This is a genomic window from Tepidicaulis sp. (genome assembly GCF_965222285.1).
Lineage (GTDB): Bacteria > Pseudomonadota > Alphaproteobacteria > Parvibaculales > Parvibaculaceae > Tepidicaulis.
Window position 1 is genome coordinate 230685 of the sequence record NZ_OZ244942.1, and the last position, 56790, is coordinate 287474.

Consider the following 56790-nt stretch of genomic DNA (forward strand, 5'->3'; position numbering starts at 1 on the left):
GCACGTCCTCGCCCTCCAGAAGCCCGCTGACCCGCGTCTCGCCCACGGCAAGCGCCCCCAGCATCAGCGCGCGGTGGGAAATCGACTTGTCGCCGGGCACGGCAATGGTGCCTTGCAGGGCGCGGGAGGGATGGGCGGTGAGGGTCATGACCAGGCGGCCTCGGAACGGGGCTTGAGAAGTAGGTTGCGGCGCGGTGCGGCGCCCTTAAGCGGTTGCAACCGGACGAAAAAATGTAAACTTGGCGCGCAACACGCGAATAGGTTTTGACAGGAGGCTTGCTTCATGGCAATGGGAAAATCTGTTCGTAAGTGCGGGGAGCAGTGAACTGTGGCGAAGCCAGAACTTGGAACGAAACGCGACTGCCCGGAGTGTGGCGCGAAGTTCTACGACCTTACAAAAAATCCGGCGCATTGTCCCAAATGCGGCCACGAATTCGTGCCTGAGGATGTGACGGCCAAGCGCACGAAAGCGCCCAAGCCGCCCGTCGAAACGCCGAAGCCGAAAAAGCGTCCCGAGCCCAAGGATACGGACGAGGACAGCGATGAGGACGATATCGATTTCGACGACGATATCGATATCGACGTCGATGTGGACGATGATGACGACGACGATTTCCTCGATGATGACGAGGACAGCGATGACGGCGTCTCCAGCATCGTGCGCGGCGGGGTCGAAAAGGACGACGACAACTAAGAAACGGCTTTTGCCGCAGCTTGGAAAAAAGCTGCGGCAAAGCGCGGGCGGTGCTGCAACTTTTGCTTGATCTCGGGCACGATGCAGCCTATATCCGCCCCCCTAGACGCCAGCGGCTGAATCGACTAGAAGAGCCGCAGCAAAACCGGCGCCCGGCCTTTTTCGAAGGCCCGCGGCATCCCAAATCCGGTTCACCGAGATGGTACGGGGCCATAGCTCAGTTGGGAGAGCGCTTGCATGGCATGCAAGAGGTCGGCGGTTCGATTCCGCCTGGCTCCACCACTCTCTAGCCACCCAAAGAGTCATAACACGGCGATTCTACTACGAAATGCCGGTGAGCCAGCAAGCCCTAATTGAAGGGACGGCTACGATTTTGGCTTGATGATTTCCGAAAAGTAAAAACCCCGCAGCGGGAACTGCGGGGCTTTTGAAAAACGCTTGGAATGCGCTCCTTCAATCATGAGCACGATTCTAGGCGACGGTTTCCTGTTGTCAACTGCTTGGTGCAGTGCGCAGGACTTTGAGCCGATGCCGAAAGCAAATGGAAATTACTGGATGTAAAATTCACGCTGGCAACGAGGCTGTTGTTGCAAAAGGTTTCGTGAAACGTGCCGGCAACTTTGAGGCAGTGAACATGCTTGCAGAAGAATTTGCCGGAGAACCTGGTTACGCATCGATCAAGGCTTTCGCTCTTGTGGGAATGGCGTTCTCGCTCCTGGAGCCGGACCTGCCTGGTAAAGCCAAGGAAGTTCTGATCGTGTTGATCCAGCACACGCAGCGGGATACGTGGAAAACCGGAAACGTCAAAACCACTATCAGCAATGCACGTCTTGCCGGTCTTTGCGGCCTGACTGAGCGATCCGCCAGAAGGCTACTGGGCCAGTTGGAGGAGCATGGATGGCTGGTGCGCCGCTACACAAATGCCAATCAGCGGTATGGCGCTGGCGGTATTGACTTGCGCCCTCTCGCGCGACGATTGCCGGAGCTCGAAAATGCTCTTGTGGAATTTGATGACAAGAAACGCAAAGAGCGGGAACGGTTAAGCGAAGAGCGCATTGATCTTCCGGCTCCTTCAGGAAGCCCGGACGATCCCGACCAGGAGAAGTCCTTCCGTGCCCGACGGGTGGATACGGACGTCCACCTAAACCTTTACAATAAAACCTCTGGTCTTACAGACCTTGTACAAGGGCAAGCAGAAGGGAGACGGCCGAGCCCTCCCCCTGTCCAATTTCACTCCTCTCGATCTGACAGCGACAAGGACCTCGTCTGTCTGATGACTGAAGCCTCCCCCACCTTGCAGCGGCAATTGTCGAGCGACCATCTTGAGGAGCTGCTTTGCGGTGATCCGTCGCCTTCGGCCATTCAGGAGGTGTCGAGGTCGATTGTCTGGCTGCTACGCCAATACGTTCGGATAAGGCCCGAGGTATGGCAAAAAGCAGTTGCCAAACACGGCTGGGCGGCGCTGGCTGCAGTCCTTGTCGCAGTCGATAAGCGCGGCATCAAAAATCCAGCGGCCTATCTCTACTCAATGCTGCAATCTTCAATCCTGCGGAAAACGATCCATCATAATCTGCGAGCGCTTAGCCAGCAGGATGGCGGCCACGCCTGATTTTTCAAGCCACCTAAGTGTCTGTGATCCAAAGCGATTGTCGGAGTTTGCCAAAGTTTGCTGGAGATTGCCTGTGTTTGCCGGAGTTTGTCGGACTTTGTCCGATATGGCCCTTTCGTCGCAGGGTAGGATTTGGCAGGTGCCCACCCGACGTAGCTGTATTGGCGAGCCGTTTATTCACACGCTCCGCCGTGCTCAACGGATGGTAGTGCGCGCGTGCGCTAGGAAGTTTCCTCCGGAGATTACGTAGGGCGACATTTTGAAACTGAGAAGGGCGCTACCAGTAGCAAATTGAATGAATTGTCTGCGGTTCAGACGGGTTTGCGGAGTTTTTCTTAGCTGATCATTTGTGGGGTGATGGCTGGTGCAGGAAATCACGTTCAACACAAAAATATTGCTCTGATGAGCCAATTATATTCGTTTGTCAGGACTTGCCGAACCCACCAATCTTGCGTGAGAAGACAAATGTCATATTCGAGCGCAGCGCTTCAAATGTCTATGAAGCGCCGCTTCCTACGCATGAGAGGCAATGAAGATCTCAAAACTACCTCAGGACGTAGATCCTACTACACCTCCAAAAAGCACTGAAGGGCAGCAAGAGGCCATAGATGTGAGCTCATCACCCTGCCTGCGGCAGGAAATGGGTGGGACGTACTTCGGATATATGCCGCACGACGAGCTTGTTGATTTTCTGAACTTATTGCTGGAGGCGGAACGGGCGGGTGCCCGGGTTTGCGCGCGCCTGGCCGTTGACGCGCCGACTACAGAGTTACGCAGAAAGCTCCGAGAGGTGCAGCAAGATGAAGTCTACAGTTGCGGCTTATTGATCAAGGCACTGCAAACAATCGACGCCGAGATTTCGCTAAAGGTGGGCGACTTCTATGAGAAAGTGATGGCCCTTGAAACTCTCGCCGAGCGTTTGACTTTGCTCAACCGTGGGCAAGAGTGGGTGGAAAAAAAATTACGCCGAGGTTTGCCGCAGATTGAGGATTTCCGCATTCGTGATCAGCTGCAAGAAATGCTTGTTCGGCATGAAGTCAATATCCGTGAAATGGAAATTCAGCTTGCCAATTTTCCCTAACTAAGCGCGGTACAGAAAGTTTGCATCCAACGCATGGAACGGTGGGTAGTAGCTACGGGAAAACTGTGACATCGCCAGATGATGGTGAGGAAAGCGATGAAAACTCATAATGCCCGCCCTTATTCCGGCATGCCGAAAGATGTTCTTGAGAATATGAAGGTCGAACAGTTTTTGGCTGAAATCTCGGCCGGCAATGCCCAAGCTCTGCACAGTCTTTATAGCTTGTTGAGTCCCCTTCTCTATGGACTTAGCCTACGAATAACGAGGGACCCTGTCTTGGCCGAAGATGCTCTGCAGGAGGGGTTTCTCAGAATATGGAGGTCTTCGACCCTGTTTGATCCTCGGAAAGGCTCAGGTATGGGCTGGGTCATAACAATTATCCGCAATAGGGCCCGAACTGCAGCCAGGCGTTCAGCGAGGCAACACGTTGAGGTCGGAAGCCCTAGTTATCTTGAAGCCCTTCCATCGGAGGATTTGAGTGGGCTCGATAGAGTGGTGATGGGAGAGGCTGTATTGCGGGTGCATACATGTTTGGGAAAACTGCCAGATCAAACCAGAGATGCAATTCAATTGGCCTTCTTTGACGGTCTGACACATCAGGAACTCTCACAAAAATTGAGCGTACCGCTGGGAACAATAAAGAGCTGGATTAGGCGCGGCCTGGCGCAAATGAAAACCTGTGTGTCCGGATCAGAAAATATCTCCCTTCTCGACCTTTTGGCTGGTGAGCACGTGCTGGGCGCACTGCCTTTTCAGGTAGAAAATGCGTTTGAGCGCAGGCGTGAGCGGGATGCCGTATATTGTGTGGCTGCTGATTGGTGGCAGGATCAATTTGCGTATGTTGCGATGGCTATCAAACCAGTGACGCCGCCGCGGCGTATTTGGCAAAGCATTGATGAAGCCGTCTCTGTAACTCGAAATCGCGAAGCAATCAGTTGGGAGTGGTGGTTGCTCCCCGCGGCTATTGCGGGGGTTTTGTTGTTTCAAATGTTTTGACGCTGGCTGCATCCAAAATTGTTTGCCGTGGGTAGTTCCTTTTGACTGCATCATACTCGAAGGAGCTAAATATGACCCAATCATCAGCGAAATCCGTCGACAATTTGCGTCGCAGCTTTTTGAAAAATACGGGTGGCCTCGTATTAAGCGCTGCGGCCGTTTCTGTGATGGGAAACGTGCGCGTTGCATCGGCTTCAGGGAAGGCTGCGGAGGCGGATATCACAATCCTCAATGGGGCAATATCAGCGGAGCGAGAAGCTGTTGCGGCGTATGCTCTGGGTATCGCCAGTGGGCTATTGAGTAAATCCGTTTCTGCTCTTGCGACCGATTTCAAGGGTCATCATGAGCAACATGCAGAGGCGCTTATCAGTGCAGTAAAAACGTTGGGGGGCGCGGAGGTAACGGAACCAGAGTCCTATAATTTCCCGGCCGATCAGCTCAAATCCGAAGCCGATGTTCTCAAATTTGCAGCGGGGCTGGAAAAAGGGGCAGTGAGCGCGTACCTCGGCGCTGTGCCCATTCTCGGTGACCGCGAACTCGCGCAGGTGGCGGCTTCAATTTTGGGCGACGAAGCCATGCATTGGGCAACTTTGCGTGGAGCTCTCGGCATGCACCCTGTTCCCGTTGCTTTTATGTCATGAGTATATCGAGCCAACCCGCATCCGCAGTGATCTTAAAATGGGGGAGTGTGGCAGTGTTTGTGTTTGCCGCACTTCTATCCAATTCCACCCATGCTGTTGAGTTTGCTTCAGGGGAGCAAGTTTTCTCCAGGTGTCGGGCTTGCCATGCTCTTGCTAGAAACCGGGTGGGGCCAGCCTTGTGCGGCGTTGTAGGACGTAAAGCTGGATCAATGCCTAAATATCCATACTCCCGAGCGATGGCGGATTGGGGCAAGGTATGGACAGAAAATGAGCTTTCTTCCTTTTTGGAGGATCCCATGAAAGCTAGACCCGGAACCAAGATGGGGTATGCCGGTATTAAAAACGATCAGGAGAGATTGGCATTGATCAAATTTCTGGCTGCGGCTGCCGTAAACTCAGACCTGTGTGCAGCCGACAACTGATATTTAGGAACGCGATTAAAAATGAGCCCTTTTGAAAGTGATATTGGTTCTGCCAATGACTGCGAAATTCTACCTTTTGAAGCCCATCAGCGCGAGGTGGCGGAAGACGCCATACGTGACCTGCTGAAGTGGATTGGCGAAGATACTGGTCGCGAAGGGCTGCTTGGGACCCCTGGGAGAGTGGTTCGTGCCTTTGAGGAATATTTTTCTGGCTACAAAGTTGATCCACGCGAGTATTTGAAGACCGTTTTCACTGAAATAAATGGGTATGATGACATGGTCGCTCTCACCCATATCCCGTTTATTAGTCATTGCGAGCATCATATGGCACCGATCATCGGTGAAGCGCATGTTGCATATCTACCTCGCAATGCTGCCGTCGGCATAAGCAAGCTGGCACGGGTTGTCGAAGGCTATGCGCGCCGTCTGCAGATTCAGGAGCGTTTAACTACACAAATTGGCAAGGCAATTGAGGAAGTTCTAGCTCCAGAGGGTGTTATCGTGATGGTTGAAGCGACGCACCATTGTATTTCCGCTCGAGGGATCGGGAAAACGGGATCGAAACTCGTATCACGTTACATGACGGGGCGTTTCCGTACCGACCCATCCTATCGGCAGCTCTTTGAGCTGAAAATTGCCCGGCAATAGCAAAATGCCGGGCAAGTGTAGGTGCAAGGGATCGATCTTAGTTTGCTCTGGTACGCATCAAGCTAGTCCGCGGGTTTCACATTATGTACGGTCAGCAAACGAGTTTCCCCGGCTCGGTTCTGCCATTGCATGTGTGAGCCTGCGGACAACCCGATGAGCGCCACTCCAATTGGTGTGAGCACAGAAATCCGGCGTGCTGCGATGTCTGCATCTTCCGGAAAAGATAGAATGACATTCTGTGGATGCCTGATTGAGCCGCTCGTAAAAGTAATATCTGATCCGATATTGATGATGTTCTCCGGCATTTCTTCATGCGCAACAAAATTCCCGCGATCAAGCTCCTCAAGCAGACGTTCTGAAATGTCCGATAGGGTGCGAGAGGTGGAAAAAGCAAGGTCGCGTAAACGAGTTTCATGCAGGCGATCGAAAGTTACGGGAGGAAGGGCATTCTGCATTGGTGATTTGGTCTGAGACATAGCATTACCTATTTTGCGAAGGGCGGATCGTTTCGCCTGCGAAGGCATGGAGAAGGCGGATCAATACACACCATTGAAGATCTTACGCAGCACTAGGGCCCGGTGAACCGCCAGAGCCAGCGGGTGCGTTTATTTGCCGTGGGCGTAAAAAGTCGAGCACCTTTCCCCCCAGTTTGATCGATGAAGGGCTGCTAGGGTGCCTGAAATTATCTTTGCTAGCCTGCCCTTGGGGCGATCCTGGACGCGAAAGCGGTAACCGCCTTGGCTGCTTGACCGCGTGCAGCGTTACGTAAGTGAAATTGCCGTCCGCCTTCAATAAGGCAGCGCTTTGGCCACTTCCCATGCCCAACAGGGTAATTCCCAGAAGGGAAAAAATCTCGAGGGTCTGATCAGCAGCGCTGTGCGACGTGTTTCGGATCAGCCTGCGTTGGCAGTTCGATTGGCCTTCGATCGAGAACGTTACAAAGCTATCGGATGTAGCGACATGACCGTCTATGTCCTGTGGAAAGACCGTGCGCGTGCGGGTCATTTTATGACGTGCCAGACGGCGCAGAAGCAAGGCGCTTTCACCTTGTGTTACAGGATCGTTTTCCAGAAAATCTTCTAGTAGCGCATAGTCACTGGTCGTCAGAATCGCGAAACTATTGTCCTGTTTTCTGAATTTTGACCAATTTTTGAAAAGCGTTTGTTCTTTGTGAATAGGCATGGCAATTCCCGCTCCGCCACCTCAATGGCGAACTAGTTTTCGATGATTTTGCAGTGGGAATGTCCCCGAGAGCGGAAATGCACATATGTGCGCCGCCTCGGGGCTATGTGCCTACGAGGAGCGAGCCTGCCTGAAGCAGAAAGCGGTTATGTAGTGTAAAGCTCTTCATAATGATCTGATCATCTATCAGGAAAAAATATTGTCAAGCTCGCAGGTAAGTTTGCGTCGTATCGCGGCGCTTTGACGCGTATGCGTCCTAATGTGCAGAGACGGCAAGCAGTGATGTGATCCGGGGATTGACCATTTCCTTTTCTTCTGTAGAAGTGGTTTCCATTATGTACGATCTTCTCCCATACCGTACCGCAAGTGCCTGTTGCTTTCAGCCGGGCTATTAACCCGGACATGCGTGCCAGCGTGTCCGGGCCTTTCTCTCAATTTTTTTCCGTAAACTAATCACTTCCGCCCGTTCTGCGGCGGAGTAATGGTGATCGATATGAAAATCGCCGGCCTTTTTTTTGAGGTCGACGTTACGCGTGACCTTCGCTCGACATCGAAGCGCGCCGCATTTGTTCGCGTAACGGAGAGAATTTCCCAAATTCATTCCAGATTGAATCCTGATGAGTTGCTAGATGAATTGTGGGAGCGTGAGAAACTTGGAGTAACGGCACTAGGTTTCGGGATTGGGTGTCCGCATTCCATCTTAGATAAAATCTCTTATCCCTTTATGAATATCACCCAGCTTGCGCGTCCAGTCGACTATGGAGCGCAGGATGCAGTGCCGGTCGACTTATTGGTTTGCTTGCTTGGGCCTGCTCGTTGTGTGCCCCAGTTTCGAATTGCCCTTTCAACACTTTGCTTGCGTATGCGGGATGCGCGGGTGAGAGCGGCTTTCCGACATGCCCAATTGGCCATTGATGTGCATGGTGCTCTAGATGTAAATGCATCACATCGCAGGAGTATTGCTTAAATAGGTATGCATAATACCTTTTTGTTGACACGCACCCCTCCTCCCAATAAAAGGTATTTTAGATACCAGTTATGGAGGGTCGCATGTCGGCAACAAATGTCTTATTTCGCGGATTTCTGGCATTCTGCACACTTGTTGTTCTGGCCGTCACGGCGCGCGCAGAAACGCATACGTTCGAAATGACGATCGAAGATGCGGAAATTACGCTGGTAGGCTCTCAGACCTTCCATACGTTTGCTTTTGACGGCCAGGTGCCGGGGCCTCTTATCCACGTAGAGGAAGGGGATGAGCTTGAAGTGCACGTCACCAATTTTACAACGTTGCCGCATACCGTGCATTGGCACGGTATGTTCCAAAAGGATACTTGGCTGAGCGATGGTGTGCCGGACACAACCCAGAAAGCAATCGCACCAGGGGAAACCTATACATACAAGTTCAAGGCCTCTCCTGCCGGCACCATGTGGTACCACTGCCATGTCAACGTAAATGAACACGTTTCCATGAGAGGAATGTGGGGGCCATTCGTTGTCGATCCGAAAATTGAATCGCCGCTAGAGAAAAAAGTCACAAAAGACTTCATCTTGATGTTCTCAAGCTGGGCGAGCGCATGGGCTCACAAACCTGGTGAGGGTGGCATTCCTGGAGACACCTTCGACTATTTCACTATTAACGGAAAGTCGTTCCCTGAAACTCAGCCGATGCGGGTAAAGGAGGGAGATGTGGTTCGCATGCGCTTATTGGGCGTTGGCGATTCCGTTCACTCCATTCATTTGCATGGTCATACATTCGATGTGGTGCGCAAAGACGGTCATCTCCTGCCGCAGCCATATAAAGCAGACACGCTCTTGCTGGGGCCGGGAGAGCGTTACGACATCATCTTCGAAGCGAATAATCCCGGTCGCTGGATGGTTCACGACCACGTAGATCTCCATACGGTCAACGGCAAAAAGCCCCATGGCGGGATCATGTCTGTCGTTGAGTATGAAGAAGTGGGCACAGATGATGATTTCTATGTCTGGAAAGACAAAGAGTTCCAAGACGATTTCTACTATGAAACAGCGCTGACGAAACCGCATGGCATCCATCATGTCGAGCAGTTCCGCGGCGAGCCGGTGGAGTGAGTCATGCGGAAGTTTTCAATCTCTCTTTGTGTTCTGCTGGGCTCTACTATTTTCCTTCCGGCTGATGCTCAGCCCGACCCGTTGGCGAGTTGCGCCCAGTGCCATGCCCTCACTTTGAGTGAAATTCCCGAGGATAAGATCACTCATCGAATGGAACGCAAGGCGCCGGACCTTCACTATGCGGGCCGCAAGTTCAACCAAGACTGGTTGGTGCATTGGCTTCAAGAGCCGGTCCGGATACGCCCCGGCGGTGTGTTTTTTGGGCGCCATGTGGAAACCGGCCCGGACGGGCAAGACGTCATTGCCTCTGACAGTCTGCTTGAGCATCCATCGTTCAATGAAAAAGAAGCGGGCGATATCGCCGCTGCTCTCATGAGCAAGAGTGAGGTCGATGCGGGGCTAGTTCCAGAAGGCGCGTATGCAGGGAAGGGAAATGTCCGCTTCGGGAAGATGGCGTTTGTAAAACTGCGTGGCTGCATTGCCTGTCATGAGAATGAGCCAGGTAAAGGTGGTGTGTCTGGACCGGAACTCTATACCTCTTCACAGCGTCTGCGGCCTGACTTTATTGCCGCGATGATAGCCAGGCCGCAGGAGATCGAGCCTCGTAGTTGGATGCCTCATTTGGAGATGTCTGATCGCGATGTTCAGAACTTGACCAGCTATTTAATGTCACTCGATCCGGGAGAAGAGCAATGAACAGCACGGGTCTTTTTGCCGCAACGCTATTGATTGGTCTTGGATATTCCGCCGTGGCAATGGCCGAACCGGTTTCCATGGATCGCGCGGAAAAGCTCTACGACACGTATTGCGCCCAGTGTCATGGAATGAGCCGGAATGGCAAAGGAATAAATACGGTGGGGCTTTCGGTGCAGCCAAGAGATCACACTGACACGAAGGCGATGAGCGACCTGCCGGATGATCAAATTCGCCTCGTGATCGAGGAGGGTGGCCTCGCAGTTAACAAATCCATCCTTATGCCCGCATGGGGAGAGGCAATGAGTGCAGAGGAGATCACGGCGATGGTCAGCTATCTGCGTAAAGTCTGTAAGTGCGGCAACTGAGCTGAAAGGAAATATGATGTTTAGAAGGAAGTTCTTATCCGCTTTGGCGGCCGCACTTTTTGCGGCAGCAACCTTGACGAGCGTCACGGCATATGCCGAAACCGTTGAAGTGAAGCTCGTGGCCAAGGAGGTGGACCTACCTATTGACAACAAAGGAACCATGGCACGGATGTGGACATTCGATGGTCAGGTTCCTGGGCCGCTCGTGCGAGTGCGGCAGGGAGATACGGTCGAATTCACTCTTACAAACCCTGCTGACAATAAGAACTCCCACTCCATGGACTTTCATGCGGCACGCGCGGACGTTCTCGATGAATTCGGTTCGATCAAACCGGGTGAAACAAAGACATTTACATTTACAGCCGACTACCCCGGTGTGTTCTTCTATCATTGCGGTAGCGATCCCATGATCCAGCATATCGCGCGCGGTATGTTTGGAGCCATTATTGTTGATCCCGCCGACGAGAATGCACTACCCAAAGCAGACCGCGAGTATCTGCTTGTCCAATCGGAAATCTACGAAAATCCGGAAGATCTTGGCGCGATGATGGCCAACGATTGGAAGCATGTCGTCTTCAACGGCCAAGCATTTAAGTACGACCCAGTTCATGACCCCAGTGCCTCGAAATATCTTGAAGCAGCACCGGGGGAAAGAGTTCGTGTTTACTTCGTGAATGCGGGGCCGAATGAGTTTTCATCTTTCCATCCGATCGCGGGTATTTGGGATAAGGTCTATCCTTCCGGCAATCCGCTCAACGAAATGACTGGCTTGCAGAGCTTTACGGTCGGCCCAGGCGATGCGGCAATGTTTGATTTGATCTCGCCAAAAGAAGGAGCAAACGCGTTGGTCACGCATTCTATGCGTAGCGCTCTATCTGGGGCAATCGCGGTTATTATGTTCTCTGAAGATGTGGCTGACGACGCCGGCAAGGGCGGCAATATCATTCTTCGGTAATATCCCTCGCAAAGATTGCATCGAAGAATGACAGGGGAAACTGTCTCTTGCGGGGCAGTTTCCCCGACCCTTCCTCTCCATTCTCCTCATCAAGGCGCAGCCATGACCCGCAATGTTTCAGCACTCATCTCTCTATTCTCCGTTTTGTCTTTCGTGCTTGGCCCCCATGCCTATGCCCATGATGGATCCCATCCGGATTTAGGCGCATCTCCCGTGCGAGCAGCATCACATGCTCCGATCGGAGTTATGGGAGATCATAGGCATAAAGCGGGCGAGTGGATGGTTTCGTATCGTTATATGCAAGGCGGTATGGACGGATTGCGGCAGGGCACCAATGATCGTGATCCTGCTGCAGTGCTCCAATCTGGCGGAAACGCCTATAGAATTTTACCGTCATCGATGACAATGAAAATGCATATGCTGGGTGCAATGTATGCGCCGACCGACGATGTGACGCTTACCCTGATGGGAAGTTATCTTGACAAAGAAATGAGTCACACGACCTATGCCGGCATGATGGGAAGTGCGGTAGCTGGCGAGTTTACAACCCATTCCCGCGGCTGGGGAGATTTGCGTTTCGGCGCGCTAGTGAAGTTGTGGGAAAAAGACGCGCATTCATTTCACGGCAATCTGTCTCTCAGCATTCCCACGGGGTCGATCAAAGAGCGTGATACCGTTTTAATGCCCAATGGCCAGTATGCATCAAGAAGAATGCCTTACGGAATGCAATTGGGGTCCGGTACCTGGGATCCGACGGTTGGTGTGACTTATAATGGCCGATCAGGCCAACTGAGCTGGGGCAGCCAATATCTTGCGACATTCAGAAGCGGGCGTAACGACGAAGGGTATAGCTTGGGGGATCGGCATGCTTTTACAGGTTGGGCAGCTTACAGCTCCGAGCCCTGGTTCAGTCTTTCTGCCAGACTTGCGGCTCACACCCAGCAGGAGATTTCCGGGCGCGACCGACAAATATCAGGGCCTGTGCCCACGGCCGATCCTGGCAATTATGGCGGTGAACAGGCTGACTTATTCTTGGGAACTAATCTCGCTGGGCAGCGTGGCTTGTTGCGAAATCACAGATTGGGATTAGAAGTTGGACTGCCAGTATATCAGGATGCCAACGGTCTCCAGCTGGAGCGGGATTGGTCGGTTGTGATTGGTTATCAATACGCCTTTTAAACTTTAAGCCGCTTCCAGTTCAGTTTGATTTTACGGTCAGTAGATGGTGAAATGTGCTCTAAATCATATTTCCCTATCTGTGGCACATGCATTTAACGCTTCATAGTGACTATTCCCTGCGGCTTCTTATGCTTCTGGCGGTTGAGGCGGATAGGGCTCACACCGTAGAGGAAGTCGCTGGACGTTATGACATATCACGGAACCATCTGAACAAGGTTGTCCAGACGCTGGTGCAGGCAAAGTTCATCCGCAGTGTTCGCGGTAGAGGAGGGGGGATTTCCCTCGCGCTTCCACCTGAAGAAATAAACCTGGGAGACGTGATAAGGGCGAGCGAAGACAACTTCGATCTTGTGGAGTGTTTTGACAAAGAAACAAACACATGCATCCTCGCGCCCGTCTGTGGATTGAAAGGGCCATTGGAAGAAGCGCTCATAGCATTTCTGAAAGTGCTCGATAGTTATAGTTTGCACGACCTTGTTATGCGGCCAGGTGCGTATCGTAAAATCAGAAAGGTCTTGTCGTCGAGGTAGTAAGTGCTAGTCAGATAACGTTCAGCTATCCTCTATACCCATTTGTCGAACGGTTGTTGGGCAACTTGTTTCAAGCCGTCCAAAGCCCATTCAATCGTTTCGCTCGCGGCTTTGCGCGAATAGGCGGCATATACGGAATAGGAAAATGTTGGTGCGTCCTGTACGGGAAAGAGGCGCCCCTCCTCTATAAAACGTTGAACAGCCCGCGTACGGAAGTACCCCGAGCCACCTGCTTCAAGAATATAACGCAGCCCAAGTGGGCCGAGATCAACGAATGTGCTGCTTTCCTTAAGCTGTTGATTGCCGCTGAGATCTGACCCGGTATTGGGGGATTTTTCCACTGAGATTTGACCCATGTTTGAACGCTATCCTGCTCGTTTTGGGCAGGAGATTGAGGAGTGTTGGACATGGCGTTTTTGAGCGTTATCCGGCGCTGGCATTTCCGGGATGGTTTTTCGATCCGGGAGATAGCACGGCGCACGGGTCTGTCCCGGAATACCATTCGCAAATATCTTCGGTCCGATACGGTTGAGCCGAAGTTCAAAGTGCCCGAGCGGCCGAGCAAGATCGATCCTTTTGCCGAGAAGCTATCGGGCTGGCTGAAGGCTGAGAGCCGCAAACCGCGCAAGCAGCGGCGCACAGTCAAGCAGATCCATGCCGATCTGGTCAGCCTTGGCTTTAAAGGTTCCTATGGTCGGGTGGCGGTTTTTGCCCGGCGCTGGAAAGAGGATCTCCAGCGCCAGCAGAACACCACCGGCCGCGGCGTGTTCGTTCCCCTGGCCTTTGAGCCTGGAGAAGCTTTCCAGTTCGATTGGAGTGAGGACTGGGCGCTGATCGGGGGCGAGCGGGTCAAGCTGCAAGCGGCCCATACCAAGCTCTGCTACAGCCGGGCCTTTGTGGTAAGGGCCTATCTGCTCCAGACCCACGAGATGCTGTTCGACGCCCACAATCATGCCTTCCGCGTGCTGGGCGGCGTGCCCCGGCGCGGCATCTACGACAATATGCGCACGGCCGTGGACAAGGTTGGCCGTGGCAAGGCCCGGCAGGTCAATGCCCGGTTCTCGGCCATGGCCAGTCACTTTGTGTTCGAGCCCGAGTTCTGCAATCCGGCCGCCGGCTGGGAGAAGGGGTTGGTGGAAAAGAACGTGCAAGATGCCCGGCACCGGCTTTTCCAGCCCATTCCGCACGCGAACTCGCTTGAGGAGTTGAATATCTGGCTCGAGCATCGGTGCAAGAGCTTGTGGGAGGAGACCTCTCACGGCGTTGAACCGGGCACCATTGCTGATGCCTGGCGGGTCGAGACCCAGTTCCTGATGGCTGTGCCAAGGCCCTTTGACGGGTTTGTCGAACACACCAAGCGTGTTTCCCCAACGTGCCTGATCCACCTGGAACGCAATCGCTACAGCGTGCCGGCCTCTTTCGCCAACAGGCCGGTCAGCGTCAGAGTCTATCCGGCGCGCATCGTCGTTGTCGCCGAAGGACAGACGATCTGTGAGCACTTACGGATCATCGACCGCCATCATGGAACCGGGCATACTGTTTATGACTGGCGCCATTACCTAGCCGTGGTCCAGCGAAAGCCCGGTGCCCTGCGCAATGGTGCACCCTTTGCCGACATGCCCGATGGATTCCGGCAGTTGCAGCGCCATCTTCTGAGCAAACCCGGTGGCGATCGCGAGATGGTCGATATCCTGGCCCTGGTTCTCCACCATGATGAACAGGCCGTGCTCGCCGCGGTCGAGATGGCCCTTGAGACCGGGGTGCCCACCAAGACCCATATTCTGAACCTGCTGCACAGACTGGTCGATGGCAAATCGACCGCGATCGCGCCCGTCGAGGCACCACAAGCCCTTGTCCTGGGCAAGGAACCGCAGGCCAATGTGGAACGCTACGATACCCTGCGTGCGGACAAGGAGGTGCGCCATGCGTCATGATCCGGCAAGCGCAGCTCTGGTCATCATGCTCAAAAGCCTCAAGATGACAGGCATGGCCCAAGCGATCAGCGAGCTCACCGAACAGGGGTCTCCGGCCGTCCAGGCAGCCGTTCCGGTTCTCTCCCAGTTGCTCAAGGCCGAGATGGCCGAACGGGAGACAAGATCGATTGCCTATCAGCTCAAGGTGGCACGGTTTCCAACCTACAAGGACCTGGCCGGCTTCGATTTTGCCAGCAGTGAGATCAATGAGGCCCTGGTGCGCCAGCTTCATTCAGGGGCTTTCATCGACAAGACCGACAACGTGGTGTTGGTGGGCGGGCCGGGAACCGGCAAAACCCATATCGCCACAGCGCTGGGCATCCGGGCCATCGAGCATCACCGCAAGAGAGTGCGCTTCTTCTCGACCGTGGAACTGGTCAATGCGTTGGAACAGGAAAAGGCTCAGGGCAAGGCCGGACAGATTGCCAACCGGCTTGTCCATTCCGATCTGGTCATCCTCGACGAGCTTGGATACCTGCCCTTCAGCGCATCAGGAGGGGCATTGCTATTCCATCTGCTGAGCAAACTCTACGAGCGCACCAGTGTCATCATCACCACCAATCTCAGCTTTGCCGAATGGGCCAGCGTGTTTGGCGACGCCAAAATGACAACCGCGCTGCTCGATCGGCTCACCCATCACTGCCACATTCTCGAAACCGGAAACGACAGCTTCCGCTTCAGGAACAGCTCGGCCCAGGCCGCAAAAACCAAAAAAGGAGAAAGCACCGACTTGACCATCTAACCAAACCCAAATCATATCCACGAGGCGGGTCAATTCTCGGTGAAAATACCGGGTCAGATCTCAGCGGCAATCAACACCTTAAGCCCTGGAAAGGCCGTGTCGTGATGGTTTGCGAAGTCCGGCCCCCAATCTACATAGACGTAATTGCTGTCTGATAGAGCCCGGTCATTGAGATTGGTTGTAACTGCGATCAGTTCTTCATTCAGAAGTGGGGCAATTTCTACGTCTGGGCGATGGTATGGGGCGTATAGAACAGCAATATCAAGTGCGCTGCTTTGCAGTCGATCCATTAATCTATCCGGCGCCTCGACATGGCTACGCAAAGCTACTGTGGCGCGATCGCGGCGCAGCCAAACAAGCCAATTCAGGAGCAGGGAATTCCAGAGGCTGAACTCCCCGCCGAGCGACAGGACTGTGTCCCGTCCGGGGGGCACGGCAACTTGATGCCGTGCCCGTTCCCATATCTGAACGAGCTGTGTCGCATATTGGACGAACTCACGTCCCGCAGGAGTTAGCCGAGCGCCCGATTTATTGCGCACGAAGAGCGGTCGCGCCAATTGTGCTTCGAGTGCTTGAATCCGCGCACTTACTGCCGTTTGGGTTACGTGGAGCCTCTCTGCCGCTCGAACGAAGCTGCCGGCAGAAACAATTTCCAGGAAGGTTCGAGCGAGCTCAATATCCATTTTAATACAAGAAAATTGATTTCAAGGACGAATTATATTCGTTTGCCGTGTGTTTGGGAAGGTGCCAACCTGCTTTTGTCGATTTGAGGCTGGCGGGAAGACATGGCGCCGTGCCCTATAAAAACAATCCATAACTGGCATATGAGCCAATATCGCTTTTCGTTACGCGAATATGCCCGATGCCGGCAGCACCGATCATATGAATATTCCGGTCAAGCCATTGCGGGGTCTTAAGATTTAGCAAGCTGACTCTTCTGCAATAGAGGAACTGGCAGAACGATTGACCCCAGAGCAATCGTTCTGGGTTGGCGGTTTTTTGCAGGCTTCGCCTGCGCTCGTGGTGACGGTGTATCGGCGTCCACCAGTGGAGTGCTTTCAGCCTAATCGGAGACGCTGGAAGGTGGCGGAGCACCAGGTAAATACAATATGCATCTCGGCGATAGGTTCTGGGGTCAACGTCTGAGCCGGATGTATCTGGAGAATGTTGATGAAAACAGAATTCTGGAAGAGTTGGGGAAAGTCATTCCGGATTACGCTGCGGAACGCCAGCATGGCGAACACTTGGGCGACTTTGTTGTGCGCGCGGGGTACGTGCGGGCCGTTGAAAGCGGGCAGGACATTAAGCTCGATTGACGTGAGGCAGAAATGAGAGGGTATTTTTTAATATGTGCTGATGATCCAATCGAGTGTGGGGAAGATGCCCGCTATACTTACTGCGGGTGATGCAGTAGAGGAAACCACCCCCCTGCCAGAGCGGTGGGTCAGTGAGTTGATATATGTCGCGGGGGAGCATGACGGTACTATCGGTCGGGTGATTTGCGGTCTGTGCGTTGATGAGCGCGGGGTCAATAAAGCTGTTACTGGATCCTGACGCTGTTTACCCGGAGATTTCCGGAATTTGGCACTTGAGGTCGACCATGCGTTAACGATAGGGGCGCGATGAAATGAGCGCGCTTCAGGCGCTTCCTAGTCCGGCCTGAGAGAGCTAACGTTGGTCTAACTACTGGTTAATCGGCGAAATAGTCGACTGGATACGGCTTGGTTTCGCCTGCGTTGATGGCTTGTCAGAGTCAACATGGGGCCAATGAGCGTGAATATGAACATAGTATTCCCCCCATTCGTGAACTGGCTTCAATTGAACATCAACTGTCTCTCCGCATCTTTGGCCATCTATTGGTGTGCATACGATCTTATGAACTGTCATTTGCAGTAGATTCCGAATTGGGGAAGCGTATTTCCGGTTATCCCATTCCGCTCGCACTGCGTCGATCGAGCCTTGCAGCTTGGTCAAGATGTCGTAGTGGCCAGCCTCAATGTCGGGGATCTGCGGCATAGCTTTAATCTCATCACGCCTGTCTTGCAGCTGTCGCAGGCGCTCCCAGTCCATTTTTATGCCTTTCTCCAGCGCGTCAAACAGCCGACCGATTCTGGAATCTAACATTTCGGCTTCTCTCTGAAGCTTAATGCGAGAGGCAAGCGCCCTTGAAAGCGGATCTTTTAGCGCTGCCGACCAATCAGGAATCGATTGAATGAATGCTTCCAACGAGGCAAGGACCGTCGCTGTCAAATACTGTTCTCTCCATCCGCGAGAGTTCTTGCACTTATGTTCGAACCGGTGAGTGACGCAGACATAGCGCGTATGGTTGGCAACATTCTTCAAGCCGCCGCACCAACCGCATGTCACAAGGCCCGTGAGTGGTCGCGCAGCGCCAATTGGCTGCGAGATGTGTGACTTTGAGGTGGTGGGGCGTTTTTTGCGTGCCCGATACTTTCTGGGCGCGGCCCGCTGCGCGTGCACTTTCGCCCATAGTTCGTCGGAAACGATGCGCAAGTCTGGAACGGGGGTGGTGACCCACTCATCACGAGGATTGAGGACGTACTTTCGCTTTCCAGTGCGCGGGTCCACTACTTTGCGCATGCGATTGTAGATCATTATCCCGCGATAAAGATCGTTATGAAGGATGCCGCGATGTCGGCTAGCTTCGCCGGTGATGGAATGCACTCTCCAAAGCTTTCCGCTAGGAGAGGGGACCTCATCGTCATTAAGCGACTGAACGATCTGCCGAACGGGAATTCCATCCACGTATTCTTTGAATATGCGGCGAATTATCTTTGCCTGATCTGGATGGACTTCCCTAAGTCCATTCACATATTGGCCCTTCGCATCCAGCTCTCCTCTCACCACCCGATACCCATATGCGATGCCGGCCGGCGCTCGGCCCGAAGAGGCGATTGCCTTATGCGCTCTTCTAACCTTGTCTTTCATATCACGTAAGAAAAGCGCGTTCATGGTGCCCTTAAAGCCGATATGCAGATCGCTCACGGCCCCTTCGTGGCCGGTCCATATCCGGACACCGCAATGCTGCAGCACCTCATAAATGGAAGCGATGTCAGACAGTGAGCGTGAAATGCGGTCGAGCCCTTCGGCTATCAGCACATCAAACTGTCCCCGTTCCGCTGCCTCGAGCATGGACTGAAGGCCTGGACGAGAGGTTGTGGCGCCGGAAAGGGCGGCGTCACTGTAGATTGCTACCGGATGATGGGTGGAGAAATTCCGTTCCATCAAAGAAGTACAAAGCGACACCTGATCTTCAATTGAAGCAGGGTTTTGAAGGTCGCTCGAATAGCGAGCGTAGATTGCAACTCGGGGCGAGCAATCGGCCATGGTTTTTCGAGAGCCAGGTTAAGGGGTCTCGTCTCCCTACCCATCCAACGATGAGTCCGCAAGGCCTATCCGAAAATAAAATGTGGATTTTTATTTTTCGCTAACCAATTGATTCCGCGACGTTTTGTCCATGTTTGCCGGACATCGCCGGAGTTTGTCTGAGCTTGTCTGCCTTTGTCGGACTTCGTCCGAAATTACCCTGTCGTTTCGGGGGCAGGATATAGCAGGTGCATGCACCTGCTGATGCTGAACCGGAATCCTGCTTATTCGCACGGCTACGCCGCGCTCAACGATTGAAAAGAAATCGTCTGATATACGGATCTTGCTGCCGTTCGCCACGCCCGCAAACCAACTCACACCTTGGCAGCGGCTGCCGACGAGATATCAATGAGAGAAAGCGGCCCGCAACTCGATGCAATAGTCTAGTGTTCCAATCTTCTCGGGGATAGTTCTATCAAGAAAGGGGAAAAGGATGCCATCAGGGGCGCTAAAGAAATTTGAGAGCACGATGATGAAGGACGTAACGCGCATTATCGAGAGTCATGCCGCTCTGTCAGATGGCGCACCAGGCAAGAAGGGGTTGGGACATCTTACGCGTGGAGGCGTGCTGCTACTCTGCGCAGCGTGGGAACTGTATCTGGAAGAAGTGTTGAGCGAAGCTGTGAAATTCGCTTGCGAGAAAGCTTCAGCGCCCGACGAGCTTCCCAGGGACGTAAAAAAAGCAATCGCTAAATATGTGGTTGAGAGTCAGCACGAATTGAAGGCTCTGGCAATGGCTGGAGACGGCTGGAAGTCGGTCTATCAGGAGGCAGCGCAGATCAGAATCGATGCTGTCAACACGCCCAAGCCGGGCGTGATTAATCCGATCTTCAAAAAGTTCATCGGCATCGCCGAGATAAGTGCCTGTTGGCACCACGGGGAGCAGCCTGTGAAAGAATTTGTGACTGCCCGCGGGGACATTGCACATCGCGGAGGCGATACCGGTTATGTGACCATTGCTAAGTTAAAGGATGTCTACAAACCTTGTATTGAGAGAAGTGTGCTCGATACGGACAACTGTCTTTCACAGCATCTTCGAGACATGTTCCCGGCGAAAGAGCGACCGTGGAACAAAAGAACGCCATAGAGGGGCATGGGCGACTACTCTGGGCTCAGATTCGCCATAGCGAAAATCGTGTAGAAATCGTGCTCATCGCCGAGCCGCTCCGTGCTCATCAATCAGGCGTTCGCCCCGTGCAGCCTCCACCGAGCGAACAAACCAGAGCCAGCAATCCTCGCGAACATAAGGGGCCGAATCGAGGACATCCATAACCTCCTTGCATGAGTATGCTTTCAGCATACTCGCGACGTAACGCAGGTGATGCAAGTTGGGCGAATGGTCGAGAACTCGCGTGATGAGCTCTTCATGCACCGCGCGGTGCATGGGGTTTGCTGCCGCAGCTAAGCGAGACAACAACATACTTTGATCGATGGCACCCGATGCGAGGCAGCGTTGGACAGCTTCGACCGGAAACACATCGAAACTATCGGCGAACACATCTGGAATGAGTTTGGCGAGAGCGGGCGTCGCAAGCATGCGGTCCAGTAGTGGAGCGTTGTAAGCCGCACTTCCCCTAAACGCCTTCAGTACCGCTGCCGCGCGCTCGTCATCCGCGAGATGACGCACGACGTAGTCGGCAGCCAGCACAGGCGAAAGCGCCAGCATCTCTGGAGTAAAATGCTCCTCCCAACGGTTCATTGCGCTTTGGAGCGTGATCCATTCGGGGAAGGGCTGCTCAATCCCGTCAGCCGTCTTCACAACGAGCACGGCCCCAGACTTTTTTTGCCAGTCCTCGTGGAGCAGAAGGACTTGGCGGAGGTGGTGAACAGGAAGAGCGTCGGGCCGCTCTATGATGAATCTCACGATGTGGGGAACGCCTGCGGGGTAGACCCGTGCCGTAGCGTTCAGTACATCCTGCATCGCCTTTGGCTGCATCGGGCTGCCCAATCGACTCCATAATTCGTTGATGAGCGTATCAGGAGCGCTCGGAAGCCAGCGCATGTGAGCCAGTGCAGGGATGTGGTGAAGACCCGCGAAGGAAGAAGGAAGCTGCGCAATCATCTCCGGCAGTAGCGCCTCACCATGCCGCGCAACGAGCACCCGCCAACCCGCCTCGTCGTGGCCTGCGGCGATCCAAGCCCGCGCCGTCTCATCATCAATCTCAAGCGATACCTGCTCGGCTAGCCTGTGATGGTGGGGCGCACTAGTCTTTAGGGCGACACTTTGGAAGCGGGCGACCCATGGCGAGCCACGGTCGACGACTGCATAGCCGAGCAGTTCTTGCGCGCGCGCGCCCATGGAAGGAAAGCGGGCGAGTAACAAGCTAAACACGTCGTCGCCGCCGCAACCCACGAGCACGCGGTTGAGATCAAACCACGTGCTGGAATTTGGCGCCATAATCTCTTCGACCAAACGCTCGTATTCGGCCGCAATGAAATGGGCCAAAGCGCTATTGCCGCGCCTTTCTGCGGCAGGCCGAAGCTTCCATGAACACGAAGCTATGATGGAGTCGAGTTTCGGTTCGACCCACGACGGCACGTCGCCGCAACAGCCGAGTGCCGCCGCCGCCGCGTCTTCCCAAGTCACCTTCCCGGATGAGGCGACTTGCTCCAGCCAAAGGCTCCACTCGGGTCCCCCTTCCCTCGCTATTGCTTCGAGCACGAAGTTCGTGTTCGGTGATCCTAACCATTCAGCGAGTGTAGCCCGCTGCGCAAACATGAAGTCCGGACGGAGCGCATGCTCCCATTCGGGTGGATACAAGGCGGCCGCGCCCAGTTCGGCGAGCACGTCTAGTGCTGGACGGAAGAGTTCTGGGTATGCGCCCTTTAGCGCGGCAAGAGCGGCGCGATGGCGCACTGCCAAGCGAGGATCAGCGAAAGCGCGGGCGAGAGCGTTCGAGAGGGCTGGCGCAGGGTGCTCCGCTCCTCGACTCGCGTCAAGAACAGCCGCCAGCACGAAGTCTTCACCTATCGTGGCGTCCACGTCGCTCTCCGCAGCGCGCCCACCCGCCTGAATTGCCAGGACGTAACTCTCGCGCGTCCAGAGCGGGTCGACCGCGCGCTCGGCAGAACCGTTGCCCAGGAGGCCGCGCCCTGTGAGCCAACTCCAGTAGAGGTCGTGGATGGGCACTGCCTGACCACTACGTTCTATGATGGTACCGAGGCTCCGCAGCAGCTGGATCGGGTCCGTGAGGCCGACGGCAGCCGTTCGGATCTGGAGTTCTTGCGTGAGGCGCCCGAAGGATCTTGTTCCGGCGAGGGAAAGGTCGGCCACTGCTCCAGCGAGCGCCTCCGTGAAGCGCTCGGGCAGCCCGCGCGCAAGGTGCCCATGGAACTGGCGTAAGAGGTCACCCGTCGCCGTGGCTCGGGCGGCCGAAAGAACGTGAATAGTCAGCAGAAGAGGCAACCGCAAGAGGTCCAACACGTGGTTCTGCGGACGGGGATCGCCCGGCGCGGCGGTCGCGACTGCATGCGCCACCCGGTCGGGTGGGAGCAGGTCAAGGGTCCATCGCATAAGAGCACTGTCGTCGACATCGGCGAACTTGGCGGTCGCGATCACGCGGGCATTCCGCAGAGCGCGCAACGCTTTTTGCTTCTCGCTTGCCTGTGCTCCGACCGCGAACTCAGACCAACCGTCGATGAAGATACAAACCCGTGGATCCCGGAAGAGGGCCGGTAAGTCGATTTCCGGCGCTACTTCCTTGACCAAGTCTTCCAGGTCGCGCCAGCCTGTCGCCTGCCCCACGGGGAGAAACAGCGGGACGGTAGTCCCGGCTGTGAGCAACCCCTTTGCCGTGTGCCAAAGGGCATGAGTCTTGCCGGACCCAGGCTGGCCAATGATAAGGTGCTTTTTTTCAGGAAGCTCAATGAGCTCCGGCAGCGTCGCGCTTGCAGGTGAGCCCATAGGGTCGGCTTCGGTGAGCCGTGGCTCTGTCGAAAAGGCTTGCTTTAGGGCAGCTCTGACCGCCGATGTAGCGTTCGGGAAGAGCAAGTCGACTGATGGCGGCGCGCCCGCCTCGAGCAATCCATGCGCCAAGTCGCCGAGGTCGTCGAGGGACATAGGATCGCTCGGGCGTGAAGCCTGTTCGCTCAACAGGCGTTCCACAACACCTGATGGGACGGGAATGTACGTCGCGCGCATTAGACAATCCCAGAGTCGTGCTCGGTCTAAGCGACGCGGGGCCGGCCCAAGGACACATGCGACGACCTCCTGGAACACGCTGTCGTACGCACGGCGCGCCATGGGGGCGGTCGCTTGGACCTCCTCGCGGAGCGTAACGATAGCTCGCCGGTTGTTCTCCTCCAACGAACGCCAGTCCGGAGCGCCGCACGCAAAGGTCAACGGGCCGAGAAGCTCCTCCCTGAGCTGCTCGGGAGCACTGTTCGCAACGAAAGACCTCAGGCCATCCGACAGCGGCCGCTGGAGCAGGGCTGCACGAATCTCTTCGACGCCCCCTCCGGAGGCGGCCGTTTCCCAAGCAGTTAGGCCTGCCATGCCGGACGGCAAGGCGTTCTTCTGCTCCCTTCCGATACTCGACGTCGTCAAGAACACGAGTTTTATTTTCCGGTCCAGGTTGCTGACCCGAAGTCTGTAGAGAGACTCAATGGCAGCAATCACATCCGTAGAGTTCAGCGTCATCGCCCCGGAATCATGTGTGTCTTTGACCTGCGTGGCCCGCAATACTTCATCGGCAGCACCCGGTTCGCGAAAGAGTTCGGCGTAATCCTCGGCTACCTCTAGGTAGAGCTGGCCTTCTTCCCCCAAGCCCAACCATGCGGCCGCCGATGCGTGGAGCTGGTAGACGTAGCCGCGGAGCGACGCCATTGCCTGTCGGTTCACATCTTTCGGTGGGACCTTCCAGATCTGTGAGGGATCACCGAATATAGAAACTGGTGTGGCCGACATAGACAGGCTCTCTAGAGTAACGAAATTTGCATAGCCGTACCGCTGGGGCATGGAACGATATTCGGACAGTAGACACCATTATGGCTCAGGACTGAACGTCTGCTTTGTCATGACGAGACATGTTCCACTTATAGTGCAAAGCCGTCCAGCATAGGCCCTGTATAAATCGCCAAGTCTGTCTCTTGCTAGCCTTCTAGAACGCCTGCAGATCACCGTTTGGAGAGAACGGCGCCATTAATTTTTTGCATGAACTCGCCAAGGATGGTGATGTTTCGCAAATGATTTGTCAGCGTGTGGTCTGTTGAGCATCGAATGGTGTCTCCATTCCGATTTCCCGCAGCAACATCCGCCCCAAGTGTGATATCTGTACGTGATGCTTGAAATCACCCTTCCGAGCATCGAACTCAGGAGTCTCTCCCTTTCTCACGTCATTGTACTTCTTCTCAAGAAGTCCAAGCCGAAGAAGGTGTTCTTTTCCTGCGTCATAAAGCTGGTTCTGCTCGAATACGCGTGGTGGGGCGCTAAGATGGGGAGGGTCGGGGCGATTAACTCGGCCGAACGCCTGGCGATCCACGCCTGCGTACGATCTGCCATAAGCGTTCAACAGGTTAACTTCATCATCGTCGAGTTGTCCAAAGATAACCAGCAGTCGCTTTCGTCTTATAATGTCTGAATCGCTTTCGCTCAGTCCGCGGCTCACGGCCTCAACAATCTGACCGATGCGCTCTGACGAGGTCGCCCTTGACGATTGGAAGCCACCTTCCTCTATCAGATCAATCTTTTCGGCATTGGATGCAAGCTCCCCCCTCAATTCGTCAGTCAGATCGTCGACATGTTTGGCTAGGGTCCGCAGGTAGGCTGATATCCTATCAGCTCGCTGTCCTGGAATTTTCATGCCAACAATTTCACCCAGAATCCCACCAACAAGGGGAATAGCTCCTGCTGCTCCTTTTCCAATTGCGACCAGCGTATCGTGAAAGTTGTCGTCAAGTTCGTCAGGTGACGATTCGTCATGCATCATCTTCAACCCATTTTCTTTCCGCTTGCTTATTTTTTACAAATCTCGCTTCTAGTGCCGCGGTCGGCGCTTTCCTGAGATCCCCTCGTCCCTTGTTATGGTCACTACCTTTATCTTTTCGCTCCCCGATATTAGTGCACAGCCGCGTCCTGGACGTCCCGAGATAGCACGGGGGCATGACCGCCTGTCCTACTGAATGATCTTTTGCGGGATTTCATCGTCGATGAACGCGAATGCCGATTTGACAGGGAAGGCGTAGGATGACGGCGCAATGACGGCGACACCCAAAGTGGCCCATCACGTCTTCATAAATGCCCATTATCTCACAACCCACTAAACTCTATCGTTCGCTATATGTAAAGACAAGCTATCCGTAAGCTGATGAACTGGATTATCCAAAGATGACCGCCCCCCCAAAAATCCCTGCGAGTCACTCCCAGCATCGCGAGTGCGATGCAGAACTCGATAAAGAGTGCGTGGGCTGAATGTTGTCGTAAGTCTGAGCTATTGATTCCTGCGCTCTGCTCGGTCACGCCAATTAAACAAAACCATATGTCGATGAGTTGCAATCGACACCTACTGCCATACTCCACCTTTTGGATCCCAAAGACCATAAGCCGCTTCCGGTCTATCTAAAGCTGTGATGATGGGACCGAAGAAGCGCCGTAATTCCTCTTGCAGCTCTGCGAATGGTGGCGGCATAATTGTAGGTGGATTGCGGCGCAAGAAACCAGTCCAAAGACCCTGCTCATTGACGGTCGCAACAAAAGCCTTGGTAAGCCCTAAAGGTATTTCAGTCGGTACTACCGTCTCCCTGCGCTGCAGGGTGCCATTGATTGCTTCGACAATATCTGACATTTCAAAGGGGAAAGTTCGCGCCAAGACCCAGATGTCATAAAAATCTTTAATCCTACTATTTAGTTCCCCGAGGTGGATTAGCGCTTGGAGTTTTTCGGCAATAACAGATTCTGCCGGATACATGAGAATGTTTGCTTCCGGAAGACCCGACAATAGATTGGGAAAACTTCCTCTCTTCGGCGTGGGATGGACATGATCCCCGAAGCCGATGTCGATTTGAATTTGGATTATCGCCTTATGCAGTTCAGCATTCAGATTGACCCGAACCCCTTGGTACTTGTCGGCTTCGCGGACTTCGTCGACTCTCAGGCTATCTGAGAGAAACTGAATGCCGTCTTCATGGCATTCGATGGTACATATTTCAGTGACGAGTTTAGTAATGGCATCAGGATTCGCCGGGCCTTTGCCAAGCAGGTCGAGATCACCAGTTGGTCTGAAGATGTGCTCTGGCCAGGTGATGAAAAGCATTGCTCCTTTAAGCACGTAGAACTCAGCAGCTTGGGTCTGGCTGAGACGGAATAATAAGCGCTCAATTGCATAGCGAGTTAGGATGCGCTGAAAATCATCGCCGTGCTGTTTGGCATGGTTGAACAACTTAGCCCTAATTGACGCGGCGTGGTTTTTGATGATCTTGGTCATCACTGCAATGCCTTTATTAGTGGCTCCATACGACGTGATACGCGATTGATGGTGGCAAACCTCATAAGTTCGCTTGGAGAGATTTTTCTTTGCTGTAAGGCATCGCGAAGAGCTTCTATAGCGACATCCTCGCCTACATGGCGGCGGTACTTGAAACAGTCAGCAACAGTTTTGGCTGCACTGTAAATTGGCACCCTTACACCTTCTATTGAAATGTATTCCACGCCTGCAGTTAAAGCTTCACCACTTGCGCGAACAATTTCTAAAGGCAGATTTGCAGCTTTCGGCGTGCGGGCTTTGTGAGGAATGGTTATCCATACGGCATGAGGCAACTGCGTGGTTAAGCTATGTTGACGAAGGGCGCTGATCAAACTGACGATGCCGTTTGGGACGAGGCGGGCAACTTCAGCTAGATTGTGCGCCGCGTGCTCTCCCACATGCTCTGGATCTTGGTATAGGCCGCGGCCAAGACGGACGAGGTCTCCTGCGTCGCTTAACCGCTTCAGATAGACGAGCGGTATACCAGCGACCTTGAAGTCTCTAGCACGTGCGATGCCCCGATCTCGGATCACGCGCAGGGCCCGTTCGCGATAATTTCTATGACGTTCATCCATTGTGTAATCATATGTAGGCAAAACATATGTTATTGTAAACAAAAAATAACATTAGGACATTTCGCCCTGATGTCATATATTTCATATGACTATGATCAGGCATAACTCATCTACTGACCTTTCTCCAAAGCATGTGCGCGCCGCCCGTGCTCTATTGGCGTGGTCACAACAAGACTTAGCCAAGGAAGCTGGCGTAGCAACGTCAACCATAGCTGATTTCGAACGAGGGCGACGTATTCCAGTCGCAAACAATGCTCAAGCGATACGGAGTGCTCTCGAGGAGGCCGGCATCCGATTCTTGGCTAACGGCGCAGTCATCGGACCGACCGTTCCGTTTATAACTGCATCTGATCGCCCTGGATTGCCCCTCCGTTGGGTCAACGCAAAGGACCTTTCGGATTGGGCAGATCGTTACGATGGTGCAGGAAGCCTGCCAACGCTTCTAAGTCATTTAATCCGGGCAACACACGGCTCCACAGCCGAACTACACTTTCCATCGGACGAGGGGGTCTGGCTTTCAGGTTGGGACGGACGGACTCGGGTCGAGCACGGTAGCCTATATGTACCCAAGGGTGAGGCGGGCTGGGAAATTAGTGCCCAGCGCAGCAATATTATTCAAAAGGCTAACAAAGATTATCTGAAGCGAACCGAGAATCCGGTTCCACTCAGTCCTGCCAACTCCGCTTATGTGTTTGTAACACCACGTCATTGGCCAGAAAAAGACAAGTGGGTAAAAGAGCGTCAAGAGGAAGGCATCTGGCACGAGATTCGCGCCTACGACGCTACCGACTTGGTTCATTGGATCGAACAGACACCGGCCGTTGGTCTCTGGCTCGCCAATCGTTTGGACAAGCGGCCTATCGGAACGCGCGAATTAGACGAGATTTGGGAAGAATGGTCACTCGCCGCACAATGGCCTCTCACTGAGGACCTCGTTCTATGTGATCGTGATCAAGATACAGCCGAGGTCCTCCGCTGGTTGCGCGATGAACCCTCTATCCTTTCGCTTCAAGCAACCACCACCGACGAGGTTGTTGCGTTCTTCCATGCCAGTCTTAACGAGTTACCACACAGTATAGCGGCCTCCTATCGCGCTCGCTGCCTCGTTGCAACCACCACTGCCGCTGCAAGAGCGCTTGCAAATGCGCCTGGATCGCTAATCCTGCTTCTGACTGACCCGGAGCCAGGTGTCTCCCGAAGTCTTGTGGAGCGCGGGCACTATGTGTTGCAGGCTTATGATGAGCGGCTGGCCACACATGGCGAAGTACGTACGCTCAACCGCCCTACTCATGAGGGAATTGCAGATGCTTTAACCACTGCCGGCATTGCTGCGCCGCGCGCGGAGGCACTTGCTCGCGACAGCGCCCGCAACCTTGCTGTTCTGCGCCGCCTGATTCCCAGCGCGCCAGGACGACTGCCAAAATGGGCTGAAGAGTCCCCGCCTCGCGCATTGCTCGCTGCATTACTTGCGGGGGGATGGGATGAAGATGTTGATGCCGATCAAGTGCGGCTTTCGGAACTTGCAGAACGCCCCTACAATGAGGTCATTGCGGCCTTGACCCCATTTGTGGGCGAATTCGATAGCCCACTACAAAAAATCGGTTCCACTTGGCGAATTGCATCTCCACCTGACGCATGGTTCCTGCTTGCGCATAATCTGACAAGCGCAGATATAACTCGCTTTGAGGATGTGGCCTACGCTGTTCTGGGATCTACAGACCCGCGCTTCCACATAGATCCCCAGGAGCGCTGGATGGCTCCCGTACGGGGCGTTCACCGCGCATATTCTGGGATGCTGCGTCATGGGATCGGTCAAGTCCTTATTCTCCTCGCACAATGGGGAAATTGTGTCAGTACTGTCCCAAATGCCAGTTGGCGAGCTGACTCTATTGTCGCCAAGTTACTTCAGAACGCTGATCAACACCGATGGTGGTCCCTCTCGCGTGATTTTCGGCTTCTGGCCGAAGCTTCACCACACGCTTTTCTTACGGCAATCGAAGACAGCCTGGACCAGAGCGACCCTCCCATTCGTGTGCTTTTCGGACAAGATGAAGGTGGTGTATTCGGGGTCGAGTACTTGTCCGACTTGCTGTGGGCATTGGAGACGCTCGCGTGGTCGCCACACTGGCTTCCACGGGTAGTGGGTGTGTTGGCACAGCTTGATGCCATTGACACCAAACCTCGTAGCTATTCGAATGGGCCCTCTGAAAGCCTGCGGAAAATTTACTTGCTCTGGAGTCCGCAAACTTATGCAACGCTCGATCAGCGGCTTCGCGCTTTGGATGCAATCCGAAAACACGAGACGGATACAGCTTGGAAGCTAATGCTCGACATTCTTCCCAAGGGGCACGACAGCTCCACTCCATCACCCATGCCGCGCTGGCGCGACTTCGCTGTCGACAAGGTCGAAAGTGTGACGTGGGGATTAATTGGGCGGGGAGCGGCCGAAGTCAGCGACCGCCTGCTAACTGATGTTGGCCTAAGTCAAGCACGATGGTCACAACTACTCGACCGCCTTGGCGATCTAGCACCCAACCCCGAACGTGCGCTTGCCACACTGGAGGCAGCGGAACCGCAGATTATGGAAAAGAACGATCGGACGGATCTTTGGGAAAAAATAAGACGGGTGCTCCACCATCATCGTCAATTTCCCGAGGCTGACTGGTCGCTATCAGATGAAGTACTAAATCGTTTGGAGGCAACCTACGAACGATTCACACCTGCTGATCCGCTTGAACGAACGGTCTGGCTTTTCCAACAATCTGTTCAACTGCCGAAGCCTTCTGCAGCTGGTTGGATGGTGGAAGACCGAGATGTCGACGCCGCTCGGAGGGAGGCGGCATACGAACTCTACGCTGAGGGTGGGATCACAGCTGTGTTAGCCCTCGCTCGACTGACCAACAGCGCTCATTATATCGGCAAGGCGCTGTATGAAAGCAGATTATCGGAAGCCGAAGTCGACGCTCTACTTGAAGCCGCCGTGAAAAGCAGCGATGCCAGGGAAAGAGATGTTGCACACGGCCTGATTGGTTCCGTATTCCGTGACCGTAAGGAGTTTTGGGCAAAAAATCTGATCGCCAAAGCGAAATCTGAAGACTGGGAAGAAACTTCCCTGCTGACGATTTTTCATGCACTTCCGAGCGATCGCTGGACTTGGGAACAGGTCTTGCAGTTTGACGAGAAGATCATGAAGGCGTACTGGCTCAAGGTGCCAGTATTCCAGATGAGCGAAAACAACGAAGATGCTGCGTATGCTATACGCATGCTACTTGGAGTGGGAAGATCACGATACGCACTACTGCTTGCAGGACGCGGCAAAAAGGCGCGACTGCCCTCTGCTCTTCTAATTGACGTTCTAAACGAAGCCGCTAATCAGCCCATAGACCACAGTAGCGAGGGCAACGACGCAACTATGTTCCAGTATCATGTGGCGGAAGTTCTACAGCTTCTTGATGAGCGTGATGATGTTGACCCGAATGCCCTCAGTAAGCTTGAATGGAAATACCTAAAGCTACTGGAGCACTCCCGGCGACCACCCAAAGTACTGTTGAGGTCTCTCTCAGAACAACCATCATTGTTTGTCGAAATGTTACGCGCGGTCTTTAAGGCAAGCGAGGAAAGTGGCATTACTGATCCAGAACCAGACAATCCTGAAAAGGCGCAGGCAATCGCAACCCAAGCTTACCGACTGCTAGAGCTTTGGGATCGCATACCAGGAACACGCGATGATGGTACGATTAATCAGGAAGAGCTGGAAACATGGATCACAGAGGCAAGAAGCTTAGCTAAAGAAGTTGGTCGAGAAAATGTAGCCGATAGCCGTATTGGACATATGCTATCGGCGTCGCCAATGGGTGCAGACGGAAACTGGCCTGCCGAACCAATTCGCGAGATGATTGATCTCTTTCGTAGCAAGCCAATGATTGATGGCTTTCAGATTGGAAAATTGAATCGACGCGGCGTTACAGTGCGTAATCCGCGTGATGGCGGCATGCTTGAGCGCCGCGAAGCGGAGAAATACCGGGCATGGGCTGAAGCGATCTCCTATGACCACCCCCACACAGCGAAGTCACTATATACGCTCGCTGACGACTATGACCAACAGGCCGCCAAGCATGATGAAAACGCTCAACGTCTGGATTGGGGACTCTAGACAATGTGCGTTGTCAAATTGCGGTGCTCGGCACCCGGCATTCACGCTCCGCAGACAGCAACTGGAGGTGGCGTTCAACTCGATGAATACCCCAATAGATGCTTGCGAAGAGACGCATAGGGCACCCAGAAATTCCTGCACGCCATAGCCCCTGATCTAGGGCCGTCCTGCCCACGGATCAAAATACTATAAATCCCTAGATGATCATTTCATATTGAAATAATGTGGTCAGTACACTTAACGTCCATATGGGGATTGGGGGTGCACGATGCGTAGGAAGGTATTCTTTAGCTTTCATTTTGATAACGATTTTTGGCGCACTCAGCAGGTGCGAAACATTGGTGCGCTTGAAGGACAAACCACTTGCTCAGCCAACGCGTGGGAAGAAATCAAAAGAAAAGGCGATGCCGCAGTCAAAAAATGGATTTCCGACAATATGACTGGCAAGAGCTGCGTTGTGGTGCTCGTTGGATCGGATACCGCGAACCGACGTTGGGTTCTTCACGAAATATCAAAGGGGTGGAATGACGGTAAAGGTATTCTAGCAATTCGAGTTAATAAGCTACTTGATGCGCATAGTCAGAGTTCGCGTGCCGGACCTAACCCTCTGAGTAAGATCGCCTTCAATGATGGTGGAAAAACCTTGGCTGACGTCGTCGAGCTGAAGACGCCGGTGGGGAGCGACAGCAAAGCTATTTATGCGACCATATCAAACAACATCGAAAAATGGATCGAAGAGGCAATTCGTATACGAGCTAATGCCTAGATTAGGGTGTGTTCATTGAGCCACTATGAATTAGCAATATTAGGGGATGCCACCTCAGAAGAGCGTGAACGGCTCACAAAAACGATTGCCAACATGTTGGATGCATTCGATCTTCGAGTTGGCTGCGATATCTCGATAAGAGATGGAGAGGAAATATGTCAGCGCGATTTACGCGCTGCTACCGTTGCCGCTTACTTTGGCGGAACGAACCAGAAAGACGCCGACGTTGCCCGTGATCTGGTGCAAGCAAGCCAGCCGGTCATTCCAACCGTCCTAGAAACAGCTAATTTCGGCGATACTATTCCGAGCTTTCTTCAGGGCTTTAATGGCCATTATCGAAAGCCCGATGATACGTGCATGACGGAACTCTCTGCTGCGATGCTGGAGTGCGTCGGGCTGCTTAGACGACAGCGGCGCATTTTTGTCAGCTATCGTCGTGTAGAATCGAGGGCAGCGGCATTACAGCTTCACGATGCTCTGACTGCACGTGGATTTGATGTTTTTCTTGATACACACGACATCCGCCCTGGAGATCCTTTTCAGGACGTTCTTTGGCATCGTCTCTGTGATTCCGATGTAATGATAATGTTGGATACGCCCACCTATTTCGAGAGCAAATGGACTCGTCAGGAAATCGGACGGGCACGAGCAAAAGAGATCCATGTACTGCGTGTCGTTTGGCCGGAGTATAGGCCCAGCAAATTAACAGATTTGGCTGAAACCATTTATTTAGAAAAAGAAGAGCTCGAGGGCCCTGACGGGCCGATTGTCACTAAAAAAGTTGATCAGATCGCACTTGCGGCTGAGAATTTGCGCAGTCGCAGTATAGCGTCGCGATATATGTCCATAACAGGGAAACTACGTGCAGACATCATGCGAATCGGCGCAAGAGTTGAGGGGGTTGGAGCGCATAGGGCTATTGCTGTCCGCTTAATCGATGATCGCAAGCTATGGGCATACCCAGTAGTGGGAATTCCAACTGCTGAGCTTTTCAATGATGTTGCGGAGAAGGCAAGGCGCGCAAATCAACGCGAACAGCCAATTCTAATTTATGATCATGTTGGTATTCGTGAAGCTTGGAACGCCCACCTTAAGTGGCTCGATGAAAATATTAATGTTGTGAGAGCAATAAGGGTTTCAGAAGCGGCTTGGGCTCTAGCGGCATGGGACGATTGAAGATGACCGAAGCGATTTTCCTGTCAGCTAGTGTACCTGATCCACGACGGGGAAGCGAATACGCCAAAACCGCTGATGCCGTAGCTATTCAAGCTGCTGTATCAGCATTGGTGTACATTACGCTTGGCCGACGGTTGCTGATCTGGGGAGGTCATCCTGCAATCACTCCCATGATCTGGGTTGCTGCTGCTGACATGAAGATCGACTATGCTCAATGGGTGCGTCTATATCAATCGCGGTACTTCGAGGATGCCTTTCCTGAAGATAATGAGCGCTTCAACAACGTTATATTCAGTGAAAACGTAGAGGGTGATCGTGAGAAAAGCTTGCTTGAAATGCGCAGGAAAATGTTTGGGGAAAATCAGTATGCAGCAGCGGTATTTATAGGTGGAATGGGCGGTGTCGTTGACGAATTCAATTTGTTCAGGAGTCTGCAGCCGAACGCAAGCATTGTTCCAATCCTATCGACGGGAGGAGCGGCGCTGGAGCTGGCAAAAAAAATGGACGCTCTTCCGGAGGATTTATCAAATAACCTAGACTATGTATCGTTATTATATCGCCACCTCGATATTTCTGAACAAGAAGACCGATTCTTTCGCCCAAACGAACAGCCTGCTGATCCTGAAGCGCGCCGTTGGAAACCACCCACACCGTAGTGGTGTGATCTTGGCCTTCTCTAAACGCTGAAGAACGGCGCAGGAATATTCTCTGCACATGTATTCCAGTGTAAATTCGTGATCTGATAGATTGCCCCACCCATCGATATCAGTATAGTTTTTGTTCGCGGTCCCGCTCAATCTGTCGGGCTGCGCCCGTTGATAAATAGAGACCATCAGCGAATTTTAGAAGTAATCCAACCACCATATTCTTTTCGTTGCGTCGCAATTGAGCTGTGTTTCCATTTCCATCATCGAGGTTTGTGACCCAAATTTTCGATGATTCCGGTTTCGTTACTTTCCAGATATCCTTTCTGTCTGCTTGGGCGTTTTGCCGCCAGCGCATGAGGGGGCCGGCAAGCGCCTTGGACACTGTTTTAGCGGAGCTGCGGCCGGGGCCGTCAAGTAGCAGCAAGCCAAGCATTTCCTGGTGCGCGAGGATCAGCACGATCGCCATCGGATCGCTATAAGCTTCCGCCAGCAAGAACTGTTTCCAGTTTCCGATCGCTCTGCCGATGATCCCCGGACGCTTTGGAGCGGCCCGTCGCGTTGTCAGGTACCGCCGCCAGAGAACCCCTGTTGCCGGATGCCCCTTGAGCATCGGCCGGGCCTTATAGCGCCGCGCCGGCATCGAGCGAGCGACCCTGGCCTCTCTTTCCTTCTTCATCGGCTCAAACGGTCCCAGCCGCTTCTCCAGCGCCGGTTTTGAAGTAGAGCGATCAAAGGCGCTCGCCTTCATCGCCTGCTTGCCTTCCCGCGCCTCGACAAAGACCAGGCCGTTTGCCCGCTTGCGAAGTGAGACGCCGTGGTGAGCGAGGCTCTCATGGAGAGCCTGCCAGTCCGGCGCCTTCTCTATCTCTTCCAGTATCTCCGCCTTGCTCTCCAGCATGTAGCGCTGGAACGATTGCTGCCAGGTATGCCGCTCATAATCCTGGGCTTGCAGTGAGAGGCCCTCCTTCTTGCGCTCCAGGCCGTCCGTCATGCCGGGATCGATCGCCAGGCCGTACTTCTGCTCGAGGGAGCGAGCGGTCTTGGCGAGCGCTTTGAAGTCGTGACGCGGATACGCCATCTTGAGGGTCTGCGGGTTTACGAGATTATAGGCCACATGCATGTGGAAGTTGTCGGTATTGATATGCGTGCCCGCAACCCGTTGATGATCCGAGAGACCGAGCGCGCCTGCAAACTCGGCCTCGATGTCTTTAAGGGCCTCGGTTGAGAGCTTTTCCTGGTCGCCCGGCCGGAACGACACGAGCAAATGATAGGTCTTGTTCTTCGTCTCGGGTTTGTGCTTGCGCACCGCCTCGATCTCGGCGAGCGCCACATCGAGATCACCCAGCTCCTCACCGGCATCGCAACCCACGATCCAGAACTGATCAAGCTTCTCGCCTTCCTCCTGGGCTGCCGCGATGTATTTGCCGAGCGCCGTGAAGTTGTCGGCTATCTTGGCGTCCTTGGGCAGGCGCCGAGCGATCATGCGCGCCCCCGTTGCACGAGGGCGCGGATCTCCAGAGCCGCGGCTTTCAGATGCTGCTGTGTTTCCGCAATCTCGGCCGCCAGGACCTCCAGCCGCTCTATCAGGCTTTCCGGCGGCTCCTCATCGAGCGCGAGCTTGAAGAGGTTCCCCAGCCGGGCGAGGTCCGCATTCACCTTCATAAGGTCCCTTATGCCCTGCCAGGCTACGAAGTCGGTGGCGTCCGGTAGGCGCTTCGCCAGCACAACGCGACGCACCACTTCCGAGCGGTTCAGATGGAGTTTTCCGGCAAGCTCATCGATATGCTCCCGTTCTTCCGGCGTGAGCGTGACGGAGAGGCGGTATTGCTTGGTTGCCATCGTTCACATCTCCATACCTTGGTTGCGGCCGCGCTTCTTGTCTGGCGCGGGCTCAAGCCCCAGCGCCTGGCGCTGGCGCGCCTCATAGAGCCTGGCGCTGGCGCGCCTCATAGAGCTTGGCGCCCGCGCGCATGTTCTGCTTGCGCGCCTCGATGATCTGTTTCTCTTGGCGGTCGAGCCGGGATTTGTCCTGATTGAGGAGGCGCGTGGCATGAGAGCCGAAGAAGAGGCGGGCCTCGTCTTTCGGAAGGCCGCCGACACGGCGCTTGGGCAGGCTGTGCGCCTCGTCTATGAGCCTGTATTGGGCCGGGTCCTTGACCAGCTCAATATGCCGCTCGGCGATCTTGAGCTCGGCCAGCGCCACATCGAGGCTGGAGCGCATCGCCCGGCTGCTGACATACTCCGCCCTGTCGTTCTCCAGGAAGCGGCGTTCTGCGGCGAGGATGGCCTCCAGATCACCGCTTTTTCCGGCTTCCTTTACGAGATCGAGGATCTGCGCACGTGTCTCCTGCCGTTCCCGGGCGGCCGGGGTGCGGTCAACTTCACTTGTGAGCGTTCTTTCCCGTAGAAAGGCCTTCTCAAATCTCTCGATTAAGCCAGTCTTTGCCATAGGCTGCTTCCGCTGTCTCGGTACGCAGTCCCTTGGCCCTGATCCAGTCCGCCCCGTTCACACGCTTTGCAGCGAGAAGGGCAGATGCAGGGATTTCGGCAAGAGCAAGCCAGGCCCAGGCGGTTTCGCCATCATCGGCATCATCGGCGGCCTGGGATTCGACGACATAAAGAGCGTTCTGCGAGAGACCGCCCGCCAGCAGTTCCTGGCGCTTTGCTTCGCTCAAGTAGCTTTTCGGCATGGGGGTCTCCTTTGCGTCGAATCTCATGAAGTTCAGTCTAGCTTTGCCGGCCCGTGCGGGCCAGTGGGATGCGTCGTTTTTAAAGAAGAAGGAGCTGGCGGCACGAGCCCGCGCCGCCAGCCGGTGTGTGCTCTCAGACCCCGAGCCCCAATGCCTCGCCCGAGCGGGCTTTGGCCGGGGACGCGGCCTTCTGGGTTTCCTGACCTCGCGTCCTCACAAGTTCGGGCAGAAGTTTTTCCAGCGCCTCCGGTCCCCGTTCCTGCGCGATGTCGTTGAAGTCGGTGAGGCCCTTGGCCTTCTCGGCCTCCGTCAGCGGCGGCACGATCAGCTCGGCATTCACGGCCTCGGCCGCTTTCCGCGCCCGCGCAAGGCCCGCATTGCGCTCCTTGCCGTGGTCATCATCGGCCGCGATCACCAGGGCCCGTTCCGGCTCTTTGGCCTTGAGCGCTTCGGCGACGGGACCAAGGTTCCCGGCATCGAAGGCGACAGCGACCTGGCGGCGGCTCGCCTTCTCAAGGCTGGCGGCCGTCGCATAGCCCTCCGCAATAATGAGCGGCCCGTTTCCTTCTCCGATCACATGCATGAGGCCGGTCTTGCGCCCGCCCTTGAGGAAGCGTTTCGTGCCGTCTTCCTTGATCACCTGCAGGTTCCAGAGGAAGCCCTTCTCATCACGCATGGGGACCAGCAGATTGCCGTTCTCGTCGAGTTTGAGCCCATGGCCCTTGACCTGTTTTCTCTCAAGGTAGGGGTGGTTCTGCGGGGCTTCTTCCGCGTTGATATAGACGGCATAGGCGCGCTTGGCGGTCCTGGCTTGGGTTTCAGCGATCTCCGCTTCAAGGTTCGCCCGCCGTGCCTGGGAGTCGGCCTTCACACGGGCAAGCTCTTCCGGGTCGAGCCTTGAGCCCGTCGCCACCCATTGCACGGCCTTTTCGCCGGTCTTGTAGTTCATGATCTGCCCGGCAGGCCGCCCGTCCAGGAAGCCCCGGTAGGAGCCGGAGAGCTGCCCCTTGCGGTCACCCTCGACTGGGACCCGGTGCCATTTGCCGTCCATCTGCGGCGCGCCTTTGAGCTTGAGGCCGTTCGCTTCCAGAGCTTCCGCAAACTCCTCCTGCGGCGAGACGGAGGGCGCCTCGCGCTTTGGGGCGTTTTCTTGAGGGAGCCATTTGGCCACCGTCTCAAGATCGGTCCCCGCGCGCACATACCAGGATTTGCGGCCCCGGTCCCAGCGGGCGCCCAGTTCCTTGGCCGCGTCTTTCTCCTCATAAGGGACGGCAAGATAGATGCGCTTGGGCGGTTCTTGTTCCGCGCCGCCGGGAGTGTCCAATTGCGCCTCCTTTTGGGGTTCTGAGCCGAGCGCCTGGGCCTGTTCGGCCCGCTTTTTGTGGGAGAGTTCAAGGCTGAGGCGCTTTTCAGGTTCAAGCACCCAGCTGCGGATGTTCTCCGCGTCTCTTACCGCGCGGAAGAGCGCGGCGGGGTCTTCCTTGATGGTGTTTGCCCAGGAGCGCACATAGGCCGCATGGCGCTCCGGGAAGTGCCCGAGCCCCAGCTCCGTCGTGATGAGATAGGAGGCGATCTCCGCCCTCAGCTCTTCACGGGCGTACGTCTCAGATCCGAAGGCGCCGAACTCCCGGCTCAGACGGCTCTCATGGCCGGTCGCGTGCCCCAGCTCATGGAGCGCCGTGGCGTAATACTCATAGGTCGTCCCGAACGCCTCTTGCCTCGGCAGATGGATGGCGTCCTTGTTGATGGCATAAAAGGCCCTGTCGCTCTGGTCGTGATGGATGGGCACGCCGCCGCCCGCCAGCACCTTTTCGGCTTCTTCCACAGGCTCGAAGCTGCGCTCGGGGGCCTTGTAAGGTTCCAGCCCATCGATCTGCTCGGCATTGAAGACGGTCGCATAGAAGACCTTCGGCCGTTCGAGCCGGTAGGTCTCATAAAGCGCGTTGCCTTCGCTATCGGTCAGCGGCTGGCCGGCTTCATTCAGCTTTTGCTGGCGCTCTTCCCATTTCCAGAACTCGATTTTTGTGCCCTTCTCGCCCTTGCGCACCTGGGCGTCTTGTGCCGAAGCCTGACGGTAGGTCATCCAGCGCGGGTCCGCGTAAGGCTGCAGATCGAGCCAGATCGAGTTGATGCCCTTGTAGGCGGTGCCGCTTGCCGGGTTATGCGCCCGGTCCCGGATGAGATTGGGGTCCCAGGGCTTTTGCCAGGGGGCAGTCCCTTCCTCGATATGCCGCACCAGCTCCTCGATGACGGTCTCCCGCCAGGTTGGGCCTTTCTGTTGTGCCTCAGCCATGGGCGCCTCCCTCAGCGGAGAGCGCGATGTCGTCCATCAGGCTGTCGAGCGCGTCCTCTTCAGAGAGCGCGGTCTCTTCAAAGGCGCCCATCTCATCGGCAAGGTCGGGATCGACGGCAATTGGGCCTCTCACGGCAAGCGCCGGGATCGTGGCCGAGGCCAGACGGCGCCAGACCGTCTCACCGATTGCAGAACTATCGTCAGTCTCTCTCATGGGGGGTCTCCTGTTGCAGAGAGGGCGCGGGTGATTGGGGAAGGACGGGCGGCGCCGGGATCGCGGCCCGGCGCGCCAGCTCCTTGTCCTGGAAGTAAAGGCGCTGCAGGCCCCGGATCGGCGGGGAACCGGCTGAGAAGATGAGCGCTTCGCCGGGGCGGGTTTTGTGGCCGTGCTTTTCGATGCCCTTGAGGCGCATGCACTCGTCTGGGGTGAGCAGGGGGCGGCCGGTCTCTCTGAGAGAGTCCGAGACGGAGCCGGGCTGGCCGAGCCTGCCGGAGCGCGAGCGCTGCTTTTGCACCACCGTCGTCTTGCCGGTCATGTCGGAGAGGAGCTTGGCGGTCTCGATGCGGTTCGGCGCAAAGGCGATGCGCACATGGCAGTTCGACATGACGGATTCGTCCCGCCCATAAGCCTGGTGCAGCTGGGCAATGTCCTGAACCACCACAAAGGCCTTGAGACCGTATCCCGCCATAAAGGCAAGGGCCCGTTCGAAGATTTCGAGTTTGCCGATCGCGGTGAACTCGTCGAGCATCAGAAGCAGGCGGTGCTTGTAGGTGTCGATCGACTTGCCGCCCTCGAACTCCATCCGCTCGGTCAGACGGCGCAGAAGGATGTTCATGATGATGCGGATGAGGGGCCGCAGCCGGTCGATATCGGAGGGCCGGATGATGAGATAAAGCGCGGCGGGCCTCTCCCCATTGACGAGATCGGCCAGCGCAAAGTCACTCTCTGCCGTGTTCCCCGCAATGATGGGATCGGCATAGAGGGCCAACTGCGTGATCGCCGAGGAATGCACCCCGGAGCGTTCCTGCGGCGCCTTGATCTTCATGCGCGCCGCCCCGCGCCGCACCTCTTTATCGACATGGGGCACCCCATGCTCAAAACCGATCATGTCATCGAGCAGCGCCTCGAAGTTATCCTCGCCCGTGCCCTCCTCGATGACGCCGGAGACGAAGGTGTTCACATCATCGAGGCAAGCGTCACGGCCTTCATCTCTAAGCACCCGGTAGATCACATGCAGGATGACCACCGAGAGCCAGGTCCAGCCTTCCTGGCGCCAATAGTCCCGAAGGCCCTTGCCGTCCGGGTCGATGATCATGGCGGCGATGTTCTGACAGTCGGCAATGTCCCGGCCGCCCTCGAGCCGCACTTCGGCCAAGGGATTGAAGCGCACGGTTGAATCGGGGCTGGTCGGCTCGAACTTCAGGATGCGGTGCCCCTGGGAAGCCCGCCATCCCGCGGTCAGGGCAAAGTTCTCGCCCTTGATGTCGAGCACGAAGACGCTTTCGGGCCAGGTCAAAAGCGTCGGCAAGATAAGGCTCACGCCTTTACCGCTTCTTGTGGGCGCAAAGACCATGACATGCTCTGGCCCGTCATGGCGGAGCGTGCGGGTGCGCAGTGGCTCTTTCCAGCCGCCGACCGTGACGCCCTTCTCGGAGAAGAGGCCTGCGGCTTTGACGTCTTTGCGGGTTGCCCAGCGCGCCGTGCCGTGCAGCTCATCAGCGTCCCGTGCGCCTGAGAGCGTGCGGGCCGAGACACGGGCCGCAAGCGCCGCCACGCCCAGCATGGCAAGCACACCCGCGCTCCCCGTCCAGATCGCGGCCGAGACCATCTCGGCCGGAAGACCGGCCGGGTGTGCCGCACTCTTAAAGGCCCACTCCCACCAGCGCGCATCCAGCGGGTCGAAGCCAATGGACCAGTGCCACTGGAGAAGCACGGCCGCGATCACGACAGCAAAGACGGCGACAAGGGCAAGACGCGCAGCCAGCATTACCGGCCTGCCTTTCTTGCCTCGATCCAGGTGTTTACCCGGGTCTCAAGCTTCTGTGCGCCGGACGCGAGCACATGACCGACCATGCGGAAGAGACCGGCCGTCAGGAAGGCCGCAAAATAGCCTGGAACCATACCGGCAAAGGCAGCATATCCGATCACAAGCGCAGCCCAGGAAAGGCGCGGCAGGTCTTGCACGGCGAGGAAGGCATCGAGCGTGAGAATGAGCGCGGTCCACAAAAAACACAGACCCGCCACAAAGGCGGCGGCTTGCGAGGGACGCGGCAAGCGCATCGAGAGCAGGATCCATAGCCCCAAAAGGACTGCGGAGAGGCCGCCGCTTGCCACAAAGATTGCCTTGAACCCGGACGCCTCAAACGCTCCGCCTGCAGGGGCAAGCTCCAGGAGTGCCCCGGCAACCACACCAAGCGCGGTAGAAGGATCGAGTGTGTTCATGCGGTTTGTTCCTTTCCGTCTTTCATCACCCAGCGGTCCCGGCGCGGCTCCCAGATATCGGTAATGCGCCGGAACCCGTCCGCGCTGCGCTTGATCTGCACCACCACGTCCACAAGCTCTATGAGGAACTCCGGCACGCGCGGCATGGCAGCCCCCGACCAGGCAATGTTCTGATCGAACTTCCGGTGGATGGCCTGCCAGGGGCTTTCCGCATGGATGGTGCACATGAAGCCGGTCACCCCTGAGTTGAGGGCGGCAAGCGCGGCAAAAGCGTTCTGGGTTGAGATTTCGCCGAAGAGGATATGGTCCGGCGTGATGCGCATCAGATGATCGTAGAGCTGGCGCCAGTCGAGAAGCCCCGCGCCGGTCCCGGCCTCGCGCGCTGCAATGAGCCCGACCCCATCCCAGAAGCGCTCAATATGAAGCTCCGGCGTATCCTCAACCGCAACGACCCGCCGGTTCGCATCGATCGTCTCCAGCAGCATATTGAGCAGCGTCGTCTTGCCGGTATTGGTGGCCCCGGCAATGATCATGTTGGCTTCGCTCTGGATGGCTTCCGTCAGATACTCCCGGACAGCCGGGCTTACCCCCGCCTGTTCCCAGGCGGGGGTGAAGGGATGCTTGCAGCGGATGGCGAGCGAGAGCCCGGTGCGCACAGACGGTCCCACCAGGCACTCGAAGCGATGGCTTTCCGGCAAGATGCAGGAGAGCTTCGGGCTCTCATCTGCATCAAAGGTGAGCCCGTAATGATTGCCCAGCGAGCGGGCGATCGACTCGATCACGGCGAGTGTCAGACCCTCATCTGCCACCCGGCGCTTGCCCTCGCCCCGGCGCTCGGTCACGACGCAGCCGGGGCCGCTCATGCGGATTTCGACCGTGGCCGGGTCATCGTAATGCACCGAGAGGGGCCCCAAGATTTGCCGGAATAGCGGATTGGGATGCAGCATGACCGGCTCCTAGTTGATGATCCCAAGACCTGCGCAACTCTTTGCAACGCGCACATAAGGGGAGCCTTCGTTCGCCCAGCTGCCATATTGCCTTGTGCCGTCCGGGAACTGCGTCACCTGGCGGCTTTGACGGCGGTCGTAATGGGTCATGCTCACGCCTTGACCCAGCGTCGCGCAGCCGTTGTAGGAGCTGAGGCCTGTTACTTGCCGGGACTGAGGCAACTGGTGCCAATAGGACCGCCAAGGGCAATTGTTGGGGTGATTGGTGCATCCAGCTCCGAGGTAATAACCGTTGCCCCCGCCTTCCCATTCAGTGAAGGCATAGACCGTGCGGCTCTCGGCAGAGACAGTGCACTTGTTGCCTTTGTTCACCGGGGCGGCATCGCCGACCACGACCTCGTAAGGCGTTCCATCAGGGCGTCGGTAGAGCTTCACCGAGTCCTGGCCTGCATATTCCGTGCAGCCCTCATACCAGCCCGTGCCATCGAGCTTCGTGGTGAGGCCCTCATAGACGTAAGGCTCCTCCTCAGCGCCTGGCAGCACTTCAGAGGAGAGCACCGTGTAAGGCCCTTGCGGCGTGTCGATGCTTAAAGTGGTGAGCCGGTAGGCATAGAGCTGGCCGTCATGGTTCTGCCAGCCGGAGACGGTATGTTGATGGTTATAGACCGTCTCGGAGTTCACGCATTCAGAGACAAATGTGCGCGTGCCGGAGCGCTCATAATAGAACCGCTCCTGCCCGTAAGAGACCCCGGCTGAAACATCGTGCGTCCAGCTTGCCGGGTTCGTGCACCCTTCCACCGTCGCAACGAGGGCGTTTGCGCTGCTGTCAGGCTTGCACTCGGTAATGAACTGAGGACCGGTTTCAAGATCGATCTGCACGCGGGACTGATGCGTGACGGTCCCAAGGTCGCGGCTGACAATAGGCTCGCAGACCAGCGCCCCGCCTGTCGTCTCATAGACCTGCCGGTGCGCGTATTCGGTTCCGTCATCCGAGCACGGCCCCGCCTGCCAGAGCGCGCCGTCCAGCTCATAGGTATAGCGGCTCTGCCGGAACGAGCGGCTGGCCGCAAAATCATGGCGAATGGTGCAGCCCTCGACACTGCGCAGCAGCGGCACGGCGGCAGCTTCAAGCGAAGGCTCACACCCGCGCACCTGCACTTCCGTGTTGCTGGCATTGAGATAAGTGAGCGCTGCCTGCGGGACGGCTTCTTGCTTAGAGTAATCAAGATAGACCGTGCAGGCCCCGCGCTTCTCCGTGATCGGGAAGACCTGCTCTTCATCGGGCGCGCAGTCGCTCACCTCCTGCCGGTTGCCGCCTGCATCCGTGTAGAAGAGAAGATATTGCGCCTGGGCAAGACGGGCCTCGATATCCACTTTGTCCCCGCACACCGCATAGGACTTCTGGAGCGGGAAGCGATCATTGCCGTCTTCGCACTCCGAGTAAGTGACGCGGCCGTCTTCTTCGGTTTCAACGCGGGCCTGCTGAATGGCAACCTGCTGCGTCAGATCCACCCGCACCTGGCAGCCCTCATTCGTCACCCGGATATTCGGGATGGAGGCGGGCTCGACATCGAGCGGCGCCGGGTTCTGATACCCGGCAGCGTCCTTGTTCTCGGCTGCATTAGAAGGCGCACCGCTTGCCGCATTCGCCGCTTCCGCCGTCTCCCGCTCTTCTGCTTCATCGTCTTCTTCTGCCAGGCGCTCAAGAGCGGCAATCAGCTCATCGCCATTGCCTTCCACATTGATAACCGAGGCCGCATCAAGCTCCGGCCGCTCCAGCGTGAACTGCGCCACAAAGTTCTCGGTATTGAGCGCCTCGACTTTACCGTCCTTCTGGACGCTGGAGAGCACGAGCTGGCCGACAAGCTGCCCGTCCACCTTCACATAGCGCGAATAGGCATTGGCCGTGACGCCTTCGGTGAGGCTTGAGGCCGCGCCAGGCACCCGCACCAAAGAGAGGTCGATAGGCTGCGGCTCATTCTCAGGGACGGCCGTTAGACCCTTCGTGCGTGTGACGATCTCAACCTTGCGGGCAAGCTCCTGAACATTCGGGCTTGCAGCGCTTTCCTGCCCGCCAGCCTCGGCCGGTGTGCTGGCAGATGGCTCGGCCGCGCCGGCAGAGCCCGGCCCGGCCATGCAGGACAAGGCGACACAAGAAACGGCAAGGGAGGATTTGAGCAGCTTAAGCATTTGGGGGGACTCCTTTGAACTACTCGGATTGGGTGAACTACTCGGCTTTGGCGATGTACCAGTCCACGGCGGGGCGGATTTGCACCCGTGTGCCCTGGGGGATGGTGATGATGGGGGTAGGCGCGCGCAGGAGGATGGAAGTCGACGAAAGGCAGTTCCATGAAGGAGCCGTAAATTCCATCATTGATGTAAAGACGGTTGTCGCCGCTGCGCCTGAGATTGATGCGGGCAAGAAGGCTGATGCTGTCCGCAACGAGCGCCCGCCCCGGCTCGCAGCTCACGGGACAAGGAAAGAGCGCGGCGCCCCGGCGAACCGAATCGAAATAATGCGTTAGCGGCTGCTCGCCGCCGCCCGGATAGTGGCAGGGAAAGCCGCCGCCGACATTCAGAAGATCGAGCCCGGCCATGTCCGGGCCGAGCGCGCGCCCGGCGATAGCATGGGCAAGGCGCATCATCTCTTCATAGGCGGCGGGATTGCGGTTCTGCGAGCCGGGATGAAAGGTGAGCCCGGCGCGGAACCCAAGCCCCTTCGTCCGGTGCAAGAGATGGCTTGCCTCATCCGGCGTCGCGCCGAATTTTTCGTGGAAATTGTAATTGTCCGTGCCGCGCGCCGCTGCATCTTTGAAGCGTACGTTAAGCAGAATGTTGCGCGCCGGAACGCCGGCTCCGGCAGCCAGTGCGGCAATCTTTTCCAGCTCTTCCTGGCAATCGAGTGCGAAGCTGCGCACACCGGCTGCCAATGCATGGGCGATGTCCTCCGGTGCTTTGACCGGGTTATTGAAATGCAGCACAGCGGCGGGGAGCGCGGCCCGGACAAGATCGATTTCCTGGCGCGAGGCGACATCGAATTCCCGGATGCCGGCTTCGATGATGGCGCGCAGCACCACCGGATGCGGGTTCGCTTTCACGGCCCAGGCCGTGCTGCCCGGAAAGCTTTCGTGAAATTTGGCCACCTGGCGGTGCACATGCGCGGGACAGAAACACAGATGCGCCTCGCTCGGTTTTTGCGAGGTAATTAGCGCGGGAAGTGAGGCGAAGTGTTCGGGCTGCATGGGCTTATCCGGCGTTTGAAGCGGCGCTAACCACGTCCCATGCCCGCTTATAGGTTTTCTCTGCGAAACCCGGTGCGTCCGAATAAAAAGCATCAAGCATCATCTGTTTGATACGTCCGGCCTGCACGCTTTCCAGATCGCCGAACCGGTGCAGCCAATTATCCGCCGCGATGGCCGCCACCACATCCTCCGGAGCTACGGTGCCGTATTCCAGCACCACGGCCAGCACTTCAGCTTTTGGAAAGAGGCGTTCGAGATGAGGCCCGAGCACGCCCTGGGCCAGAACGTCCGGTCCATCCGCCGGGGGCGAGACGAGGATGTCGCCCCACATCGCGCGCGCCCGCCGGATGCGCGGCTGGCTGCCCTCGCCATAGGTCATCAGGACACCGTTCCCGGCCTCCCCTAGCCCGGTGTGGAGGTCGATTTGCGTTGCCCGGATTTTGCCAGCCATAAAGCGCGCCCAAAGGGCTTCTATCGTTCGCCGTGACCAGCTTGGTTCCACCCCGCCATATTGCAGCCCTTCAGGATGGGCATATTGCCCGCCGCTCACCGCCTGAAAAACCGCGGCGAGACCCATGCGCGCAATGGCCTCCGCCGCTTCCTGTTTAAGCCGCGCGCTATGCCCTTCATCCCATGCCTGCGGATTGAGGATGTCATAGAAATCCTTATAGCCTTCGTTGACGGGCAAAGGTTTGCCGAAATCGATGAAATTGCGGTTGAGGTCGACATTGTCTTCGTTGACCCGGCGGTGCCAGGCAAAGCCGTAAGGATTGACCGCATGTACCATCACCGTGTGCAAGTCGTCGCGCGTCGTGCCGACAATGCCTTCTTCGAGAAGGCGGCTTTGGATCTGCGATCCAAGATAGCCTTCAATGCCATGCGTGCCGGAGGAAATCATGAGCAGGTCTTGCGCCTCCGGATCACCGCAAAAGGCCAGATCCATGTGAAGCGGCCCGCCATCCGGGCCCGGCAGCGGATGAAGAATGCTCTCGGTTTTCCAGCCTGCCCGCTCCGCATTGTCCAGGAATGCCGCCCGTGCGGCGTGATAGCGTTTTGCCATTGTTTTCAGATCAAGCATCGCTACCCCTTCATTCGATAATCGTGGTTGGGCGCACCGCATATTTTTCGAGTGCCGCGGGATCGATTTCCACGCCCCAGCCCGGCCCGTCCGGCAGCAGCACATGTCCGTCTTTGTAGACAAGCGGCGTTTTGAGAAGGTCGCTCTCCAGCATCACATGGCCGAAGAGTTCCATTTCGTAGCGCAGGGAAGAATGGAAGGCAGCGGCCAGATGCACTTGCCATGCTGACCCGATGCCCGAGGGCTGGTTATGAATGACGACGCCGTAGTCGTTCTGTTCGGCGAAATGAATGGCCTTGACCGCCGCCGTGACACCGCCCGGCCGCTCGCCATTGATGCCAACCGCGCCGATCCCGCCAAGCGCGTGCAGTTGATGCAGCTCCTCCAGAGAAAAACATCCCTCATGCGCCATAAGCGGCACGGACACGCGCTTTTGCACTTCGGCAAAGGCGAGAAAGTTTGCGGCTTTGCAAGGCTGCTCGATCAATTCGATACCGAAGGGCAAAATGGCCTTGATCGCGGCAACGGCATCGAAGGCGCTATAGGCTTGATTGTAATCGACGCGCAGCTTCGCCTCCGGGCCAAGCGCCTCGCGCATCGCGCGCATGATCCCGGCATCGCGGTGAATGCCCGCGCCCAGCTTGATGCGGAAGGTGCGGCAACCTTGCTCCTGCCAATGTCTGGCCAGACCCACCATGGTTTCCGTGTCGTCGAGCAGCGGGATCAATGCGGCAAGGCGCAGGCGCTGAGCCTCTGCGCCGCCCAGAAGATCGGCAACGGGGCGGCCGAGCAACCGCGCCTTGAGTTCGAAGCACGCGCTGTCGATCAGGCCCTTGGCGATTTCGTTGCGCGCGATGTTCCGCTCTAACCGGACCGCGATACGGTTGGTGTTGAAGGCGGATTCGCCTAGGACATAGGCGGCCATGTCGCTTTCGATGGACTGCACGATCTGACGCGGCGATACGCCCGATTCCGGCAGCCAGACGAACGCTTCCCCCGTGCCCGTTTTGCCCGAGCGGCTAAAAAGACGGCAAATGACGAAGTCGCCGCCAAGCCAGGGTTCCTCGGCTGCGATGGCCATTCCAAGTCCGTTTTCAGATCCCGCCATTACGGCGCGGACTTCTTCCTTGAACGGGATGGCCACTTCCGTGAGTTCCATTCGGATGATTGTATCGTCGGTCATGCGGGCCTTTCCGGTTGCGGTGCGCTCGGCGTCAGTATAATTTTTATTACCCAATCGAAAAGAATGTAATGAGCATTACAGAAGAAATTTCGAAGCGTCTGACAGAACGGGGCGCAGACCTCACGCCGACAGAGCGGCGTATCGCCCGCCTGATTGCCGAGGATCCAGAACTTGTCGCCTTCGGCACTAGCGCGAGTGTGGGGCGGGCGGCGGAAACATCCGCACCGAGCATAGTGCGGTTTTCCGTGAAACTCGGTTATGCCGGCTTCAGTGATCTGCAAATGCACATAAGGCGCGACCTTTCGCGCCGGATTTCCTCAGCCTATAAGCGCGCCCGGGAGGAAGAGGCACCGCACGACCTGCACGCATGGATCGATGTCGAGACGCTCAATGTCAGCGAGACGTTATCGGGGATTGATCCGGACGACTGGCAGCATGCCGTCGCGCTGCTGGCGGACCCATCACGGCGCGTTTTCATTTTGGCAAGCGAGCAATGGCGGGGACCGGCCATCATGCTCCGGGATTTTCTCAATCTTATACGCGGGCGTATTCATATGCTTTACGGCTCGCCCTTCCGCATTGCGAGCGAACTCGGCTATGCCGATACGCGCGATGTTCTGCTCACCATGGACGCGCAGCGCAACGAAAGCTGGGTTGTGGAAACGCATAGGAACGTCCGCGCGATGGGCTTACGCACGATCTCCCTCACAGACGGACCGCTGAATGTCATTGCACAGGAAAGCGAGTACGGTTTCGCTGTTGCCCGCGCCACATGCGGCCTTTTCGACAGCAAGACCGGCCTCATGGCGCTTATTAACTTCCTGCTCGACTCCGTCAGCCGCGAAATGGGCAAAGACGTTGTGGATAGGCTTGCCTCGATCGAAAAGACGTGGAGCGGCCGGGGAGTGTTCGACTGAGTGATAGGCGGCTTCATCTTTGAGCGGATGAAGCGCTTGGAAAACACGATGGCAAGAGAATGCCTGTCGATGGTTGATGATGTGTAGGGGATGGGTAGAAATATGAGCCGGGTTACGGTATTTCCGAAAAATCAAACCGCCGCTTCCTGGATCACGGCGAGAAAAGCTGCGCCGTATTTGGCGCGTTTGGATTCGCCGATGCCGGAGATGAGTGACAGATCGCCATTATTCTGGGGGCGCATCAGGGCCATTTCGGCGAGCGTCTTGTCGTGGAAGATGACGTAAGGCGGCACGCCTTGCTCGCGGGCAAGGGCGAGGCGGGTTTCGCGCAGTTTCTCGAAAAGCACTTGGGCCTCTTCCGGCAGCGTCATCAGCGCTTCGCGCCGCGTACCTTTTTTGCTTGTGCGCTTTTTGGGTTTGCGCAGTTCGAGCGTTTCTTTTTCTTTTAGGAATGTGCGGCCCTTCGGCGCGATGGAAAGCCCGCCATGGCCGGTCACATCGACCGTGATCAGCCCATGCGCCACAAGCTGGCGCAGGATCGAGCGCCAGCCATTGGCATCATGCTCTGTGCCGATGCCGAACGTGGAGAGCTGCTCATGACCCCATTTCGAGATGCCCTCGGTTTCTTTGCCAAGCAGCACGTTGACGACATGCGCCTGGCCGAAACGCTCGCCCGTGCGGTAAATACAAGAGAGAAGTTTCTGCGCGGCAATCGTGCCGTCGAACGTCTCGGGCGGCTCAAGGCAGGTATCGCAATTGCCGCATGGCGCGCACTCATCGGAGAAATAGCGCAATAGCGACTGGCGGCGGCACTGCGTGGTTTCAGCAAAGCCTAAAAGCGCATCGAGCTTTTGATGTTCCATGCGCTTGCGCATATCCGGCGCATCGGAATTGTCGATAAAACGCCGCCGCAGCGCCATGTCGGAGGCGCCGTAAAGCATCAAGGCTTCGCTCGGCAGCCCGTCGCGCCCCGCGCGGCCCGTTTCCTGATAATAAGCCTCGATGCTGGCGGGCAGATCGAGATGCAGAACGAAGCGCACATCCGGCTTGTCGATACCCATGCCGAAGGCAATGGTCGCCGCCATGATGACGCCGTCTTCAAGCTGGAAGCGGCGCTGGTTTTCCTCGCGCTCGCGCATGTCGAGCCCGGCATGATAGGGAAGCGCGGTGAAGCCGTTTTCCCGGAGCGTTGCGGCGACTTCCTCCGTCTTCTTTTTGGCAAGGCAATAGACGATGCCGCTCTGGCCTTTGCGGGCTCCGAGAAATTGCAGCATCTGCTGCGTGGCGCTCGTCTTTTCTGCCGCGCTGTAGCGGATATTTGGGCGGTCGAAGCCTGAGATGAAAGCGTTCTCCTCGCCGATATTGAGATGCGAGAGAATTTCCGCGCGGGTCGGCGCATCGGCGGTGGCGGTGAGCGCCAGGCGCGGCACGCCGGGAAAGGTTTCGGCGAGCGTGTCGAGTGCGCGGTATTCGGGCCGGAAATCGTGCCCCCATTGGGAAAGGCAGTGCGCTTCGTCGATGGCGATGAGCGAGAGCGGCAGGCGGCGCAGGCGCGCCAGCGTGCCGTTTCTCAGCAAGGTTTCGGGCGCCATATAAAGAAGATCGAGCGCGCCTTCTTCCGCCTCCCGCCAGAGGAGGTCTTTCTCCGCTCCTTCCAGCCGTGAATTGAGTGCTGCAGCCTTGACGCCGGCCTGATTGAGCGCGCTTACCTGATCTTCCATCAGCGCGATGAGCGGGGAGACGATGAGCCCGAGCCCCGGCCGGCAGAGCGCCGGGATCTGATAACAAAGCGATTTGCCCCCGCCCGTCGGCATCAGCACGAAGGCGTCATTGCCCGCGATCACATGATCGATGATCTCGGCCTGCCGTCCTCTGAAGGCGTCATAGCCGTATACGGTCTTGAGAATTTTGAGGGGTTCTGGGGACACGAAACTGCTTTGAAAGGAGAAACGGAATGTTCCCCCTCATAGCCGGTTTTGGCAGCGGATGCACGCCATCCGCAAAAGTTTGAATACGGGCACCGTGCGGTGATTCGCACGCTTCATGAAAACCGCGAGGCTTTACGTTCGGGCAGGCCCCACCCAGATCTGCTGGGCGTTGACGAACTCCTTGATGCCATGGGGGCCGAGCTCGCGCCCATAGCCGGATTTCTTGATGCCGCCGGAAGGAAGGCGCGGGTCGGTTTTGACGATGCCGTTGACGGAGACCTGGCCTGCTTCGATCTCGCGGGCGATCTCTTCGCCCCGCCCGCTCCCCGTCCAGACGCTGGCGGCCAGGCCGTAGGGCGTGTCATTGGCAAGTTCGAGCGCGCGTTTTTCATCCGGCGTTTTGATGAGCACGGCGACGGGGCCGAAGGTTTCTTCCTCAAAGGCGCACATGCCGGGCGTCACATCGGCAAGTAGCGTGACGGGATAAAAGAAACCGGGCCCTTCCGGCAGCTCGCCGCCGAGAAGTTGCCGTGCGCCGGCCTTCACGGTCTCTGCGACCTGGCGGTGCAGTTCCTCGCGCAGGTCGGCTCGGGCGATGGGGCCGATATCGGTGGCGGGATCGGAAGGATCGCCGACTTTCAGGGCGGCAAGCCGCTCTTTCATTTTTTCGGTAAAGGCATCATAGACGGGCTCTTCGATGATCAGCCGCTTGGCGGCGATGCAGGATTGGCCTGCATTTATGATGCGCGAGAGCGTCAGCACCTCAGCGGCTTTATCGAGATCGGCATCGGCGAGTACGATGCTGGGATCTGAGCCGCCAAGCTCAAGAACGGCTGGTTTGATTTCCGAGGCCGCAATGGCGGCAACCGCGGCTCCGCCGCGCGCCGAGCCGGTGAAAGAGACGGCGCGCACACGGGCGTCCCGGATCACCGCTTCGACGGCAGGCGTTTCGACCCGGAGCGCCTGAAAAAGGCCGGGCGGCGCGCCTGCCTCCTCGAACACATCGGCAATCGCCTTGGCGCAGGCGGGCACATGCGGGTCGTGTTTCATGAGACAGGTATTGCCCGCCATGAGCGCGGGCGCGGCAAAGCGGAAGGCAAGCCAGAAAGGCGCGTTCCAGGGCAGGATGCCGAGCACCGGGCCGAGGGGGAGATACTGCACATAAGAGCGGGTGGCATCGGAGCCGATCTCTTCGCGGGCAAGATAAGCTTCGGCGTGCTCGGCATAGTGCTCGGCGCACCAGGCCGCTTTTTCCACCTCTCCGCGCGCCTCGCGTATGGGCTTGCCCATTTCATCGGTCATGAGCGGGGCAAGCTCTTCCACCTTTTTCCGCATGAGCCCGGCCACGGCGCGCAGCAGGCCGGCCCGCTCTGTAAAGGAAGTGGTGCGCCAGATTGTGAACCGCTGCTGCGCCGCCTCAAGCGCGGTTTCGACCGCTTTCGCGCTGTCGGGCTCAAGCTCCTGGATGATTTTGCCAGTGGCCGGATTCGTGACAGTGAGCATGGATTACTCCCCGCTTTTTTGAATGTCCTTCTTTGCCGCGCGCCGGCGCGCATCCTCGATCTTGTCCACATTGGCCGCGCCGCTGCCGCTTGCTGCATTGCCTTCCGGCTTCAGCGTGAATTCCCGGTCCATGGTGAAGAAGGATTTGCAGCCATCGGCGGTGACATAAACCGTGTCGGAAATGCCGACGGTCTTGTTGCCGTCGACGCCCCAGACCCAGGGGATGAGATGGAAGGTCATGCCTTCCTTCAAAGTGGTGGAGACGCCCTGCATCAGTGAGACGATATAGCCTTCATCCCAGCTCGGCGGAAAGGCGATGCCGATGGAATAGCCGGAGCGGGTTATAAGGACGCCTTCATCGTCATTGTCGGAAATGATGTCGCGCACGATATTGTCCGCATCCGACACGGTAAGGCCCGGGCGGATGGCGCTTTCGACGCGCTGCAGCGCTTCGAGCATGCGGCTTTGTGCCCGCTCCATGGAAGGGGAAAGATCGCCCAGAACGGCGGTGCGCATCATCGCGGTGTGATAGCGCCGGTAGCAGCCGCCGACTTCCAGGAAAACATGCTCGCCGGGCTCCACCCGCCGTCCCTCCCATGTGGCATGGCCGATCATCGTGCGGGGGCCGGAGGTGACGTAAGGCATGACCGCCGGCGGCTCGCCCCCTGCCCGGAACATCGCATTGGAAATGGCCGCGCCGATTTCATTTTCCGTCACCCCGGCGGCAACGGCGTCGAGACCCGCCTGCATGCCCGCTTCCGTGGCATGGGCGGCCTTGCGCATCACCTCGATTTCGGCGGGGGACTTGCGGATGCGGCCTTCTTCCACGATGCCGAAACAGTCGAGCAGATGCCCGCCATTATAAGCGGTGCGCAGCCGGTCCTGGTGATAGGCCGGGAAGAAATAGCTGTTGCGCTCATACCCGATAGAGGCCTTGGCAAGGCCTGATTCCTTCAAACTGCCGACAAGACGCTGAATGGCATCGCCATTATCCTCATAAGGGCGTGTCTTCTCCACCCAGGTGCGGGCATAGACATTCGATTCTTCCAGATGCCGCGTCACCATGAAAGGCTCGCCGTCGAGCGGCACGATAAGTGCCTGAAAGAAGGAATAGCCCGTCGTCTGATAGTCGGTCAGATACATGATGTTTTCCGGGTCGGTGATGATCACCGCATCCAGAAGCCGTTCTTTCATCCGCTCGCGTAGCGCCGTAAGGCGGTTTTGATATTCTTCGAACGGAAAGGTCATGTCATCGCGTTCGATCATCTCATGCGGCCTCCTTGCTCACGGCGGCAAGCGCCGCTTCCAGGATGCCGAGTCCTTCATCCAAATCCTCATCCGGCGTGGTAAGTGGCGGAATGAGTTTGAGTACGCGTCCGCCCGTGCCGCAAGCGCCGATTAAAAGACCGTTCTTGAAAGCATGCGCCACGGCGGCTTTCGCCACATCACCGTTTTTTACGTCGAGCCCGTAAAGCATGCCGCGCCCGCGCACTTCCGTTCCCAGCGCTTTATGAGATTTGGCAAGGGCGGCAAGCCGGGCTGCCATTTCCTTACCCTTGCGCTTCACGTCATCGAGGAAGTCGTCCGCCTCGAAATATTTCAGTGCCTCGCGCCCGGCAACGAAGGAAAAGCCCTGGCCGCGGAAGGTGCCCGTATGCTCGCCCGGCTGCCAGTGTTTGTCGTGCTCGGGTTTGATGAGGTTCATGGCAAGCGGCGTGCCGAAACCGCCAATGCCTTTGGCAAGACAGACGATATCGGGATCGAGCCCCATATCGTCGAAACTGAAATAAGAACCGGTGCGCCCGCAGCCTGCCTGAATGTCATCGAGGATGAGAAGCGCGCCGTATTTACGGCAGAATTCCTGCAGTCCCTTCAACCATTCGGCGCTTGCCAGATTGACGCCGCCTTCCGCCTGAATGGGTTCGACGAGAACGGCTGCCGGATGCGCGTAGCCGGAGGATGAATCCGCATAACGCGCTTCAAGCTCATCAATGTCGCAGCCGAAAGGGAAGCGCGTTACATGTTCGAGCGGCACGCCGGCGGCATTGCGGAAATAGTCGTTCGCTGTGCAGGCGAGCGAGCCCAGCGTCATGCCGTGAAAGCCATGCGAGAAAGCAATGACATTGCTGCGGCCGGTGACGCGGCGGGCGAGCTTCAGCGCCGCCTCCACGGCATTGGTGCCTGTCGGCCCGGTGAACTGCATCTTATAGTCCATCTTCCGGGGCTTCAGGACCGTGTCCGCAAACGCCTTCATGAAGTCGCGTTTGACGCTGGTGGACATGTCGAGACTGTGCGCGGGCCCATCCGCTTCGATGAAATCGACGATCGCGCGTTTCATATGCGGGTTGTTGTGCCCGAAATTCAAAACCCCCGCGCCGCCGAAAAAGTCGATATAGGAGCGCCCGTCTTCATCCACCTGCCGGGCATTCGATGCGGATTTGAAAACGGTGGGGAAAGTGCGGCAATAGCCGCGTACATTCGATTCCCATTGCTCGAAAATATCCATGAGAGCCTCCTGCCATTGGGGCGCCCGCGCGCCCGGTCGCGTGTCCACACTCAAGAAACGCGCTGCCGCGCCATCGGTTCGTGCGGCAGGCCGTTCCTGTTCGGCCCTGACACTTAAGCTCGCGTCAGGGAAGCGGCGCGCCGGCAAGGCGCGCGTAGAGCCGTGTGACAATAGGAATAAGGCTATCGTTAAAATCGTAGCGCGGGCTGTGACAGGGTATATTGTGCCCCTTGCCGTCATCCGCGCCGATCAGCGCGAAAGCGCCCGGTATCTCTTTAAGGTAATAACTGAAATCTTCCGACGCCATGATGGGCGTGGGGGTATTTGCTGTTTGCCAATCCGCACCAAGCTCGGCGTGAAGCGCCGCGCGCATCAGCGCGGCTTCCGAGGCGTGATTGACCGTTGCGTCATAGCGCGGCTGAAGTCTCACCTCGGCTGAGACACCGTATGCTGCGGCGGTGTTCACCGCTACATCTTCGATCAGCGCGTTGATGATTTCCCGATCCTCGCTTTGCGCAAGACGAATGCTGCCGCCCATTTTCGCGGTGTCGGGAATGACGGTGGGCCCGCTCGGCGCTTCGATGGAGGTCAGGCTCACCACGGCGGCGTGCTGCGGGGCAAGGCGGCGGGCGACGATCTGCTGCAGGGCAAGCGTGATGGCGGAGGCGGCCAGCACCGGGTCGCGGCAGGCTTCGGGCTGGCTGGCATGGCCGCCCTGGCCTTTTAAGAAAATCTCGAACGTGCCATTGCCCGCCATCACCGCGCCGTCCGGGCAGAGCGCCTGGCCGAAGGGGATGGCCGGCCAATTGTGCCAGCCATAAATCGCATCGATGCCTTTGAGCGCGCCATCCTCGATCATTTTCTTGGCGCCGTGGCCGCCTTCTTCGGCCGGCTGAAAGAGAAGGGTGACGGGGCCGGGCAATTGTTCTTCATGCTGTTTGAGCCAGAAGGCGGCAGCCATCAAAGTGGCCGTGTGCCCGTCATGGCCGCAGGCATGCATGCAGCCCGGATTGGCGGAACTCCATTGCCGCCCGCTTGCCTCGGTAATGGGCAAGGCATCGAGATCGGCCCGCAGCGCGATGTGCCTCCCGGCGGCACCGGGGGCAAGCGTTGCAAGCGTGCCGGTGCCTGCGCAGGCGCGCCAGGTGAGACTGGCGCTGTTGAGGCCCGCGCGCACGGCAGCGGCGGTCTCTTCTTCCTGCCAGGTAAGTTCGGGATGTGTGTGAAGCGCGCGCCGGAAAGTGGTGGTGGCATCCATCAAGGCTGCCCAGTCCCGACCAGCTTTTGCAAACGGAGCATGCGCTAGCGTCACCGACATAAATATGAGAGTAGCGCATTAACGGGTCCGCGCAATGAATTATCGCACTTGTAAAGAATGACGGCTCGCGCCGCTTCTTGCCGGATTGCGAGCGCGCTTCATCTCCTTGCAGGTTTGGCGCCCCGCTGCGGTGCAGCCTTGCGCAGTTCGTCTTTAATGATTGCCGTCAATGCGTCCGCAAAAGCTCTGATATGCGGCTGCTTCAGCGCATCGATATGGGCGGTGAGATAAACACTCACGGGCTTTGGCTGGAAATTGGGCAGGATGCGGCTCAAACCGGCAGCGGCCATGCCGGGTAGCGGCGCAATGCCAAGGCCGGCGCGCACGCTTTCCAGCATGGCGGTGAACGTGTTGACGCTCAGGGCAAAGCGCGTGATCCCGGCCTGTGCAAGCCAGAGCATTTGATCGGCGCCGCTCATGGCCGGTGAAAAGCCGATCATCCGGTGACCGGCAAGCTCGCCGATCTGCGTAGGCGTGCCGTGCCGCTTCAAATAAGAAGGGGCGGCATAGAGCCCGAAATCGAAATTGCCGAGCTTGCGGTAGACAAGCGGGGCTTCGCCGCCATGAACGGTTCTGATCGCGAGGTCGTATTCCCGGTGGGCGAGATCACCCAATCTGTTCTCCGCATGCATCTCGACGGTAACGCCGGGATGTGCGGCCGAGAACTCGGCAAGCGCCGTGGCTCCTGCCGCCACAAACCCGTCTCCAAGCGTCAACCTGATCTTTCCGGAAAGACTGGCGCCTTGAGAGGGCAGATCACGCAAAGCCGCGCCGAGC

At 56.8% G+C, this 56790-nt stretch carries 51 protein-coding genes, 1 tRNA gene and 1 pseudogene (2 of these 53 running past the window's edge); 25 read left to right on the forward strand and 28 right to left on the reverse strand.

Annotated elements, in window-relative coordinates:
* Positions 1-148: the beginning of a 3-phosphoshikimate 1-carboxyvinyltransferase gene (gene aroA, locus ACOQOT_RS00980; RefSeq protein WP_420560528.1), read on the reverse strand. Its footprint begins 1184 nt before the window's first position; only the first 148 of its 1332 coding nucleotides appear in the window; it begins with the start codon at positions 146-148; the stop codon falls past the left edge of the window.
* 180 nt (positions 149-328) lie between these two features.
* On the opposite strand from aroA, the gene ACOQOT_RS00985 reads away from it, so the two are divergent.
* The 8 genes from ACOQOT_RS00985 (at position 329) to folE (ending at position 6091) form a co-directional block, all read left to right on the forward strand.
* A complete protein-coding gene (locus ACOQOT_RS00985; protein WP_420560529.1) occupies positions 329-694 on the forward strand; it encodes a TIGR02300 family protein in 366 nt (121 codons plus the stop codon).
* 206 nt (positions 695-900) lie between these two features.
* Positions 901-976 (forward strand) — tRNA-Ala (locus ACOQOT_RS00990).
* 259 nt (positions 977-1235) lie between these two features.
* On the forward strand, positions 1236-2303 hold the full coding sequence (locus tag ACOQOT_RS00995; RefSeq protein ID WP_420560530.1) for a helix-turn-helix domain-containing protein: 1068 nt from the start codon (positions 1236-1238) through the stop codon (positions 2301-2303).
* 529 nt (positions 2304-2832) lie between these two features.
* A complete protein-coding gene (locus ACOQOT_RS01000) occupies positions 2833-3384 on the forward strand; it encodes a DUF6306 domain-containing protein (protein WP_420560531.1) in 552 nt (183 codons plus the stop codon).
* Positions 3385-3480: 96 nt separating this feature from the next.
* Positions 3481-4380 (forward strand): sigma-70 family RNA polymerase sigma factor, encoded by a 900-nt coding sequence (locus ACOQOT_RS01005; RefSeq protein ID WP_420560532.1) that lies wholly within the window; start codon positions 3481-3483, stop codon positions 4378-4380.
* 71 nt (positions 4381-4451) lie between these two features.
* Positions 4452-5021, forward strand: coding sequence for a ferritin-like domain-containing protein (locus ACOQOT_RS01010; RefSeq protein WP_420560533.1), 570 nt, complete (start codon positions 4452-4454; stop codon positions 5019-5021).
* Between the two features lie 53 nt (positions 5022-5074).
* Positions 5075-5443, forward strand: a complete 369-nt coding sequence (locus tag ACOQOT_RS01015; RefSeq protein ID WP_420560534.1) for a c-type cytochrome — start codon at positions 5075-5077, stop codon at positions 5441-5443.
* A 21-nt stretch (positions 5444-5464) separates the two neighbouring features.
* Positions 5465-6091, forward strand: coding sequence for a GTP cyclohydrolase I FolE (gene folE / locus ACOQOT_RS01020; RefSeq protein WP_420560535.1), 627 nt, complete (start codon positions 5465-5467; stop codon positions 6089-6091).
* Between the two features lie 62 nt (positions 6092-6153).
* On the opposite strand, the gene rnk is transcribed toward folE, so the two are convergent.
* Complete coding sequence (gene rnk / locus ACOQOT_RS01025) at positions 6154-6567, reverse strand: nucleoside diphosphate kinase regulator (protein WP_420560536.1); 414 nt, start codon at positions 6565-6567, stop codon at positions 6154-6156.
* Between the two features lie 82 nt (positions 6568-6649).
* The gene (locus tag ACOQOT_RS01030; protein WP_420560537.1) at positions 6650-7273 is read right to left on the reverse strand and encodes a hypothetical protein; all 624 of its coding nucleotides are present in this window, start codon (positions 7271-7273) and stop codon (positions 6650-6652) included.
* A 481-nt stretch (positions 7274-7754) separates the two neighbouring features.
* On the opposite strand from ACOQOT_RS01030, the gene ACOQOT_RS01035 reads away from it, so the two are divergent.
* The 7 genes from ACOQOT_RS01035 (at position 7755) to ACOQOT_RS01065 (ending at position 13086) form a co-directional block, all read left to right on the forward strand.
* The gene (locus ACOQOT_RS01035; protein ID WP_420560538.1) at positions 7755-8240 is read left to right on the forward strand and encodes a PTS sugar transporter subunit IIA; all 486 of its coding nucleotides are present in this window, start codon (positions 7755-7757) and stop codon (positions 8238-8240) included.
* Positions 8241-8323: 83 nt separating this feature from the next.
* Positions 8324-9361 (forward strand): multicopper oxidase domain-containing protein, encoded by a 1038-nt coding sequence (locus tag ACOQOT_RS01040; protein WP_420560539.1) that lies wholly within the window; start codon positions 8324-8326, stop codon positions 9359-9361.
* 3 nt (positions 9362-9364) lie between these two features.
* Positions 9365-10057, forward strand: coding sequence for a c-type cytochrome (locus ACOQOT_RS01045; RefSeq protein ID WP_420560540.1), 693 nt, complete (start codon positions 9365-9367; stop codon positions 10055-10057).
* Complete coding sequence (locus ACOQOT_RS01050; protein ID WP_420560541.1) at positions 10054-10422, forward strand: c-type cytochrome; 369 nt, start codon at positions 10054-10056, stop codon at positions 10420-10422. The genes ACOQOT_RS01045 and ACOQOT_RS01050 overlap by 4 nt, the downstream gene beginning before the upstream one ends.
* Positions 10423-10435: 13 nt before the next feature.
* A complete protein-coding gene (locus ACOQOT_RS01055; RefSeq protein ID WP_420560542.1) occupies positions 10436-11377 on the forward strand; it encodes a multicopper oxidase domain-containing protein in 942 nt (313 codons plus the stop codon).
* A gap of 102 nt (positions 11378-11479) precedes the next feature.
* Complete coding sequence (locus tag ACOQOT_RS01060) at positions 11480-12556, forward strand: hypothetical protein (protein ID WP_420560543.1); 1077 nt, start codon at positions 11480-11482, stop codon at positions 12554-12556.
* A 128-nt stretch (positions 12557-12684) separates the two neighbouring features.
* Positions 12685-13086 (forward strand): RrF2 family transcriptional regulator, encoded by a 402-nt coding sequence (locus ACOQOT_RS01065; RefSeq protein WP_420560544.1) that lies wholly within the window; start codon positions 12685-12687, stop codon positions 13084-13086.
* Between the two features lie 32 nt (positions 13087-13118).
* On the opposite strand, the gene ACOQOT_RS01070 is transcribed toward ACOQOT_RS01065, so the two are convergent.
* A complete protein-coding gene (locus tag ACOQOT_RS01070) occupies positions 13119-13442 on the reverse strand; it encodes a hypothetical protein (RefSeq protein WP_420560545.1) in 324 nt (107 codons plus the stop codon).
* A gap of 51 nt (positions 13443-13493) precedes the next feature.
* Between ACOQOT_RS01070 and istA the strand changes: the two genes are divergently transcribed.
* The gene (gene istA / locus ACOQOT_RS01075; protein ID WP_420559161.1) at positions 13494-15020 is read left to right on the forward strand and encodes an IS21 family transposase; all 1527 of its coding nucleotides are present in this window, start codon (positions 13494-13496) and stop codon (positions 15018-15020) included.
* Positions 15010-15801 carry an IS21-like element helper ATPase IstB gene (gene istB / locus ACOQOT_RS01080; RefSeq protein ID WP_121881981.1) on the forward strand — a complete coding sequence of 264 codons (792 nt, stop codon included), beginning with the start codon at positions 15010-15012 and terminating at the stop codon, positions 15799-15801. Before istA ends, istB begins: the two co-directional genes overlap by 11 nt.
* Before the next feature lie 53 nt (positions 15802-15854).
* Here istB and ACOQOT_RS01085 read toward each other — a convergent pair whose 3' ends face one another.
* Positions 15855-16484 (reverse strand): LysR family transcriptional regulator, encoded by a 630-nt coding sequence (locus ACOQOT_RS01085; RefSeq protein WP_420560546.1) that lies wholly within the window; start codon positions 16482-16484, stop codon positions 15855-15857.
* A gap of 426 nt (positions 16485-16910) precedes the next feature.
* Between ACOQOT_RS01085 and ACOQOT_RS01090 the strand changes: the two genes are divergently transcribed.
* Positions 16911-17117, forward strand: a complete 207-nt coding sequence (locus ACOQOT_RS01090) for a hypothetical protein (RefSeq protein WP_420560547.1) — start codon at positions 16911-16913, stop codon at positions 17115-17117.
* Between the two features lie 367 nt (positions 17118-17484).
* Here the strand turns inward: ACOQOT_RS01090 and ACOQOT_RS01095 are convergent, their stop codons facing one another.
* Entirely contained in the window at positions 17485-19149 is a 1665-nt protein-coding gene (locus tag ACOQOT_RS01095; protein ID WP_420560548.1) for a recombinase family protein, read from the reverse strand.
* A 508-nt stretch (positions 19150-19657) separates the two neighbouring features.
* Here ACOQOT_RS01095 and ACOQOT_RS01100 point away from each other — a divergent pair.
* Positions 19658-20275 (forward strand): HEPN domain-containing protein, encoded by a 618-nt coding sequence (locus ACOQOT_RS01100; RefSeq protein ID WP_420560549.1) that lies wholly within the window; start codon positions 19658-19660, stop codon positions 20273-20275.
* A gap of 63 nt (positions 20276-20338) precedes the next feature.
* Here ACOQOT_RS01100 and ACOQOT_RS01105 read toward each other — a convergent pair whose 3' ends face one another.
* The 4 genes from ACOQOT_RS01105 to ACOQOT_RS01120 all read right to left on the reverse strand — a co-directional run bounded on the left by ACOQOT_RS01105 (position 20339) and on the right by ACOQOT_RS01120 (position 27223).
* Positions 20339-24145 (reverse strand): hypothetical protein, encoded by a 3807-nt coding sequence (locus tag ACOQOT_RS01105; protein ID WP_420560550.1) that lies wholly within the window; start codon positions 24143-24145, stop codon positions 20339-20341.
* Positions 24146-24380: 235 nt separating this feature from the next.
* Entirely contained in the window at positions 24381-25115 is a 735-nt protein-coding gene (locus ACOQOT_RS01110) for a hypothetical protein (RefSeq protein WP_420560551.1), read from the reverse strand.
* Positions 25116-25688: 573 nt separating this feature from the next.
* Positions 25689-26609: a nucleotidyl transferase AbiEii/AbiGii toxin family protein gene (locus ACOQOT_RS01115; protein ID WP_420560552.1), complete on the reverse strand. Its 921-nt coding sequence runs from the start codon at positions 26607-26609 to the stop codon at positions 25689-25691.
* Positions 26609-27223, reverse strand: a complete 615-nt coding sequence (locus ACOQOT_RS01120; protein WP_420560553.1) for a type IV toxin-antitoxin system AbiEi family antitoxin domain-containing protein — start codon at positions 27221-27223, stop codon at positions 26609-26611. Before ACOQOT_RS01120 ends, ACOQOT_RS01115 begins: the two co-directional genes overlap by 1 nt.
* 91 nt (positions 27224-27314) lie before the next feature.
* On the opposite strand from ACOQOT_RS01120, the pseudogene ACOQOT_RS01125 reads away from it, so the two are divergent.
* The 5 genes and pseudogenes from ACOQOT_RS01125 to ACOQOT_RS01145 all read left to right on the forward strand — a co-directional run.
* Positions 27315-27440 (forward strand): annotated as a pseudogene (locus tag ACOQOT_RS01125) (helix-turn-helix domain-containing protein); the annotation flags it as partial.
* An 81-nt stretch (positions 27441-27521) separates the two neighbouring features.
* A complete protein-coding gene (locus ACOQOT_RS01130) occupies positions 27522-31376 on the forward strand; it encodes an XRE family transcriptional regulator (protein ID WP_420561974.1) in 3855 nt (1284 codons plus the stop codon).
* Positions 31377-31644: 268 nt separating this feature from the next.
* Entirely contained in the window at positions 31645-32142 is a 498-nt protein-coding gene (locus tag ACOQOT_RS01135) for a TIR domain-containing protein (protein WP_420560554.1), read from the forward strand.
* Positions 32143-32157: 15 nt separating this feature from the next.
* Positions 32158-33318: a toll/interleukin-1 receptor domain-containing protein gene (locus ACOQOT_RS01140; protein ID WP_420560555.1), complete on the forward strand. Its 1161-nt coding sequence runs from the start codon at positions 32158-32160 to the stop codon at positions 33316-33318.
* 2 nt (positions 33319-33320) lie between these two features.
* Positions 33321-33974: a hypothetical protein gene (locus ACOQOT_RS01145; RefSeq protein WP_420560556.1), complete on the forward strand. Its 654-nt coding sequence runs from the start codon at positions 33321-33323 to the stop codon at positions 33972-33974.
* A gap of 109 nt (positions 33975-34083) precedes the next feature.
* On the opposite strand, the gene traI is transcribed toward ACOQOT_RS01145, so the two are convergent.
* From traI to ACOQOT_RS01205, 12 genes are all read right to left on the reverse strand, one after another.
* Positions 34084-35448, reverse strand: a complete 1365-nt coding sequence (gene traI / locus ACOQOT_RS01150) for a TraI/MobA(P) family conjugative relaxase (RefSeq protein ID WP_420560557.1) — start codon at positions 35446-35448, stop codon at positions 34084-34086.
* Positions 35445-35804, reverse strand: coding sequence for a plasmid mobilization protein (locus ACOQOT_RS01155; RefSeq protein ID WP_420560558.1), 360 nt, complete (start codon positions 35802-35804; stop codon positions 35445-35447). Before ACOQOT_RS01155 ends, traI begins: the two co-directional genes overlap by 4 nt.
* An 82-nt stretch (positions 35805-35886) precedes the next feature.
* Entirely contained in the window at positions 35887-36414 is a 528-nt protein-coding gene (locus ACOQOT_RS01160) for a hypothetical protein (protein WP_420560559.1), read from the reverse strand.
* The gene (locus ACOQOT_RS01165) at positions 36383-36655 is read right to left on the reverse strand and encodes a hypothetical protein (protein ID WP_420560560.1); all 273 of its coding nucleotides are present in this window, start codon (positions 36653-36655) and stop codon (positions 36383-36385) included. The genes ACOQOT_RS01160 and ACOQOT_RS01165 overlap by 32 nt, the downstream gene beginning before the upstream one ends.
* A 133-nt stretch (positions 36656-36788) precedes the next feature.
* Positions 36789-38948, reverse strand: a complete 2160-nt coding sequence (locus ACOQOT_RS01170; RefSeq protein ID WP_420560561.1) for a zincin-like metallopeptidase domain-containing protein — start codon at positions 38946-38948, stop codon at positions 36789-36791.
* The gene (locus ACOQOT_RS01175) at positions 38941-39162 is read right to left on the reverse strand and encodes a hypothetical protein (protein ID WP_420560562.1); all 222 of its coding nucleotides are present in this window, start codon (positions 39160-39162) and stop codon (positions 38941-38943) included. The genes ACOQOT_RS01170 and ACOQOT_RS01175 overlap by 8 nt, the downstream gene beginning before the upstream one ends.
* Positions 39149-40936 (reverse strand): type IV secretory system conjugative DNA transfer family protein, encoded by a 1788-nt coding sequence (locus tag ACOQOT_RS01180; protein ID WP_420560563.1) that lies wholly within the window; start codon positions 40934-40936, stop codon positions 39149-39151. The genes ACOQOT_RS01175 and ACOQOT_RS01180 overlap by 14 nt, the downstream gene beginning before the upstream one ends.
* Positions 40936-41391: a hypothetical protein gene (locus ACOQOT_RS01185; RefSeq protein ID WP_420560564.1), complete on the reverse strand. Its 456-nt coding sequence runs from the start codon at positions 41389-41391 to the stop codon at positions 40936-40938. Before ACOQOT_RS01185 ends, ACOQOT_RS01180 begins: the two co-directional genes overlap by 1 nt.
* Positions 41388-42338 (reverse strand): ATPase, T2SS/T4P/T4SS family, encoded by a 951-nt coding sequence (locus ACOQOT_RS01190; RefSeq protein WP_420560565.1) that lies wholly within the window; start codon positions 42336-42338, stop codon positions 41388-41390. The genes ACOQOT_RS01185 and ACOQOT_RS01190 overlap by 4 nt, the downstream gene beginning before the upstream one ends.
* Before the next feature lie 1994 nt (positions 42339-44332).
* Positions 44333-45580, reverse strand: coding sequence for a hypothetical protein (locus tag ACOQOT_RS01195; RefSeq protein WP_420560566.1), 1248 nt, complete (start codon positions 45578-45580; stop codon positions 44333-44335).
* Between the two features lie 4 nt (positions 45581-45584).
* Positions 45585-46658 (reverse strand): DUF2817 domain-containing protein, encoded by a 1074-nt coding sequence (locus tag ACOQOT_RS01200; protein ID WP_420560567.1) that lies wholly within the window; start codon positions 46656-46658, stop codon positions 45585-45587.
* Positions 46659-46668: 10 nt separating this feature from the next.
* Positions 46669-47841: a mandelate racemase/muconate lactonizing enzyme family protein gene (locus ACOQOT_RS01205; RefSeq protein ID WP_420560568.1), complete on the reverse strand. Its 1173-nt coding sequence runs from the start codon at positions 47839-47841 to the stop codon at positions 46669-46671.
* A 68-nt stretch (positions 47842-47909) separates the two neighbouring features.
* Here ACOQOT_RS01205 and ACOQOT_RS01210 point away from each other — a divergent pair, with 68 nt between their 5' ends.
* A complete protein-coding gene (locus ACOQOT_RS01210) occupies positions 47910-48758 on the forward strand; it encodes a MurR/RpiR family transcriptional regulator (RefSeq protein WP_420560569.1) in 849 nt (282 codons plus the stop codon).
* A 131-nt stretch (positions 48759-48889) separates the two neighbouring features.
* Here ACOQOT_RS01210 and recQ read toward each other — a convergent pair whose 3' ends face one another.
* From recQ to ACOQOT_RS01240, 6 genes are all read right to left on the reverse strand, one after another.
* Positions 48890-50686: a DNA helicase RecQ gene (gene recQ / locus ACOQOT_RS01215; protein WP_420560570.1), complete on the reverse strand. Its 1797-nt coding sequence runs from the start codon at positions 50684-50686 to the stop codon at positions 48890-48892.
* Positions 50687-50818: 132 nt separating this feature from the next.
* Complete coding sequence (locus ACOQOT_RS01220) at positions 50819-52189, reverse strand: NAD-dependent succinate-semialdehyde dehydrogenase (protein ID WP_420560571.1); 1371 nt, start codon at positions 52187-52189, stop codon at positions 50819-50821.
* Between the two features lie 3 nt (positions 52190-52192).
* Positions 52193-53455, reverse strand: coding sequence for an ectoine hydrolase (doeA, locus tag ACOQOT_RS01225; RefSeq protein ID WP_420560572.1), 1263 nt, complete (start codon positions 53453-53455; stop codon positions 52193-52195).
* Position 53456: 1 nt separating this feature from the next.
* Positions 53457-54695, reverse strand: coding sequence for an aspartate aminotransferase family protein (locus ACOQOT_RS01230; RefSeq protein ID WP_420560573.1), 1239 nt, complete (start codon positions 54693-54695; stop codon positions 53457-53459).
* 124 nt (positions 54696-54819) lie between these two features.
* Positions 54820-55953 carry a N(2)-acetyl-L-2,4-diaminobutanoate deacetylase DoeB2 gene (gene doeB2, locus ACOQOT_RS01235; protein ID WP_420560574.1) on the reverse strand — a complete coding sequence of 378 codons (1134 nt, stop codon included), beginning with the start codon at positions 55951-55953 and terminating at the stop codon, positions 54820-54822.
* Positions 55954-56111: 158 nt separating this feature from the next.
* Positions 56112-56790 carry the 3' portion of a LysR family transcriptional regulator gene (locus ACOQOT_RS01240; protein WP_420560575.1) on the reverse strand. It continues 233 nt past the right edge of the window, so 679 of the gene's 912 nt are visible here — the last part of the coding sequence; its start codon lies beyond the right edge, outside the window — the gene reads right to left on this strand; its stop codon occupies positions 56112-56114.

What these genes read in the sequence shown, in the direction of transcription:
- ACOQOT_RS01190 (WP_420560565.1), bottom strand. Translation starts at nt 42,338, where the DNA reads ATGCTGCATCCCAATCCGCTATTCCGGCAAATCTTGGGGCCCCTCTCG.
- ACOQOT_RS01030 (WP_420560537.1), bottom strand. Translation starts at nt 7,273, where the DNA reads ATGCCTATTCACAAAGAACAAACGCTTTTCAAAAATTGGTCAAAATTC.
- traI (WP_420560557.1), bottom strand. Translation starts at nt 35,448, where the DNA reads ATGATCGCTCGGCGCCTGCCCAAGGACGCCAAGATAGCCGACAACTTC.
- ACOQOT_RS01145 (WP_420560556.1), top strand. Translation starts at nt 33,321, where the DNA reads ATGACCGAAGCGATTTTCCTGTCAGCTAGTGTACCTGATCCACGACGG.
- ACOQOT_RS01210 (WP_420560569.1), top strand. Translation starts at nt 47,910, where the DNA reads ATGAGCATTACAGAAGAAATTTCGAAGCGTCTGACAGAACGGGGCGCA.
- ACOQOT_RS01180 (WP_420560563.1), bottom strand. Translation starts at nt 40,936, where the DNA reads ATGCTGGCTGCGCGTCTTGCCCTTGTCGCCGTCTTTGCTGTCGTGATC.
- ACOQOT_RS01220 (WP_420560571.1), bottom strand. Translation starts at nt 52,189, where the DNA reads ATGCTCACTGTCACGAATCCGGCCACTGGCAAAATCATCCAGGAGCTT.
- ACOQOT_RS01050 (WP_420560541.1), top strand. Translation starts at nt 10,054, where the DNA reads ATGAACAGCACGGGTCTTTTTGCCGCAACGCTATTGATTGGTCTTGGA.
- ACOQOT_RS01185 (WP_420560564.1), bottom strand. Translation starts at nt 41,391, where the DNA reads ATGAACACACTCGATCCTTCTACCGCGCTTGGTGTGGTTGCCGGGGCA.
- ACOQOT_RS01230 (WP_420560573.1), bottom strand. Translation starts at nt 54,695, where the DNA reads ATGGATATTTTCGAGCAATGGGAATCGAATGTACGCGGCTATTGCCGC.
- ACOQOT_RS01090 (WP_420560547.1), top strand. Translation starts at nt 16,911, where the DNA reads ATGCATCTCGGCGATAGGTTCTGGGGTCAACGTCTGAGCCGGATGTAT.
- ACOQOT_RS01100 (WP_420560549.1), top strand. Translation starts at nt 19,658, where the DNA reads ATGATGAAGGACGTAACGCGCATTATCGAGAGTCATGCCGCTCTGTCA.
- ACOQOT_RS01095 (WP_420560548.1), bottom strand. Translation starts at nt 19,149, where the DNA reads ATGGCCGATTGCTCGCCCCGAGTTGCAATCTACGCTCGCTATTCGAGC.
- ACOQOT_RS01035 (WP_420560538.1), top strand. Translation starts at nt 7,755, where the DNA reads ATGGTGATCGATATGAAAATCGCCGGCCTTTTTTTTGAGGTCGACGTT.
- ACOQOT_RS01010 (WP_420560533.1), top strand. Translation starts at nt 4,452, where the DNA reads ATGACCCAATCATCAGCGAAATCCGTCGACAATTTGCGTCGCAGCTTT.
- ACOQOT_RS01205 (WP_420560568.1), bottom strand. Translation starts at nt 47,841, where the DNA reads ATGACCGACGATACAATCATCCGAATGGAACTCACGGAAGTGGCCATC.
- ACOQOT_RS01115 (WP_420560552.1), bottom strand. Translation starts at nt 26,609, where the DNA reads ATGACCAAGATCATCAAAAACCACGCCGCGTCAATTAGGGCTAAGTTG.
- doeA (WP_420560572.1), bottom strand. Translation starts at nt 53,455, where the DNA reads ATGATCGAACGCGATGACATGACCTTTCCGTTCGAAGAATATCAAAAC.
- ACOQOT_RS01060 (WP_420560543.1), top strand. Translation starts at nt 11,480, where the DNA reads ATGACCCGCAATGTTTCAGCACTCATCTCTCTATTCTCCGTTTTGTCT.
- ACOQOT_RS01135 (WP_420560554.1), top strand. Translation starts at nt 31,645, where the DNA reads ATGCGTAGGAAGGTATTCTTTAGCTTTCATTTTGATAACGATTTTTGG.
- ACOQOT_RS01200 (WP_420560567.1), bottom strand. Translation starts at nt 46,658, where the DNA reads ATGCTTGATCTGAAAACAATGGCAAAACGCTATCACGCCGCACGGGCG.
- ACOQOT_RS01045 (WP_420560540.1), top strand. Translation starts at nt 9,365, where the DNA reads ATGCGGAAGTTTTCAATCTCTCTTTGTGTTCTGCTGGGCTCTACTATT.
- ACOQOT_RS01170 (WP_420560561.1), bottom strand. Translation starts at nt 38,948, where the DNA reads ATGGCTGAGGCACAACAGAAAGGCCCAACCTGGCGGGAGACCGTCATC.
- ACOQOT_RS01195 (WP_420560566.1), bottom strand. Translation starts at nt 45,580, where the DNA reads ATGCAGCCCGAACACTTCGCCTCACTTCCCGCGCTAATTACCTCGCAA.
- ACOQOT_RS01000 (WP_420560531.1), top strand. Translation starts at nt 2,833, where the DNA reads ATGAAGATCTCAAAACTACCTCAGGACGTAGATCCTACTACACCTCCA.
- ACOQOT_RS01055 (WP_420560542.1), top strand. Translation starts at nt 10,436, where the DNA reads ATGATGTTTAGAAGGAAGTTCTTATCCGCTTTGGCGGCCGCACTTTTT.
- istA (WP_420559161.1), top strand. Translation starts at nt 13,494, where the DNA reads ATGGCGTTTTTGAGCGTTATCCGGCGCTGGCATTTCCGGGATGGTTTT.
- ACOQOT_RS01005 (WP_420560532.1), top strand. Translation starts at nt 3,481, where the DNA reads ATGAAAACTCATAATGCCCGCCCTTATTCCGGCATGCCGAAAGATGTT.
- ACOQOT_RS01110 (WP_420560551.1), bottom strand. Translation starts at nt 25,115, where the DNA reads ATGATGCATGACGAATCGTCACCTGACGAACTTGACGACAACTTTCAC.
- ACOQOT_RS01175 (WP_420560562.1), bottom strand. Translation starts at nt 39,162, where the DNA reads ATGAGAGAGACTGACGATAGTTCTGCAATCGGTGAGACGGTCTGGCGC.
- rnk (WP_420560536.1), bottom strand. Translation starts at nt 6,567, where the DNA reads ATGTCTCAGACCAAATCACCAATGCAGAATGCCCTTCCTCCCGTAACT.
- ACOQOT_RS01070 (WP_420560545.1), bottom strand. Translation starts at nt 13,442, where the DNA reads ATGGGTCAAATCTCAGTGGAAAAATCCCCCAATACCGGGTCAGATCTC.
- ACOQOT_RS00995 (WP_420560530.1), top strand. Translation starts at nt 1,236, where the DNA reads ATGGAAATTACTGGATGTAAAATTCACGCTGGCAACGAGGCTGTTGTT.
- doeB2 (WP_420560574.1), bottom strand. Translation starts at nt 55,953, where the DNA reads ATGGATGCCACCACCACTTTCCGGCGCGCGCTTCACACACATCCCGAA.
- ACOQOT_RS01040 (WP_420560539.1), top strand. Translation starts at nt 8,324, where the DNA reads ATGTCGGCAACAAATGTCTTATTTCGCGGATTTCTGGCATTCTGCACA.
- ACOQOT_RS01160 (WP_420560559.1), bottom strand. Translation starts at nt 36,414, where the DNA reads ATGGCAAAGACTGGCTTAATCGAGAGATTTGAGAAGGCCTTTCTACGG.
- istB (WP_121881981.1), top strand. Translation starts at nt 15,010, where the DNA reads ATGCGTCATGATCCGGCAAGCGCAGCTCTGGTCATCATGCTCAAAAGC.
- ACOQOT_RS01120 (WP_420560553.1), bottom strand. Translation starts at nt 27,223, where the DNA reads ATGGATGAACGTCATAGAAATTATCGCGAACGGGCCCTGCGCGTGATC.
- ACOQOT_RS01165 (WP_420560560.1), bottom strand. Translation starts at nt 36,655, where the DNA reads ATGCCGAAAAGCTACTTGAGCGAAGCAAAGCGCCAGGAACTGCTGGCG.
- folE (WP_420560535.1), top strand. Translation starts at nt 5,465, where the DNA reads ATGAGCCCTTTTGAAAGTGATATTGGTTCTGCCAATGACTGCGAAATT.
- ACOQOT_RS01155 (WP_420560558.1), bottom strand. Translation starts at nt 35,804, where the DNA reads ATGGCAACCAAGCAATACCGCCTCTCCGTCACGCTCACGCCGGAAGAA.
- ACOQOT_RS01085 (WP_420560546.1), bottom strand. Translation starts at nt 16,484, where the DNA reads ATGGATATTGAGCTCGCTCGAACCTTCCTGGAAATTGTTTCTGCCGGC.
- ACOQOT_RS01105 (WP_420560550.1), bottom strand. Translation starts at nt 24,145, where the DNA reads ATGCCCCAGCGGTACGGCTATGCAAATTTCGTTACTCTAGAGAGCCTG.
- ACOQOT_RS01065 (WP_420560544.1), top strand. Translation starts at nt 12,685, where the DNA reads ATGCTTCTGGCGGTTGAGGCGGATAGGGCTCACACCGTAGAGGAAGTC.